This window comes from Pullulanibacillus pueri, from assembly GCF_014639255.1.
Lineage (GTDB): Bacteria > Bacillota > Bacilli > Bacillales > Sporolactobacillaceae > Pullulanibacillus > Pullulanibacillus pueri.
Window position 1 is genome coordinate 1 of sequence record NZ_BMFV01000019.1, and the last position, 56,932, is coordinate 56,932.

Genomic DNA, 56,932 nt, shown 5'->3' on the forward strand with positions numbered 1-56,932 from the left:
CGTCATTTAAAAGATTTCTCTTTTTGCGCTTGGCTTTTGTTCAGTTTTAAAGGAACAATTTTTCTCCGAGTTACTTTAACAGCAACTTTTATATTATATCAAGCTATCAATGTGTTGTCAATAACTTTTTTTAATCCATTCTCGTCTCTTTTCAGAGCGACTAAATCATTATAGCACGATATAAAAATAGAATCAATAGATTTTAAAAAGATTGTCGAAGTCTGGTAATCAGCGACGTTATTAATCATACCACCCCTTTCAATGACCGTCAATTGTTTTCTGTTTCCAATTTATGCTAACTAAGGTTCTCCTTTTCTTTTATAGAAAGAGAGCACAATTTATTGCTTCTTTTAAATTCAATTGACCCTGGCCAAAATAACACTCTTTTCCTTGAACAAAGTAAAAACCCTTTTACTCAATTACTCCCTCTAATTTATTAAATTTCTTTTATGCTTTTTTCTCCACCTGAGCACTTTTAAGGCAATATTATTAATATAGAAGATACACTATATATTGAGGTGAATAAAATGATACGTTTAAGTATACTGGATCAATCTCCTATCCCTAGTGGCAAAACAGCCGTAGAAGCTTTTGCCGATACTACCCGTTTAGCACAAGAGGCAGAGAAAATGGGTTACACTCGTTTTTGGGTATCCGAGCACCACTTTAGCCCGAGTTTAGCTGGGTCAAGTCCTGAGGTATTAATCAGTCATTTAGCTGCTAAGACATCCCATATTCGTGTCGGTTCAGGAGGCGTGATGCTCCCTCATTATAGCCCATACAAAGTTGCTGAAAACTTCCGAGTCCTTGAAGGTTTAAATCCTGACCGAATTGATCTTGGTTTAGGCCGGGCTCCAGGAGGCATGCCCTTAGCGACACGTGCTTTACAAGAAGGTCATTTTTCAAATGGTGATCCATACCCCGGGCAGATTGCTGATCTCATTACTTATCTCTATGACCTTGCAGATCATAATCACAGATTTTCTGGTTTACAAGCGACACCATTAATTGAAACGGTCCCTAAGATGTGGCTTTTAGGATCTAGCGGAGGAAGTGCACGAATTGCAGCCCAACAAGGTACGGGTTATGCCTTTGCACATTTTATCAACGGAAATGGCGGTGAAGATGTCATGCGTTGGTATCACAGTCGTTTTCAACCTTCTATATTAAATGAAACGCCACAATCCATTGTTGCCATTTTTGCTATTTGTGCTGAAACTGAAGAAGCAGCACAAGATTTAGCACGGACTCTAGATATTTCGTTGTTGCAACTTGAAAAAGGTGAATCTTCAAGAAGATATCTTTCTGTGGAAGAGGCGAAGGATTATCCTTTAACAGACTATGATCAATACCGCATTGCGGAAAATCGTAAACGGATGATTGTTGGTACCAAAGATCAATTAAAAAGTAAGATTAACGAAATGAGTGAAACTTATCAAACAGAAGAATTTATGATCGTCACCATCACTCATGATTTTGAAGATAAACTTAAATCTTATCAGTTACTATCTGAAGCCTTTCAATTAGCAAAAGCTTAAATATAGAAAACCACTTTAAATAAGCAGTCCAATTGGTACATAGATATCATCTGCGATACAATAACTCATGAGGTGAGAACTTTGACTAAGAAAGAAATAGAAGATCTTTTAATCGATTTGAAGAGTGATTACGTGCGTGTACAAGGGGATTTAGAAAAGATGGAAGCTACAGTTGGTAACTCTGCATCTGCGGAAAAGGAACTTGTTCGTATTGAGGAAGAAATGAAAAAACTGAGAGCACAATTATCACAAATGTAAAAATCCTGGCTACCCACCCCTGCTTAATCACAGGAGAAAAGATTTTCCTACTTCAGCTTATACTTGCATCATTCAATAATAACAGCCTCCATTTTTGGAGGCTGTTTTAATGCCAATAATATTAAAAAGCAAGACTAAAAGTCCGTAAGAATATGATTTATGACCATAATCACACTAATAATGCATATACCACATCCACTTATAAAAAGTGTCCAAAAGGAATAGATCCGAAAAAAGAACTTCTCCTCTTTTTTCTTAAAGAAACTGAGAATAGTACCGATGAGAGCAAAAATAAAAAAAATAATGAGGTAAATAAGAAGCCAAGTCAAAGGTGCTGTTAAATATTCTCTTGCCCAATGTCTAACTGCCGGAGCAAACATCAAAACAAACAAACCAAGGAGACCAACGATTGAAGCAATCAAACTCCCGATGACAAACACCGTTTTCAAAAGAATCCCTCCGTTTCCCTCAACGGGGTCTCTATAAGTGTTAAATCACTATTTTTATATTCAATGACTTTTTTAGAATTTCACTCACCGAATTAACTAAGCTGATAATAACTATTTTAACTGATTAAAACTTTTATTTGAGCGTCTTTATGTAAAGGGTGCCTTAACATTTGAGGCACCCTCCCTGAAAGCCAGCATTTCCGCTGGCTTTTCTTACAATTGATGCATGTAATAGTAACAAAATCCGCTGAACATGACGAGAAATACAAACACATAAAGGACCATAGCTTTCTTAAAAACATTCATGACACAATACCCTCCTTTAAATGCTTAAGATAGAGAAAGCGAATAAGGAAGAAATAAATAATTTGAATGGCTACAAAGAACAACAATACCCACAACGTGGCTGAGAAAATGGAAACTGCAAACAGACTTTGCAAGGCAACAAAAGCAAAAGCACTATGGATGACCGCGACGAGAATCGGAACAAAAAAGAGTAAGGACAGTTGAATGGTTACGGTTCTATTCAGCTCTTTATTGGTCAATCCGATTTTAGTAATCGCACGATAGTGATGTTGATCTCTTTCTAAATCAGCATACAGTCTAAAATATAAGAAGCTTCCCGCTGCAATAAAGAAGACAGCCCCGATTAAGAGAGCAATAAAAAACATAATGCTATACATTTGTTCCGATAATTTATACTCCTCACCAGCAGAGGTATACTTGTAAGGCAATGACGTTTCAGGGTTTTTCTTAAATTGCGCCCTAATGTTTTTAGAGAGCGCCGCTCCGATCCCATCCGTCGCTTTCCAATCCTTGACCTTGTACCCAACAAAAGTAACAGGTGTGGTGGGATATGGATTATTTTTGTTAACATGCGATTGTAACTGGTTAAAGACAGTTCCCGAGACCACGAGACTACTGGAATCGAAATATTTATACAGCACAAGGTTTGTGACGCCCGCTATTTTTAACGCTTTTCCACTAGGTTCAAGCGTGGTAGATGATATTGGATGTTTTTTCAACTCTTTCGCCCCATCTATTGAGGTAGGAACGACGTACGCCTCATTATCACGTACTTTAAGCGGGCTAAATCCAAGTACTTGGGCAAAACGATTATAATCTTTTACCGATATAAGAGTGACCGGTATCTTTGTTTTTCCACTGTCCTGTACCTTGGTCGTTAAGGACAACTTTTTATATGAGAGATGCTTCGCTTTTAAATCTTGCTCTATGGTTTGTAAATGTTGATGAAATGCTTGATCACCTGGCTCTGAAACATAATTGATGGCGAATGGAAATTCTTTTGCAAATTGTTTATCCATACTCTTCATTGCCGCAAAGGACCCTATTGCACAAAAGGCGACTGTTGAGACAATCGAAACCAGAAAGAACATCCGGGCGTTATCCTTCATTTTATAGGCTAAATCGCTTAAGGTGATCATGTTCGTTGATCGTAAGTAAAAGTTTTGTTTTCTTTTTAAAAGGCGAATCACAAAAATACTCAATTGTGAAAACAGAAAATAGGTGGTGACAATAGTTAAGGGCACAACCATAAGCAAGCGTTGTCCAATATTATTGGTTGTTGTCGTCACTGATAAATAGTAAGCCATAACGAGGGCCACGGCCGTCAAAAGAGACACAATAACTGATGCTTTCGGCTCTTTCCGCGGTTTTGTTGTGCCTTTAAGTAAATCAATCAATTTACTGCTCCGTATAAATAAAGGCGTCATCATTGAAATCACAAGAAATAACACAAAGAAAGCGACCAGCGTTAAAATCAGTGGCTTCCATGAGAGATAGAATGGTAAGTCAACAAAATGCATGATGTGGGCGCCGAGCATGAGAAACACCTTAGCAAATACTATACCAAAACCGATACCGACCACCACCGCCGAAAAGCCGATTAACATATTTTCAAGAAAAACCAAACTGTTTAATTGCCGTCGACTCATCCCATGCATCATTAAGATGCCAAATTCCCGATGACGCGTTTTAAGGAAGGCACTGACTGAATACAAAATGAACAGGAAGGAGAAAACATAAATAATATACTCCGCAACCTTCATCCCTTCCACCGCAATTTGCTTTGTCACACCTTCATTCACTCCAGGATGGAAGATAAATAAGGCATAGACAAAGAACACTAAGACCGAAAAGGCACTACTCAAGAAGTAAGCGGCATATGTTCTCTTATTACGTATGACATTATAGATCGCGAATTGTCGAAAGGTCACCCGATTCCCCTCCCAACAATGAAAGCACATCTAAGATTCTTTGATAATACGTTTTTTGATTATCACCGCGATGGATTTCATTATAAAGTGCCCCATCTTTAATAAAAATCACGCGCTGACAATAACTTGCCGCTTGCGGATCATGGGTCACCATTAATTGTGTTGTCGCAAACTCCTGATTGATGTTACTCAGCGTCTGCATGACATCTTTAGATGCCTTCGAATCTAAATTTCCTGTCGGTTCATCTGCAAGAAGTAGCTTTGGAGAATGAATAATTGCCCGGGCAATGGCCGTCCGTTGGGCTTGCCCTCCTGAGATTTCATAGGTTCTTTTATTTAAAATCGACTCGATTCCTAATTTCTTAGCGACGGTCTTGACCTTTTCTTTCATGATCTTGACACTTACTCTTTCTAAAGTCAGCGGCAAAACAATATTTTCTTCCACAGTCAAGGTTTCTAAGAGATTAAAATCTTGAAACACGAAGCCAAGCTCTCTTCTTCTAAATGTCGCTAAATCATTTTTCTTCAGCTTAAATGGGTTCTTCCCGTCAATCAGAATCTCCCCGGCTGTCGGTCGATCAATCGTTGCAATCATATTAAGAAGTGTTGTTTTTCCACTTCCTGAAGGACCCATAATCCCGATAAATTCTCCTTCACTTACTTCAAAACTTATATTCTCAAGCGCACGGTGGGACACTTTCCCTTCGTACACCTTCGTCAGTTTTTTTACACTGAGCACCTTGAACACTCCCTATCTCTTATGATCGATAGTTTTAGTGTACAGCGAGTGGCATTCTCCAACTATCGGGTTACCTTTCATGAAGCTTACACTTTTGTAAGGTTATCAAATGCATCCTTCATAATAAGCCTTATGGTCGTGCCTTTTCCTACTTCAGAGATGAGCTCTAACTCATGATTAAGACGACGGCAAATTTCCTTAACAAGATATAATCCCATCCCGGTAGAGCCCTGATATTTCCTACCGTTTTCTCCCGTATAAAAGGGTTGAAAGACCCGCCGCCTATCCTCTTTAGGAATACCTATCCCTTGATCTGTTACTTCTAGCGCCACACTCCTACTGTCAATTCGATACCCTTTAATGACTACTTTCTTGTCCTCTCCCCCTGAATATTTCACCGCATTAGTTACCAATTGTCCGATTAAGAACGGTAACCATTTGGCGTCAGAGGCCGCCGTCAAATCCTGGGGAATATCGATCACAGGATAAACATGATGACGAATAAAGAAGCGTTTATTGTCTTGAACAATGTGATGGGCCACGCCATGTAACTGCAGACGTTCTACTCTAAAATCCTGGCGGAAATCTTCTAATCGCGCCACATATAAAGCCGTTTCAAGGCCTTTCGAAAGCCGATCTAATTCAACTTTTATGTCACCGATTCTCGGATCTTCCTCTTCTTGAAGAATGAGTTCAATCACAGAAAGCGGTGTCTTCATCTCATGGATCCATTGATTAACAAAACGATAATAGTCTCGCTGCTGGTTATAAAATTTTTCAATACGCCCTTGATAAAGCTGGTACTGACGCACGAGTAATGCTTTAAAAGCCCTGGTCAGCGAGCTGTTGGTTTCGACATTCATCGTTTCTTCTAGATCAGCTTCCTCTTTTTGCAAATGTTGATAGAAAGAACGATTGTTTAGATAACGTCCTACAAGAAATAAAGCAAGTAAGAATAACCCTAAAAGGATCCCATAGAGAGCAATCCACGGATGCTCATTCCCTTGTAACCAATAAATAAGGAAGAGTAAAAACAGCTGGAGGCTATTAAAGAGGATGAGGGAAAAATGGTCTTTAATATAGAGTCTCATCGTCACCCGCACCTTCCCAATTCGTCGTCATCCGATACCCTGCTCCGCGCACAGTTTCAATCCCATTTTCAATTCCGATGTCTTTTAATCGTTTTCTCACCCGTGTCACGTTTACATTTAAGGTATTTTCGTCGACAAAAGTTTCATCATCCCAGAGTTTTTCTAGAAGGTAGTCCCGTCCAACGACTTTTGGAAAACGCTTCATCAACGCCTCTAAAAGAATGGCCTCTTTCTTCGATAACATCGTCTTATTTTCACCATAACTGACTTCCATTCTCTCTATGTAGAGCTTTAGCCCATGGAGATCTAACACACGTTCATTCGCCGTTTGGGCATAGTCTCCATAAACCCTTCTCAGCTGACTTCTAATTTTGGCTGTGACCACCTCATAATTAAAAGGCTTGGTGATATAATCATCCGCCCCATTTTCTAAGGCCATCACCTGATCCATTTGTTCCGAGCGTGCAGAAAGAAATAAAATGGGACAAAGCGATACTTTCCGAATTTGCCTGCACCAATAATAGCCATCATACTTTGGCAGGTTAACGTCTAACAAAACCAGCCTAGGCTGAGCCTGTTGAAAACTCTCCATCACTCGACTAAAATCCACGACTCTTTTCACACTATACCCATACTTTTCAAGATGCTTTTGCAACAATTCCCCGATTTTATTGTCATCCTCAATAATTAGTACTGTCGTCACCCTTAATTCTCCCATCCTTCGCTTCCTCTTTTAATACGAAAACCGATTGTCTTTTGTTCAGATTACAAAAAGATCGTTTATAATGCAAAAAGCCGGGGGAATCCCCGACTTTTTATGGTGCCCCAACAGTATCTGCATTTGTCGTAAAACTTGTTTCAGGGGCTAATTTTAATATTTTCCTTAGCTGTCCACTCACCTGTTCTAAGTTTGTTCCATCCGGAATATAGTAGGAAAGACCATTCACCATTTCATCTTGTCCTTTTATTTCAATGGTATTCATTGAAGACTTTTTCATCGATGAGTATTGCTTTTCAAGCGCATAAATTTCTTTGGCATTAAGATTTGTCTTTACATGGTCCCCAAGTATATCCGTAATTTGTCCAACTTTGAAGATGGTCCCCGCTGAAATCGCCTGATTCACTGTCGCCTTGAGAAACTGACGTTGCCGCTCATCTCGAGAATAAGAAGCATTCACTGCCCGTTTTCTCATCCGTACAAACGCCAGTGCTTCTTCACCATTAAGGTGAGCCGGTCCCGCTTTAAAAGTAATGTGTTTATTATGATTATATATGTCCTTTTCCCAGAAACCTTCTTTTATATTTATATCCACACCCCCTAGAGCGTCGACAATTTCCCTAAAACCATCAAAATCCACCGCAATAAATTTATCAATGGGAATATCAAGAAGCTTCTCAACGGTTTCAACCTGTAGCTTTTCGGCACCGTAATCGGTGATAGAACCATAAGTATAGGCTGCATTGATTTTATGCATTCCCGTGTATTGACCCGCGTGTTCAATGTTGACCCGGGTATCCCTTGGGACAGTTACGATTGTCATCTTGTGAGACTCCGGATCCATTGTAATGACAATCTGCGTGTCCGCACGTCCGTCCTTGCCTCCAGTTGAATAGTTTTCCACACCCATTAATAGGATAGAGAACGGGTCCTTACCTATCGTTATGGCTTCATCTCTTAAATCGGATTTATTGCCCGTTCTTCCTAAATCCACTTGCGAATCATTTAATGCATCATTCGCTTTGTAAAACACGTAGATCCCATAAGCGACCACGATAAGAAATAGGATGATGAGAATCAAAAGCAGTCTCTTCAACCATTTCCCTTTTTTCTTTTTATGTTTTCTTCTATCAATTCTAGAATCACTCAAAGTAAATGCCCTCGCTTTAATTCATTGTTATAGCTTTTACAACTATATAGACGTTTTTTCTTAAAAAGAGTTTCAATTCGAGGAATAAAATTCACCTAGCTCCTCTTATAAAAGCAATCACCGGACACTATGACATATATCGACATTTATTATTTTAGTTTATAGTAAAACATAAATTTTTATGCTTGCTTCTCCAAGAAACCTTAGGGAAAACACAACCTTTTATTGGCCTAGAGCTTATTCCTGCTTGGGCCATTTTCTCCGTTCAAGTTCAAACCATGTCAATGATATCATCTTAAGGTGGAATAAAGTAGAGGCTGGCACAGAAGTCTTTCACTTAAAGAAAAATCCGAACATTCTTTTTTGAATGAACGGATTTTACTTCATACTTAGCATGAGGCCAATCGCTCCGTCAAAAGACTTCGCTTTCTACGGGCATGGCCTCAGCTCACTTTGGAGTGGGTCTTTTAGGTTACTTCACCAGTCAACTTCGAGTTGATCCGAGAAAGCTTACTTCGAAGCAATACTCGTAGACGCAGGAACAGGGGGGCTTTTAATCATAAATACTTTGGAGGCTGATTGCTGTTCCCGCAGGACAAAGGAAAGCAACGAGGCGAATCATCTTCGCAGAAAAAATCGTCGTCTCACGATTTTTGAGTCTCCGTATTTTGACTACGCTCTCCTTTTCCTACTCAACCTTTGAACTTGCATGGTTCGGTATTTGTCTTCATTATTTTGATTTGTCCTGGCTTCACTGATCCAATATATTTTGGTTGATAAATCGAATAACATCCCCACGACTAATTACTCCCACTACCCGACCTGCTCGGTTAATGACAGGAATTTTTTTATAATGATGGCGTGATAGAATTTTTAAAGCCTTTTCAAAAGGATCATCAGGATATACATAAAAAAGTTTCCGATTCGTCATTATCTTTTCTACCGTTTCATTCATTACTTTCATAATTGATTCTTTTGCCTGCTGTTTCTCTAACAATAAAACCATGGAGTAGAAATCGATGACGGTTTGTTCCTTTGGAGATAAGGCTCGAATGACATCGCCATCGCTGACCATGCCCACAAGATTGTTTTGATCATCGACCACAGGAACGCCACCAATTTTATTTTTAACAAGCTTGCGCAAGAGTTCACGTACTGTTTCATCTTTTTTTACTTGAATAACGTCATATATCATAAAATCTCTAATTTCCACATTGCTCTCCCCTTTCTTACCACTACTCCCTTATATAAATTCTTACTTATATTGTATAGAATGATAAGCAGAAAGTCTAATTCCAATATTCCTTTTAATCATTCTATTCCTATATTGGTTACACATACCCGCCCATGCCCAATAACTACTTTTCTTCACTCTGAATAATGAAGAAAGGCGAAGTCAAATCTATAGACCAATTTACCCCTAAAAAGTTATAGTGGTAATTGAATGTTTTTTGTAGGAAAGGATGGCATACCGTGATAGAAAAAGAACTTGCAAAGTATCCTATTTCAGATAAATTAAAACACCAATTGCTAGGACGTCAGTCAACAAACCACGAAAAATTCAAAGAGAATATTGGCCAGCCAGGCTATACGGCCCCTGACCTTACCCTTGTCAGTGATGCCCTTCTCGCCCTTGCTCTTGGTAAAAATGTCTTATTAAAAGGACCAACAGGGGCTGGAAAAACACGATTAGCTGAACTTTTGTCCTTTTTATTCCATCAACCTATGGCAGCGATCAATTGCTCCGTAGATTTAGACGCTGAGGCCCTACTCGGCTATAAAACGCTGAGTTATACAAAGGAAAACCAACCCGAAATTACTTTTGTCCCCGGCCCAGTAGAAGTTGCGATGCGTCAAGGGCATTTCCTCTATATAGATGAAATTAATATGGCAAAAGCTGAAACCTTACCCATTTTAAATGGCGTATTAGATTATAGAAGACAGGTTTTGAATCCCTTTACAGGAGAGACCGTGCGCGCGGCCCAAGATTTTGGGGTTATTGCTGCTATTAACGAGGGATATATCGGGACAACCCCTTTAAATGAAGCGTTAAAAAACCGTTTTGTCGTCATAGAAGTTCCTTATTTACAAGGGGATGCCCTCCTCCAATTACTCAAGGAACAATCACTCCTTAAAGACGAAACACTGCTTAAACGGTTTGTGACCTTAAGCCGTGACTTACTTTCTAAAGTAAAAGAAGGACAAATTGCCGAAGAAGGGGGCTCCATCCGTTCGTTACTGGATGCCTGTGATCTCGCTTCCGTTATTCCCCCCCTCCGCGCAATCAAACGAGCTATTGTTGATAAATTAGAAGATGAGCGCGAGCAGACTGCGGTTCTCGATATTGCTGAGACATTGTTTTAGTCATCCCAAATCGTCTTCGAAAAGGTGAGAAGCAATGAAATTTTTTAACAACTTGGAACCTAGAACTGACCCCTTTATAAAATTATCCTTGACTGATTTGGCTCAAACACTATCAGAACAGCCAAATTTAGAAGTGGAATACGCCTTTCATTCTGCGTATAAACCGCATTTAAATCGCATCAGTATTGCCCACTATTGGGATCGATTGCTTGATGAACGAAAAAAAGATGGCATGAAAACAGATGTGTACTTACGTGCTTTTGGGCAAATACGATTGACCCACTTTTCCGTCGTTAAGGCCTATCTCATGAGCGTTGACGATAAAAATCATCCCCTCTTTCGTAAACAGCTTTATTTTTTATTAGATGATCTTCGGCTTGAACAACGTGTTAGCAAAGAAAGACCTGGGATGAAACGCGCTTTCAACTCTCGTCGTGATCTTTTACAAAAACGTTATCGTGAACGGCTTCAATACCATCTTTCTCGCCATGAAGCACTGGATGCCCTTTTTTGTGCGATTTATTTACAACTGACAGAAAGGCCTGTTGCTCTTCCAACAGAACTTGCTTATTTAAAACCTCATATTCGGAATCTCGTCGCGCCATTAAAGACTTCGCTCCAATCTGAGGATATCATTGACCTTACAGAGCACTTTTGTCAGCACTTCGATGAGACGCTTGCAGATATGCATACCGCCTATCTGAATACAATCGATTTTGAGCAACACACACAAAAGGAACAGACAATACAAGAAAACCATGATGTCGTGAGCGTAGAATCCAAGGAAGTTGAAGATAAAGAGGATAAGCATACCGAGGAAGAAACGCTACCTTCCTGGCATCAAGAACAAGAACAGAACGGGGATAACTTTCTACACTTTGACCTAGATGAAGGTTCAGCAACAGATCTTCTTGGTGAAGGTGAGCGCGAAGCTGAGTCGGGTGATCAAGCCTTTGCAAGCGTCCAGGGGCAATCTCAACAAACTGAAGGCAACCAATTCGATAAATCCCCTAGCTTAAAAAAGGAAACCACTCATCCTGGTGGTGGAGCTGTTCACAATGGTTATGCCAATGTAAATCAAGCGGTTCAGGAACATATAATCCAAGCGAGAAAAGCAACCTTAGAAGAGCTTCACCGCTACCAGCAGATCAAGAGCGATATTGCGAGCATCCAAAAAGGACTCCAGCGTTCCATTCAAAGAGCGATTGAACAAAAGCAAAACGCACCAAGATCTGATCTCTATTTTGGTCGGATGGGCAAAAAGCTCCTCAGAGTTTTGACGGAAGATAATCCTCGCCTCTTTGTCAAAAAACAAGCTGAAAGTAAAGAACTTGACGTTACATTTTCACTCTTAGTGGACAGTTCAGCCTCAATGTATGACAAAATGGATGAAACCCATGAAGGGCTGGTATTATTTCATGAAGCTCTTAAAAGTCTTAATATCCCCCATGCCGTCACGGGTTTTTGGGAGGATGCCCTAAAAGCGAATCAGAAAGAGCAGCCGAATATTTTTAAAGAGCTTATTCCTTTCGAAAAGTCACTTTTAAATACAGTGGGTGTGAACCTTTTGCAAATAGAGCCTGAAGAAGATAATCGTGACGGTTATGCGATCCGTTTTGCGGCCAAAAAATTACTTCGTCGTCCAGAAAAACGCAAAATTTTACTTGTATTCACCGATGGAGAGCCTTCTGCTTTTCATTATGAAGATAAAGGCATTGTCGATACTCATCAAGCTGTAAATGAAGCACGCAAGCAGGGCTTAGAAGTCATTGGGGTTTTCTTAGGAAGTCAAGAAACAGCTACCCGTGAAAAAGAAACGATGAAAAGTATTTATGGCCGCACGAGCTTAGTCATTCCATCGATTGAAGAAATTCCAGGCGCTATGATTCCTTTATTGAAAAAGCTCTTACTTAATGATTAAAACGGAAAATCGAATTTCGACAAGCAGAAATCAGCAAAAGCGAAAGATTGTCTGATCTTGTATAGAAGAGCCTAATCCTCACGAAAAATACTGATTCTCATGAAACAATTGACGAGAAGAACCGGGTATAAAGACTGGTTCTTCTTGTTTAAAATATTGGATTTACTCCCTCCACACGCCTTTTTATCCTAGAAACACAAACTTTAACACTCTTGCCCTCATAAATTATAATAGCATCTTCTAAAACCTTTATGTTAGGATGTGGAAAATGCAAACACGAAAAAATTCCATGGCTCAAGGCATAGATGTGAGTCATTGGCAAGGAACCATTGATTGGAACAAGGTAAAAAAAGCGGGAAAGAGTTTTGTCTTTATTAAAGCCTCTGAAGGAACAACCTTCAAAGACCCGATGGTAGAAAAGAATTACCAGGGGGCGAGTGAAGCGGGGCTTTCTGTTGGCTTTTATCATTTTGCACGCTTCAAAAATAGCGATGAAGCACAAGCTGAGGCGCAGCATTTCCTTAAAACAATTGAAGGGCTTCATTCCCAGCTACCCTTTGCTCTTGATTTGGAAACAAATGATCACAAGCTTTCAGCTGATGCCTTGTCAAAAGCAGCCATTGCTTTTTTTAAAACAATTAAGCAGCAACACCCCAAACAACCAGTCGTAGTATACACGTACACTCATTTTGCAAAAACACAGCTTGATTCATCATTGGGCGCCTATCCACTATGGATCGCTCACTATGGCGTCAATACACCTGGAGACAATGGCATTTGGGATAAATGGCAGTATTTTCAATACTCTAACAAGGGAAATGTCCCTGGAATAAAGGGTGCAGTAGATCTTAATGTTACGGCTACTTCCCTACCATCTCCTAAACCTGGTCCGAAAAAGAAATACTATACAATTAAAAAAGGAGACACCTTTTGGGCATTAGAAAACCAATTTAATCTTCCACACGGCACCCTGCAAAAACTTAATCCTAATGTTGATCCCAAAAAACTTCAGGTGGGCCAAAAGATCATCATCGGTCCCGTTAATGATACCGGGGGGCAACCAGATAATAATAAAGCCATTGTCCCTTATCCTGGACACCTTATTCAAGTGGGTTCGACAGATCGTGCCAATATCCGCAGAATCCAACGGGCAGTCAAGGTGAAGGTGGATGGCATTTATGGCGAACAAACCAAAGCGGCTGTTATGGCTTATCAGAAAAGACACGGTTTAAAAGCAGACGGTATTGTAGGACCCGAAACTTGGAACACCCTCTTCTAAAACATAAAAAGGGCCAGACATCACTCCATGTCTGACCTTTTTTATTATCAATTGTGCTAAATTAAATAGCGTAAATAAACATAAATCGTTGAAATAATAATGGATAAAATCATTAGTGGAAAAGCGACTTTCATAAAGCCCACAAAAGAAAGATCATGTCCTTCCTTCTCAGCCATTCCAGCCACAATAACATTAGCACTTGCCCCAATAAGGGTTCCGTTACCACCCAAACAAGCTCCTAAAGCTAAGCTCCACCATAATGGATGAAGGTTGTCGATCCCCATCTCCCCCATATCCTGAATCAAAGGAATCATCGTCGCAACAAAAGGAATATTATCGACAAACGCTGAAGCAATGGCACTCATCCATAAAATGAGCAATGAGGTCTTCGTTACATCTCCACCTGTTAAATCGATGGCACCAGATGCAAAAGTCTCAATGACTTTTGTATCCACGAGTGCCCCTACAAGGACAAATAATCCCATAAAGAAGAAAATAGTCGTCCATTCCACATGCTTAAGCGCATCTTCTAAATGCTTGCTCCCTGCTAAAAGTAATAGCAAGAAAGCACCCGCTAAAGCAACGGTAGCCGATTCAATGTGCAAGGATTGGTGCATGAAGAAGCCTATAATTGTGAGCCCCAATATAATTAAACATTTCACTAAAAGCTTGGAATCCTCAATCTGCTTCTTTTCGTCCATGCCCATGATTTTAAGTTTTGCGGCTTCTGTTGTAATTAACTGCTTGCGATAAAAAACCGCAAGAATAATTAAAGTGATAATGCCAATGACAAACGCAATCATCGCGAGCTCGTTAATAAAGTCGATAAAGGAAATATCCTCGACTCGACTTCCAATCATAATATTAGGCGGATCACCAATCATCGTGGCGGTTCCCCCAATATTGGCGAGCATGATCTCTGACATCAAGTAAGGGATAGGTGAGACCCCTAATTGCCGAGTAATACTGAATGTTACAGGAACAATCAAAAGAACCGTTGTGACATTGTCTAGAAATGCGGAACCCACTGCTGTAATCAGGGAAAGAATGATTAATATTTTAAGAGGATCTCCCTTTACTCTTTTTGCCGACCAAATCGCAATATATTTGAACAATCCTGTTTCGGCGGTTATTGAGACGATAATCATCATACCTGTCAAAAGTCCTAAGGTATTCCAGTCAATGTGGTGGATGGCCGATTCCTGGGTCACAAAATGGCAGGCAATCATGACCAATCCTCCAATCATCGCCACAATCGTCCGATGAATCTTCTCCGAAACAATAAACGCATAAGCAATGACAAATAGCCCTAAAGCAATCAATGCTTGATCTGTCATCTCCCCACTCCTTCCAAATTTTCACATAAACCCTTGAATTTCACGCTTCTTTACATTTTCTTACAATTTTATAAAAGACAAAAGGAGCCTGTCAATGACAGGCTCCTCCGGTAAAGAAACGTATTCAAAGTTTTAAGAGGACTAAGATATTAGTCTTCTTTATCATAACATGAAGCGTTCATGGATGCCAAAGTTTTTTGTGAAAACTATGTGTCATTCTCTGTATAAAGCTTCTCCATAATTAAAGCCCTTCATGCTAAGAGCGGCGACTTTCTTTTAAAAAAGTTCAGAGTAGATCAGGTAAAAATTCATGTAAGCTGTAAATCGTTTTACCGTCACGCCCTGTTGTTGTCTCTGCTGTAATAAGTGCGTTTAAAATGGCTTCTTCTGTCGCCTCCACTACTGCTTGAAAAGCTTCTTCAATATCTTGATCAGCCATCATGGCCAAGGTTAGAGGTTTTCCCCGAAAATCATGAGGGATAAGATGTGCTGTTGAAAACCCGATCACAATATCCCCGCTCCCATTCCCCATATAGGAGCCCGTTCGTCCTAAGCCAATACCTGCTCGCTTGATTACTCGCTTTAATTGCCGACAAGATAAAGGAAGATCTGTCGCGACTACCATCATGATGGAGCCCTGATCCTTGTGGTTGCCTAATTCACTCATTCCTTCTTTCTCTGCTATTCGTTGACTAAGACGGTTCCCCACTGGTTTCCCATTGAGAATAAAATCGTTCGTCCTCCCAAAATTCGTCAGTACAAGAACCCCTAAGGTATATGTATGATGAGCAATAGAAAAACACCGAGAAGCTGAGCCAATCCCACCTTTAAGCCCCATGCATACCATTCCTGTTCCTGCCCCAATACTTCCTTGCTCGAATTGCTGGTCTGCTTTATTTAAGGCGGATAAAACATCCTCTTTCTTTACATAACCCGCTCGTATATCATTGAGAAGCATATCATTGCATTCTCCTACGACAGGATTAATGGTTCCCGTTGTGCGTCCGATGTCTGGATTTTCCTTTAACGCCCTATCAATCAGTGCTTCCGAAGCGGTCGGAACGCTTAAAGTATTGGTTAAAACAATCGGTGTCTCAATCGTTCCTAATTCATCAATCTGAATAGTCCCTACGGTCTTACCAAAACCGTTAAAAACATGACTTGCCGCGATCACCTTTTCTTTAAAAATATTACCGGGATGGGGTTTAATCACCGTTACCCCCGTTTGTTTTGGCCCCTTTTTTAAGGTCTGATGCCCGACCATCACCCCAGCAACATCTGTAATGGCATTTTGTTTCCCTATATCCATTGAGCCAATAATAATACCGTAATCTCTAATAAAAGCCTTCTCTTGCAAAAACCATCACCCTTTCATTAAGAAAACGGAGGTTAAACATGTTGAAAAGAGTGTGTTCATTTTCCTTCAAACACAGCTTAACCTATCCATCTGTTTTAAGATTATGATAACTTAAAGGAGTGATCAGGTCATTACAATTAAGAAAGGCAATGAAAATTATCAGGACGGTGGAGCTCCGCTTCAGAACGTTCGCTTTCCTTATGCCCGCAATCAGGGTCCCCGAAGGATGTTCTTTACTTTTTGTTTTTAAAATTTTTTCAACGCTTTCATCCACTGGCTTGCTAGAATTTTATAAATTATATTTTGAAAAAAGACAACCGTAGTAGGCTGCCTTTTTTCTTCATCAACTTCCTTCGCCATGATTTTGGCGGGAATGATTGCGATTTTTTACTTTTTTGGAGCCACTTAAGGGTTTGGGCTGCTGTGTGTTATGCTGACGTTTGCGTTTATCTGCCATGACCAAGCTCCTTTCAATCATCGCACATATTAAGTATGTGGGTTTTAAAGCAATTTTATTTACATCAAGACGAGACGTTTTTTTCCATCGTTATTGTTACGATAACCAGCGATTTTGACGTAAAAGTTGTTCCTTATCAATTTTTCTATCGGTCATTATACTCACACTTACGAAAACAATGAAAGAAAAGACGACAGGTAAAACAACGGGATTCACGCCTAACGGTTCACTTATCCAACCCCATTCCATAAAAGATTGAATAACAACATAAAGAACGACACCGGTAATCATGGAGGCAAGCGCCCCATAGGCATTCCCTTTTCGCCAATAAAGACCGAATAAAATCGGCCAGATAAAAGCTGACTCTAATCCACCAAAGGCAAACAAATTGAGCCAGATCAACAAGTTAGGGGGGTGAATAGCCATAATAAACACTATAACCCCAATGATAGCGGTCACCCAATGACTCCAGCGTCTCACCGTAGGTTGCTGCATATTTGGCTTAATATAATTCAAAATAATATCCTTTATAATTGAGGAACTCACAAGTAATAATAACGCATCCACGGTCGAAATAATAGCGGCCATAGGAGCAGCTAATACAATACCGGCAAGCCATGGAGGAAGTACCTTCATCGCTAATAGAGGCATCACTTCATCCCCAACTTTAACACCTGGAATCACCGCACGTGCAAAGGCTCCAGTGAGATGCATCCCTAGCATGATTACCCCCACCACAATGGTGCCAATAATAATAGCTCTATGCAAAGACTTTGAATTTTTATAGGACATTGCCCTAATCGTAATTTGTGGTAAGCCAATGACTCCAACGCCAACAAGAATCCAAAAAGAAGACACATAAGCTGATGATAATTGATGGTGAGGACCATAAGGTGTAATCAGACCAGGATCTGCTGCCCTCATCTGGTGAATGATATGGGGAATACCACCCCCAGCAATAATCGTCCCGATAAGCAATATCAATGTACCAGCAAACATGATCGTCCCCTGAATCATATCTGTCATCGCCAGGGCACGAAAGCCACCAACAACCACAAAAATCAAGGCTGCAAGTGTAAAAATAAATAAAGCGCTTATGTATGGAAGCCCTGTAATTGATTGGATTAAGCGACCACCCCCAACCCACTGGGCAGCCATAGAAGCAAAAAGAAAAATAACAATACTCACGGCCGCAAAAATAGCCACCCACTTGTTATGATAGCGGGTTTTCAAAAAATCGATCATAGTTACAGCCTTCATTTTCCGGGCAACAATGGCAAATTTCTTTCCTAATACCATTAAAGTAAAATACCCGGTGACCACTTGAATGGATGCTAAGAGTACCCACCCTAAGCCCACGTTATAGGCCGTCCCGGGTCCACTCAAAAAACTACTCGCACTTCCATAAGTGGCCACCATCGACATCGCTAAAATAAAGCCACCTAACTGCCGACTCCCCAGAAAATACTCCTGTAAAAAATCCGCGGGTTTTTTCGTAAACTTACTCATATAAAGGCCGACCAATAAAATAATGATAAGAAAGAGAAATAAAGTGACAACGACCCAGGTATTCATGATAGATCATCACGCTCCTCTTCCCCATCATCTAAAGGAAAGTCCTTAAACGTAAATTTGACACAAACGATCACGAGTAGGGTCACGACAATAAAGCCAACGACACAGCTGTAAAAAAACCATGCAGGGAGACCAAAAATATAATGATATTCCGAGATGGGTTTAGACCCTAATCCATAGGCAAAACTATACCACCAAATAAAATTAAAAAGAGCTAACCCTACACCTATCCAAGCCTCACGATGCGCAATTCGAAAGCGAGGATCTCGGATTTTATTCTGGTGATACATGGTTACACCCCCTTACTAAAGAATAGCCATATTATATCATGTTCATGAAAAGGCGTTAAAATTCTTAGCTTAAGTAAACAAAACAACATCGATGGAACTAAAAGGGGGTGACTTTAAAAGAGTAGTTCTTTAGGCATCTATTCTTCTCCCTTATTTCCCATTTTTTAAAAGTCACCCTTACTGCTTTGTCATGATTATTCTTTTTTATAAACTTCCATACGATGCATCCAGGAAGAGACGCCTAACTTGTCCTTTTAAGTTCCCTTGTCATCTTTTATAAAAATGGTTTTTATCGTTTCTATAGCTCCAATACTGTATAAAGCGTACTCAATCCCTCTTAAGGTAGTGACATAAGTGATATCTAGCCCTTCAAACCACGAGAACACAAGTCCGAGCCCAATTGAAAGGATGGGTAAATAGCGTTTAGGAAGCTTCAATGCCTTTCTTATGGCATATAAGACAAAGGCGAGGGCTACATATACTCCAAAGTGAATGGAAATTAAGTCCCCCATCATTAAAAGCTCCTTTCCTCGAGGGAGCTCCCCTAAGTGTACATACATCAGAGGATGATGCTCCCTTGTCTTATTCTATGCCCGTCCTTTACTCAATGTATAGGTAATGATGATAGATCCTCCTAAATACATATGGATTTCATTGTTTGCCTAATTTTCTTAAAGATAGATATTCGCCAATTTCAATTCTTCGGCTTTTACATAGTATGTAACGTAGTAAAAAACAAAGGAGTGATTCATAATGGCATACGGATCTGGTTGCGGCGGTGGCGGCGGCTACGGTTATGGTAACGGCTTTGCCTTAATCGTAGTATTGTTTATCCTACTCATTATTGTAGGAGCAGCTTACGTCTACTAATATTAAACAAACAGCTTCTCATTAACGAGAAGCTGTTTGAGGTTTGTTAGAATATCATATAAAAATTTTGCCTATTTTTACATATTAAAAAGGACCGCCAAAAGGCATCGGCCAGCCTGGATGTCCTCCTGGGTAACTACCACTCGGGGGCATACCACCTGGATGTCCACCGTGTGGGGGAAAATGATACCCAGGACCAGGTTGTGGGTAATGATACCCTGGGTGCATAGGCATGCCTCCACCAGGATGCCCCCCCCAACCATCATGGAATTGACCCTGTTCAGGATCATGATAGCCGTGTTCCCAGTCTTGATGTCCCCAATCTTGACCATCATGTTCATAGCCTTGATGTCCCCAGCCATACCCATCATGCTCATAGCCTTGGTGCCCATATCCCATAGACCCATCGCCATAGGACGTACCTTGTGTCATTCCTCCATGTTGGGGATCATATCCCCATTGCCCCTGATGTCCGCCATATCCATCATGATAAGTACCAGGCTGCATCCCTGTTCCTTCTGTCATAAAAGGGTAACCCTCTTCTGAAGGGCGTTGTGTCTGATAATTCGGATACATACTTTAATAACCTCCTGCTGTTTGATTGCTCACTGACAGTTTATTCTTTAAATGGAATAGTGGTAGCTTATCCCTTAGAGTCTAGAGCCCAAATTCCTGGCCTCTATGAACCTGAAACAGCAGAAGGAGAAAACGTCAATTAGCTGCCGAACGTAAAAACCTTGGAAAACGAATAATCGCAACAATAAAGCCAAGAACTGCAAATATAAGCAAGACACCTAACGATTTCCAAATATCACCGACATGCGCATGGTGGACAATAATATCTTGAAGCGCTTTTTGAGCCCAAAATTGTGGAAAAAAGTGACCTAATTTCTGAACAAAGTCTGGCATGAGATACGAAGGGACCCAAAGGCCTCCCAGCATTGCTCCAGCAAGGGCGATGACCTGTGTTACAACCATACCGACAGTTTCACCACTGACTAAGAAGGAAAGGGCTAAACCAATCCCTGTACCACAGAGACTAATACAGATGATGATTAGGGCCATCGCAGTAAGATCCCCTAATTTTAAATCATACATCCAATGACCAAAAGCAAAAAGAACAATACATTGCGCAATCACCGTGAGAACAAAAGGAATCCACATCCCGATCAAATAATAATAGGGTTTGATGCTCGTACTTCTAATCCTAGAGATGAGTCCCGATTCTTTCTCCTTGAAAAAGCGACGGACCATCGATATCATAATATAAAAGACAAACATTACTGTCATTCCCGGTACAACTTGTGAAATATAGTCGACATTGTCCGAGGTGGTGTTCACGTCTTTAATCTGGATGGGGGCTTTTAAGGCTTGAGTGGCTTCAGCCTGTGTTTGCCCCATCTTAACCAATGTTTGTTGGAGTTTTTGTTCCCGATATTGATTCGTAATATTATTTAAGACAGATTCTATAGGTGCTACGGATGAGGCCTGGGTAGGATCCTGATAGAGCTTAATCGCGGCCTGCTGACCGGCATTCAAATCCGCTTCAAAATCTTTTGGGACGACAATTAAGGAATCTTGCTGACCTTGTTCAATTTTATGAACCTGTTGCTGCAAATTTGCTTCAGAATCTTTTTCTACCTTCATGCCGGGTAGAGCTGTAATTTGCTTTAGAAAAGCTTTAGATGCAGTGGATTGATCTTGGTCAACCACATGAAAGGTCAACGAAGCGTCATCCGTATTATTGAAAATAGAACCAAACATGACGATAAAGATTAAAGGCATGAGCAATAGAAAAAAGAAATTCGCCTTTTCTTTTACCATAATTTTAAGTTCTTTGATTATAATTGCTTTCACACTTTCCCCTACTTTCATTAGTTATGACATCTCGTTATTCATTAATCTCTTAAGGCTGTTCCTGTAACTCTCAGAAAGACATTCTCTAACGAAGGTCTTACAATTTCCAATTGCTTAACCTCCCAGTGGTTTGCCGCTGCTAGATTTAATAATACTTTCATCGTCTCCGCTACTTTCTCAGTCTCTAATATCCATCCTGAGCCTTCCTTCACGACTTTAATATCTTCAGAGAGTTCAGGGGGTATGTCCATATTAGCCACTTCGAGGTAGATGGCTTTCTTTCCAAATTCCTCAAGCAATGCACCTAGTGGACCTTGAGCTTTTACACTTCCTTCGTCAATAATCGCAATTTCATCACACAAGACCTCTACCTCTTCCATATAGTGGGTAGAGTAAATGATCGTAGTTCCCTGCCTATTAAGATCCCGAATCATATCAAAAATATGGTTTCTTGATTGCGGATCAATACCTACTGTTGGTTCATCGAGGATGAGAAGCTTAGGACGATGAAGCAGAGCTGCACCGATATTAATGCGTCGCTTCATCCCACCAGAAAAGGTCTTAATGGCATCCTTTCCGCGATCGGCCAAGCCTGTTTGAATAAGCACTTCTTCGACTCTTTTCTTAAGGGCGTTGCCTTGCATCCCGTACATCTGCCCAAAGAAGATGAGATTATCATAAGCACTTAATTGTTCATATAAAGTAATCTCTTGGGGAACATAGCCTATATATTTTGAGACTATCGCTTGATCCTTGGAAACATCCTTCCCAAGCAGCTTTGCCGATCCTTTATTTGCTTTAATAACACCCGTAAGAATTTTCATCGTTGTTGATTTCCCAGCACCATTTGGACCGAGCAAGCCATAGGAACTGCCATTTTTAACAGAAAAAGAAACATCCTTTAATGCTTGCACCTTCCCATACATTTTCGTTAAGCGATTGACTTCTAACAGTACCTCTGAATGGTGACTATTTAGTGTATCTCGCTGACTCATTTTCTCAGTAACTTTCATCACTTTCTCCTCCTAAAGGGACAACTTCTTATCTAAGAGATAAGCTGTCACACGTAATATGACATAAGATAAAACCCAGCTTAGAACAATGTAAATCCAAAGTGTGTGTGTATATGGAAAGAAGGATACAGAGCGACCTTCAGACATTTGCATAAAAACATTATTTTGGTTATTACCAACAATAAACCAATAAAGAAAACTTCCTCCCCACATGCAGAGAATCCAGAGAATCGGTGTCATGAAACTTAATAAAGTGTGTTGAGCCACGACAAGAAATTGCCCTGCCGCAAGGAGAAACGGACTGAAAAACAACATAATGATGATCCAATTAAACCCTAAGCGCATGAACTGACTAATTTCCGACCAATGAAAATGATCCTGAAGACACGTGAGATAAGTAGAATAGATCACGGCCAGACACATCAGTCCAATGAAAAAGAGCACGATTTGAATCAGATTTGCGATCAATTTGGCTGATAAAAGGGTCTCACGCCGATAAGGCAATGTTAACCACCAGCCCAAAGTTTCATTGTCCCATTCTCTTTTTACTGCCCCAAATCCCCAGAAAAACACAAAGTAGGGAAACCCAAGCGTGCAAAACCAGCTGTTATTTAAGGAAAAATGTGTTTTCATTGTGACGACGGTCATGACAGCAAAGAACAAAAGTAACATAACAACATAGTAAGTAATCCTTGCCTTACGTCCACGGAAATTCTTTCTTCCCTTTCTCCGATTAGCGCCAGCAAAAAATTCATGTCGAACGAGTTTCCAAAAGACTTGAGAGGTCATTGTCTTTCAAGCCTCCTTTTATAAAACGTTTTAAAAACTTGATGCATAGAGCCATATTGAGCTCTTAACGTCTCTGTTTCGCCTGACCAAATCGCTGTCCCTTTATCCATAAAAATACTGTAATCAAATAATCCTTCAATCTCATGAATCTCATGTGTACTAATTAGGATCGTCTGATTCCTCTCTTGCAGATAGTCTATCAATCCATCAATAATCTGTTCTCGCGAAATAATATCTATCCCTGTAAATGGTTCGTCAAGTATAACTAAAGGCACGTTCCGGGCAATACATAAAATCAGCATTAAGCGTGCTTCCTGCCCTCGTGACATGCCTTGGACTTTCATGTCTCGCCCGATGTCCATATAATCCGCCAGCTTTATCGCTGTCTCCAGTTCGAAATGATCAAGAAAATGCTTCGCCCACTTGAAGGCTTCATCAACAGTATGATTTGGATACCATCGAGCCCGATCAGGTAAGTAAGCAATATCTTTATTAGTCTTCCAGCCTGGTTTTCGATCTAGAATCTTCATCTGCCCTGAATCTGGTTTGACGAGTCCGACTAACGAGCGGAAAAAGGTGGATTTCCCACAACCATTAGGTCCTAAAATGCCTACAATTCCATTTCCAGGTATGCTTAAGCTCAAATGATCCAGAGCCTTTTTTTTGCCATAAGTTTTTGTGACCTCTTTACAGGTAATCACAGCATTCACAACTAACCCTCCTCAATTTCCCAAGTGCTTCTTATCCATATAAGTCTTAATATCACTCCATGAATACCCTAAATTCTCCATTTGCAGAATAAAGGATTCAATATATTTTCCTGCTAATTGATGCCTGAAATGATCCACTTGCTCTTTCGAGGCTGTCACGAAGGTGCCTTGGCCTCTTCGTTTTTCCGTTAAACCATCACGCTCTAATTCTTGATAAGCGCGCATGACAGTATTCGGATTTATTTTCAATGCCTGTGCTAATTCGCGCACGGATGGTATCTTATCTCCCAAATCAATCTCCCCCTTAGCAATCGAGCTTCGAAATTGATCTAATATTTGTTCATATAAGGGTTGGCTGAAATCAATCTGAAAATGAATGCTTCCAACCTGTTGGTTTTCCATGATCTTCCCTCCAACCTGAAACACTCCAATGTATCCCCTGATCTAAGTGTATTATATCACTTAATACACTTGGTGCAATAGGCAAATGTAAAATAAATTGTGCACGGGACCACAACTGCTGAAAACTAAAAGGAAAGTCCAGCATCCACAAAGGAGTTCAGAGTGAACGACAAAAAAGAGTGACCTGATTTAAAAGTCACTCTTGCTTAGATAACATTCTATTTTGTCGCAAACGTATCCTCTATAGGGTAGGGCTCAGCTTGCACTCTTTCATCGATGGCTTTATACACATCAACCAATGATTGAACGATGCCAACATCGTCTTTATAAGAAATATGACTTGGTCTGAAGTGAATCGGTGAATCAATCCCTGCAGCTGCAGCAATTCGGAATAATCCCTTCCTTAGAGAAACAACATAATTCACAACACGCCATTTCTTTTCATCAATAACAAGTGCTCTTTGCAGATGGGGATCGGTGGTTGCTACCCCAGTAGGACAAATATTGGAATGACATTTCAACGCTTGAATACAGCCGACTGTAATCATAAAACCACGTGCAATATTAATAAGATCTGCTCCCATGGCCAGCGCAATGGCGATGCGATCAGGCGTTATCATTTTACCGGAGGCAATAATCCTCACTCGATCCCTTACCCCAAAGCGACGTAAGGTCGCATCTAAAATAGGAAGCGCCGAACGGATCGGTAAGCCGACACTATCAATGAGTTCTTGATAGGAGGCACCTGTCCCGCCTTCGCCACCATCTACCGTAATAAAATCAGGTGCCTTACCTGAAGCTTTCATTGCAGCGGCCAAGTCAAAGATGGCATTATTGCTGCCAACCACTAACTTGCAGCCGACAGGCTTTCCTGTGTGTTGCCTAATTTTTTCAATCCAATCGAGCATCGATTGAGGATCACTAAATTCATTAAAACGATTCGGACTGTCGACTGATTTCCAAGGCTCCACTTTACGGATTTCTGCAATTTCTGGAGTCACCTTCTCACCATCAACATGACCACCACGAGCCTTGGCTCCTTGAGCAAGTTTCAGTTCAAAGGCCTTAATTTGTGGGATTTCACTTTTTCTCTTAAGCTCATCCCAATCAAACTGACCCTCCTTGTCACGAACACCAAAGAGTCCTGGTCCAATCTGCATGATAATATCGACACCACCCTTTAAGTGGTAAGACGATAGTCCTCCCTCACCCGTATTCATCCAAGTGCCTTTAGCCATACCCAATCCTTCCGAAAGAGCGGTAATTGCATTCTTACCTAAGGCACCATAACTCATTGCAGACATCCCAATCAGCCCCTTTACTGTGAAGGGGTATCTACAGGTTTCTTTGCCGATCGTGACGACATCCTCATCTTCCAATAAATAAGCAAGGGATTCATCCTCAACGAACGTCTCTCTTCTATTGCCAAAAAGAGAATCCTTTTCTAATACATATTTTTTGGATTTGACCTTTATTTCCCGATCAATTTTCATTTCGTGCATTTGTTTTGGGAAGAGATGATTACGCACATAATACCCTTCTTCTTCAAAATCTCTTTTTGAACCAAAGCCCAAGACATCCCTTTTATACTTTGCTGTTTTTACCACATGCTCATAATCATCACGGCTAAAAGGTCTTCCTTCTTTATCACTATTGAACCAATACTGGCGCATCTCCGGACCAATGGCTTCAAGAAAATAACGCACCTTTCCGAGAACCGGATAATTACGTAAAATGGGATGCCTCTTCTGTGTTCGGTCATGTATAAATAAGATCAAAAGAATGATGATCACAGCTATAATCACCGCTATCATGAAGAGAAATCCGATAACTGTAAAAATATGTGCTAATGGCAATGCATAGCCTCCTTTACTCAAATATTGCCTTATATTCCTTCTATTTTTGCCAAAAATCATGCTATTTATTAGAAAACTTGGCTTGTCGCCAAGCCCTAATGGCGAAAGCCTAAGTTGCACTTATAAGGTCTTCCACTCAATTAAAAATTCTGACGTTATAAGATAGAAAAAACGAACGAAAAAAAGGATCTCTGCCTTTATTCGTTCGCCTCTCAATTTAGGGTCCTTATTTACTTTGGCTTACTTTTTTTATCCTTCCGATTGTTAACGTTTTCTGCCTTTTCAAGTGTAAATTTAATCGTTCCGACTGTCCCTACACCGTATAAAGCGTATTTTATTCCCACTAACAAAACATGAGGTGAAAATTCACCTGATTGAAACCATGCGTAAGCAATGCCCAAAACTATAGCTACTAGAGGAATGTAGCGATTCTTAATATGTGTAGCTTCATGGATCGCATAGAGTACAAAGCCTAAGGCCACATAGGCACCAAAATTCATAGATAACAGTTGATCCATTCGACACTCTCCTCCCACCCTAAAATCCGTATAACAGACCCTATTATTTATGTATGGAGTTTCTTATAAAAAGATGTCGGCGCTTGTCCCTTTCAAGAAGATTTATCCTATTCCGCAGAAGGCTCCCACTTCTTGGCTTAAGAAAGGCGCTTTGGTTACCGTTTTTCTTAAAAATCTGGAATACGGGCTTCACAACGTCCTAATGACCAAAATTTTATCTTTCTTAAAATGTAAAAAAAGTTGCTACCCCTGCTGGCGATAGCAACTTAAAAATTTAAAAGTACATATAGATTAAGAAAAGCGCCGAAAGGATAAAGCGATAAATGGCAAAGGGAACTAATTTCACTCTTTGTAAAAGCTTTAAGAAAAACACAATCGCAATCAGCGCTACTATGAAGGCTGTAAGAAAACCAGTGACAAATAGCGGGATATCACTTGTGCTGAGCGTATCAAGACTCTTTAATAGATCCAGTCCAGATGCTCCAATCATCATGGGCACTGCTAGAATAAAAGAAAATTCCGCTGAGGCTTTATATCCTGCTCCTATAATTAATCCTCCTGATATCGTTGACCCTGATCTCGAAAACCCTGGCCATAGTGACAAACATTGAAAAAGACCGATTTGAAAAGCCTGAATATAATTGATGCGGTCCAACGAATCCCTGTGTGCTTGTTGGTTTTGCCCTTTCTTGTTAGCATAGATCAATAAAATCCCACCCGCAACCAGCCCAACCAGTACTGTTGCTGGAGAAAATAATTTATCCTTAATAAAATCATGGAACAGTAGACCTAAGATCACAGCGGGTATTCCAGCAATAATAATATGTAAAAGGTTCAAGGGATGTTTTTCTCCCTCTATTTTATAGAGACCAAATAAGCTTAAAAAGCGTTTAAAATATAGAACGACAACGGCAAGGATAGAACCTAGTTGGATTATAATCTCAAATGTCTTAGCTTTTTCTCCTGTAAAACCAATAATATCTCCAACAAGGATTAAATGCCCTGTAGAAGAAACTGGAGCAAATTCCGTTAGCCCCTCTACTATACCTTCAATCACCGCTTTCAACATCTCCATAACCACTAACTCCTCTTCAATAAACTGCTTAAAAAGACACAATTTCCCATTCGAGTGTTGTCTTCTCTTTATAGCCAGTCTTTTTCCCTTTCAAGAAAAGGTTAGCTTTACTGAAATCAAGACGACCTATTTCCTTTATAATCATAAAGAACAATAACACTCTATCGTTATTGTTCTTTATGGTTATTGAACAAAGAGCAACTCTCACCTTCACATTGACCTACGGGGACAATCTTTCTTTTTTCAGAAATATATCGGTATACGCGCTCCCCTAAACCTAGTTTGATAGATAGAAAGATAAAAGGTACACTTATACGAAATAAAGGAATACGATGAGCTACTTGGTATAGAGTATAGATCCCTGAGTAGGATTTTATGCTATTCGGATCGATGGCATAAATCTTCTTTTCAACATCCTTATCCCATAAATCAAACTGATCCATGATCTGATCCTCTCGAAACGAAATAAATTGAATCACTTGGTGAGTATCATGCTTTTGGATTGTCTTCATCGCTCGCCTACAGAGCGGACACCAACTATCATAAAAGACAAGAAGTGGTAGCGTCCTCATCGCTAATCCCCCTTCTTTTTTCTCTTTAAACTACAAGGGTAACCACTTGAGAACGTCCTGAATTTTTTCATCCCAATATCCCCATTCATGTTCTCCAGGACCAAAATCAGTAGTAAGCTCAAACCCCGTTTGTTTACAAGCCTCTGTAAAGAGAAGATTATCTTTATAGAGATGATCTTCTGTACCACAACATTGATAAAGTTTAGGTTTTTGAACCGTGTCTTTATCCTTAGTCTTCAAAAGGGACAAGAGATCACTTGTTGTTCCTTCTAACTCTTGATCACCAAAGATGTTTTGAAAAGTCTGCGCAAAGAGACTCTCAGGTTCCTTTCGATTTCGCTTTTGATGAGCAACAATATCAGTAACTCCTGATAAACTCGCGGCTGCTGCAAACCGTTCGGGATAATTCAAGGCCCATTTTAATGCACCATAACCACCCATGGATAGTCCCGCTACAAAGTTATCTTCTCGAGCTTCTGATAGCGGAAATAAGGAACGTGCCAAATGCGGCAGCTCTTCAGTTAGAAAGGTCCAATAGTTGTGACCGTGCTTCATATCTGAATAGAAACTATGATCGACCTGGGGCATCACCACTGCTAATCCGAGCGGTGCAACATATCTTTCAATAGAAGTGCGTCTTGTCCAAATCGTATGATCATCACTAAACCCATGGAGTAAATAGAGGGTCGGATGTTTATCTGCTACAATATGGTTATCCATACCAATTTGTGAATGCGTTTGTTGTGGAAGGATAACCGTCATAGACGTGCTTAAATTCAAGACTTCAGAATAAAAATCGCACTTGATTAATGCCATATTCAACGCCTCTTTTCTATTTGAATTCCCTTTAACTCTATCATACCTTAGAGGCTATAAAACAAGTAGTCCTTTTTACAATAATTTTAAACTTTTTATCAATAACTCAAAAAAACTGAGTTTACAGCGAGTCTATATCCATGAAGACCTGTTTTTCTACCGATCTCTTTATTGCTTCGATGGCCAAGACTTCCTTATTCTTTAAAAAGGATTAATTTCTAGAGCTAAGGCAATAATGCCAGCCACAATGGCTACTCCTGCAACATTCATGAGTACATCCGATTTTGTAAAATAATGCTGAGTTTTTTGTTGGTGTTCCATACAATCACCTCATCTTAAAGTTTCTTTACTAAAGCTTTTCCACATTTCTTGAATATCAAACCTCGCACTCATCCTTTCATTACTTCCATGTATATTAGAATTCATACTCATTAGAACTCCTATCCTCATTATTTTGAAAAGAAATCAAAGAGAACTAAAGCCCAAATATCTTTTTTTATCAGAGTGCCCAAACAAAAATGGGGTATAGCACATATGCTGTACTACAACCTACTAAGGAGGGGTTATTTATGACAACTACAGCTGGAAATTACGGCGGTGGTTTCTCCTTGATTGTTGTTTTGTTCATTTTATTGATCATTATCGGCACCGCCTATGTTTACTAATCGTTCCTTAAACGTCAAAGACATCGTTTTTTGCCTAAATGAAGATTTATAGGGATAAGCGCCTATAACAAATTAACTGTTAAAACGTACACTAAACTATAAGCGATTAAGGAGGGATTTTGATGGCTTATACAGCTGGGGGTTACGGTGCAGGCTTTGCTTTGATCGTGGTCTTGTTCATCTTGTTAATCATCGTTGGTGCCGCATACGTCTATTAAGGCATGAGGTAATTTCAATATAAAAATGTCTATAACGTTATCAATGGATTATAGCAAAGGAGGAATTTGGTTTATGTCCTATGCAGCTGGTGGAGGTTACGGTGCAGGCTTTGCCTTAATTGTGGTGTTGTTTATCCTGCTCATTATCGTAGGGGCTGCCTACGTCTACTAATATAGAGGATTTTATGTATTAAAAAGAGCAGAACCATTCTCATTCATGAGAGGTTCTGCTTTTTCTCTTTCTATCAAAGACATCTTAAAATATTTGGTCAGAAATGATTTCCACTCTCGAGTCATTCCATCTCCTGAAATTAATAAAAGAATCTTTTTAAACAGTTCCAAAGCGGTGATCTTTTTCGTGGTTGTTGTCTTGTTTCTCCTACTAAATCTAAGACACCATTGCCTTGAGCATTCCTTGACAACCCCAAATCCGTCGTATGCTTAATAAGCTCGGCATACAATTTTCGCTCAGACTTATCTTGGAGATTATGGCGTAAGAGTGCGGCTGCCCCTGAAACATGAGGTGTGGCCATAGATGTCCCTGACATTTGCGCATATCTTCCGCCAGGATAACAAGAAATAATATTCACACCTGGTGCAACCAAATCAATTTCACTATTTGTATTTGAAAAATCCGCGATATTCCTTTGAAAATCGACGGCCCCTACTTCTACTACCTCAGGATAGGCGCCGGGATAAGATTGTTCGTCAGTATTGGGATTGCCATCTCCACTATTCCCTGCTGCGCAAACAACAAGAATATTATTTTGTACTGCTCTTTGAATCAAGCGATGCTCTTGGGGATCAGCCGGTCCGCCTAATGACATCGAAATAATATTGACTTTCTCACCTTGGGGACCCGTCCAATTGATCGCATACCTTAAAGCGGCATTAATCCAGGACTCTTCTCCACTTCCTTGTGCATCCAATGCTTTCAATGCTAAGACTTTTGCTTTTGGCGCAACTCCAGCCACCCCTTGCCCATTTGCTGCGGCTAGAATCGTTCCACTAACATGAGTGCCATGCCCATTGTCATCATCAAAATCTCCGGTACCTGTAAAATCCCTTCCCCCAATAATTTGTGTTTTTAAATCAGGATGATCTTTATCAATACCTGTATCGATAACGGCAATAACTGCCCCTTGGCCTTGTTGCGTTTGATCCCAAACTTCAGGAGCATGGATCATTGTTATACCTTCGGGAATATAATCTTGAGCTTCACTTTTTTCCATTACCTTTACTACAGTATGTGGAATAAGTTGTTTCAATTAAATTTCCCCTCTCACAAAGTCATTCTTTCAGATGTTACATAATCAGCATATGAAAGGACTCCTTTGTAAGCTTGGACTACCGTTTAGGGAGAGGGAAAGTTGTGTGAATACATAGGAAAAACTGGGGAGAAAAGATGCCAAGGCAGCCTTCTTTTTGAAAAGCATAGGAAGTTTGCTGCATTTATAAAACAGAAAAAATGCGGAGGAACTTGGTTGACAGTTCTCCACACTAAGCAAAAATCATATGAATGTTAAGAATATTAAGGTCACACTTCTCCACAGATTAATTATAATGCCCCTTATTGAACTGGGCGTTTAATTGCCCTCGAATCATGTTTTGTTTGATCTTATCTCCAGATGTTTTTTCTTTCCGTTTATTAATCTCTTTCCTAATCTCTGATGTTTGAATGCCATCTTCCATTTTATTGGCTATATCCATCAGACTTTCAACATCAGAGAAAGAATATTTCCGATTTCCTTTATTTGTTCTTTTAGGAAAGATGAGTTTTCGCTCCTCATAATAACGGATTTGCCGCTCAGATAAACCAGTAAGTTCACATACCGTTCCTATGGGCATAACCTTTTTATGAAGATATGAATCGTCTTGAGAGGTCACCCGCTCTCCCCCTTTAACCTCATGATAAATTTTCCTTTCGGAGTTTTATCTCCTTGATCATAGAGGCTTACTTTTTTTGGTCCCCTTTAATATACACTAAACCTCATGATTCATGTTGTCCTTTGTTAACTTTTCTTACATTCAAAAATAACCTCTAAAATTTCATTGTAAGTGTACCTGACAATTTTATAGATTGCATACTCACGAGCCACTAAAATAGAGGTAATAAAAAGAGACAGAAGTGATGGAAACACGAGTCCTGAGAGGGGGGATTTTTTTGAAACAGGATAAAGCCTTAATCCTCGCTGAGAAGATTATCCAATTGGATATGCTAAGAGATGAACTTTTCGAAGAATTAGTCACATTGAGTGGGAATCGTGCCTCCGAAATTTTACGGGTGGCTCAGAATGCTTGAAAGGCTGACCTAAAGTGTTCCCATTTTAAGAAAAGGAGGTAAGATTCATGTCAAGATATCTCCGAGAAGTGGTTGAGAAGAGGAAGCAACACTATATTAAACTTCTAATGGATTCTGGCGTTTTTAACATAAAAGATCAATCGCTGCATCACTATACTTTGACCCAACTTGAAAAAGAGTACGAAAGAATTAGTGACATGAAGAAAGTCCCTGATTGATAAACAATGGCCCACAATACCGATGAGGAGCATGAGATAGCCCCATTATTCAACAAGCTGATGTTTTCTTTTTATAAAAAACCAGGGCCATTTGACTTTGCCCTGGTTTCTTTGTATCTCTTTGCTTGTAGATGCTAAACACACAATAGAACGGCGTGTCTATTGTTGAAATCTACGAAAACAAACTTATTGACTATTTTCCTGTTTTTCTTCATGGGGTCCCTTTTTAAATCCGTGATGATGGTGGTGAGGATAAAATTTAAATCCTTCCTTTTCCATCCGCTTAGCATGTTCCTCAAGGTGGGATAGGATTTTTTCTCCCTTTTCTTTAGGAATCAAGCCGTATTCAACATATTTTTTAATCAATGCCTGCTTTTTCTCCAAGATTTCTTTCTGTAATTTCGTTAATTCCTTTTTCTGAGTTTCTGTTAACTTAGCGGGTGCCATTTTATTTGGGGAATTAGATTCTTCAGCATGTGCAGTCAGCCCCACACTGGATAATACCAAAGCTAATGCAAAAAGCACGCTCATGATTTTTTTCATCTTAATCACTCTCCTTTATTCTTTATGATTTGATGAATTTACCATTTTATGCACCTTTTTTTATTCAATGTGCTTACTGAATCACTCGCCCAAATTATGATTCTTAAAAGCTGCTGCCCACACCAATCACTATTAGAGCCATACACTATACTGACAACGGAAAAGGAGGGTGAAATTTATGGCATATGCAGCTGGTGGCTACGGCGGTGGCTTCGCCTTGATTGTTGTCCTCTTTATTTTGTTAATTATTGTAGGCACATCTTACGTTTGGTAATCACAAACACTCTACAGTAAAAGAACACTCCAGAATAGGCGCCTCTAAGGTGCCTATTTTTTGTAAAAGCTCAGGTTCGCATCGCTTGTCACTTTTGAATAGATTCCGACGTAACTACAAGAAGATTAATGACGGTTAACAGTGGGAATTTCCGCTCCAAGTCGCTCGCTTTCCACATGCCCACACATGCCCACAGGACTAAGGAAAGCGACTAAGAGATTAGTCCTCGCAGAAAAACCGTGTTCTTACGATTTTTTGATGTAGGTAGAATCGGTGTTCGACGCACCATCGGGGTCCCCAAAAAGTGCTTTTTACTTTTTGGGGTGGTAATCGGGGTCCCCGAAAAGTGTTCTTTACTTTTTGGGGTATAATAAGGTATGAGCTGCCAAAGCCGATCGAATTGACGTCGCAATTTCCTTCTACTTATAAAATACCAATCCCTTATTGCACAAAAAAATAAGCCCGAAGGCTTATCATAAGGGGGTCATATAATTGTTTAATACACTAATACTTTAACACAGAAACATTAAAAAGTGATTAAAATTCATAAAATTTATTAAAAAATTTATATTTAATTTTTTCGACACTTTTATTGGACAACGCTTTAAAACATTCGACACTCTCTACACTCTGAGACATCCTTATTATTGTTTGGTATCCAGCGGTTTTAATTTCGCCTCTATTTCTTGTCTGCGTTCTTCAAGAAAAGGGGGTAAAGCGAGTCCCTCTCCAAGATGCTCTAAAGACTCATCCGTAGCAAATCCCGGACCATCAGTTGCCAGTTCAAATAAAATGCCATTCGGTTCTCTGAAATATAACGAATGAAAATAAAAACGGTCAACATATCCAGAATTCACCATTCTTTGTCCTTTAATTTTGGCAATCCATGCTCTCAACTCTTCGTCATTATCCACACGAAAAGCAACATGGTGAACCCCTCCCCGACCGAGACTCTCTTTAGGCAAATCGGTTCGCGTTTCCACGTGAACTTCAGCCCCAGTTCCCCCACGGCCTGTTTCATAAACAACGATATCTTGTTGACCTTCAATTGAGGAGGCATATTGGCCGATTTTTCTAAACCCCATGACATGGACTAAAAGCGTCTCTGTCGGTTCTAGATATGGAACAGTTAATTTTACAGGCCCGAGTCCAATAATCCCATACTCATTCGGTACAGGACTTTTCTCCCATGGTGTTCCACCAGAGACACCGCCCTCATTATGTTCATCGGAAACTAATACTAATCTTTGTCCCTCTGGATCTTTGAATTTCAATACCTTGCGATGAAATACTTCCGATATGTCCATGTGAGCCACATTCATAGATTTAAAACGATCTTTCCAATACTCTAAAGCCGTATCATTGGGAACGCGTAAGGATATTTCTGAAATGCTATTATTCCCGTTATGATTAGGAGCAGCCATCGGAATTTCAAAAAAGGTAAACTCAGTTCCAGGGTTACCTTCCACATCTCCATAGAAAAGATGATACACGGAGACATCATCTTGATTGACTGTTTTCTTAATCAATCGCATACCCAATATTTTTGTATAAAAATCAAAGTTCTTTGCTGCGTTTGCAGTCATAGCCGATACGTGATGGATCCCTTTCAATTCCATAATCAATTCTCCTTTTTAACTCTATATCGCGTTATTTATACTTAAGAGCTACAGACAAAATATATTGATATAAAATATCTTGAATTAAAGATAATTGATTAAAAAGTTTTTGTCAACACTCATTGCCTTTTAAATAGTCCTTATGGCGTTAATTCATCTGATAATTAGGGACGCCTTCACACATCAGTTGTCTTGCAACCTTTATGGTCAAAACCAAAGTTACCCTTTTAGAGTCATCCGCAAAGGGATACTTGCTGACATAAAAAAATACCCTCTCGAGGGCCTGAGAGGGGCTAAGGTCATCTTAAGTTAGACTCGCTAATTCAAGAGTATTAATAAGTTGATTCAACCGACTGAGTTCATAACCATCAAGTGAAAGAAACTGTATGCCATACCCAATCATTGACTCACTTGAATGTGCTTCTTTACGAACGATTACACCTTTTATCTTATAATATTCCTCATTGTATTCGAAACTCAGTTCCACAGTCACTTTATTTTGAACAGGGAGATCCAACATTAAGGTCACCTTTGACCCACCAAGACTAATATCTTCTACATATCCTTGAATAGCTTTATTGACTAACGAATTAAGCTTTTTCGTTCCAAAGTCTAAAAACCTTAAAGTACATTCTTGATTATAAAATTTTTCACGTCGAAATTTCCTTTTATTCATAGGATACTCTTGAAGTCCTAAACTCTTTTCATATGTTTGTTTTAATTTCGCAATGGGTTGAGGCATCCCTAGTCCAAAGCCTTGGCCATATGTAATTCCTAAAGATTTGACATAAGCAATTTCCGCATCCATTTCCAGTCCTTCAATAATCAAGTCACAATGATTTTCCGCACAAAATTTTTGAATGAGTTTCACTAATCTTTGTTTTTTCTTAGAAGCTAGCAAATCATGAGCAAAATAACGATCCAGTTTAATATAATGTGGCTCTAACTCAATAATCCGCATCATATCATGATGGCCTTTACCAAAATCATCGATCGCAATAGTGACACCGACATTTTTCAACTTCTTGATCACACCAATAAGTTGAGTATAGTTAGTGATCACTTCACTTTCAATAATTTCCATAACTAAATGCTGCCTCAGCTCCACATGCTCATTCATAATATCCTTTACAAAGGAAAGAAATTTTGGATTTAAGAGTGTTGATGGAAAAACATTGATAAAGAGTTTCACTTCCTTTGGTGTCAGACCAGCCTCGTGATAAGTTTTAATCCCTTTATAAATGGACCGGGTATCTAATTCAAAAAGCTGCTTCTTTTTTTGTGCTAACTCAAAGATAGGCTCTGGGTTTGAAAACTCGTCTGCCCTCAGTAACACTTCATAGCCTTTAATAGAACCGTCAACCAAATTATAAATAGGCTGGAAATAATGATAGAACCTCTCTTCCTTTAGAAAGGTTTTTAACGAAAACAAACCAATCACTCCTTTAAAATAATTTTCAATAAAAAATGACCATCCCGAAAAAAGCAGAGATGATCATGGAATATACCCCTTCTTTCGGTAACCCGGCTACCTTAGAGTACAATCCTCCTTAGGCCCGTGGCTTTGCGTCCTTGTCTTTCAACAAGTATGCCATTATCGAAAAGCAAATGAATTGTCTCGTCCATATTACAACTAAATTCGACAAAAGTCTACATTTCCCAATTCATTACGTTTGGACAATAGATAATTTTCTTTATCCTCCATTCAATGGGTACTTCCACTTGTGTCCGATAACATGAAGGATCTTTCCTCCCTTCAAACTGTTTTTTACGCCAATATGTATGAAATTATTTTTTTTATTCCATACTATGTAAAAAAACGGAGGTTTTGGTTATGCAACATATTACTCTATTACTTGTTAAATTTATCACGTGCCTCATTGCTTTTGCACTTGGACTCGATTTATTTTTTGCCGCAACATTTACAGATATTTTAACGTTTAGTTTGCTTGTAACAGTCATTTCATATATTGTTGGAGACAGAATTGTACTGCCTCGTTTCGGCAACACGACAGCGACTATTATCGACTTTCTGATAACCTATGTCAGCGTGTGGGTTTTTGGTAACATTCTTTTAAATAGTTACTTACAAATCGCATGGGGAAGCATCATTTCAGCTGTTGTCATCACTATTGCTGAAGTCTTTGTCCATCGCTATATTCTTAAACATAACGCTATTGAAGAGGGGCCACAGGCAAGACAGTCCCATTATAAACAGCACGTTGACTATGGAACTGAGTTTGCTGAGGAGTCAGATTTCAAAGATAAGAAATAAGCCTCTACCAAAAACTTTGCCAAGAAAACCAAACATAAAAAGCTCCAAAGTGAGAAGTGAGCCGAGCCCCGTGGAAAGCGAAGTGTTTTGACAGGAGCAATGCGCCTCATGCTAAGAATAAAGAAAAATCCGTCCATTCACTGAATGTTCGGATTTTTCTATGAGTGAAATATTTTTTCCCAGTCTCCATTTTTCATCTTAAAAACATGCTTTTACTTCGTCTACTTTTGAATAAATTCTTTCCTCTTTAAGTAGTTAATAAACCAAAATTTTCCTAATAAAATCAAAAATAGTATGGGGTAAATGGGCACAGAGTAGATTAGTTTCCAGCCATTGTAATAAAATAATTCCGATCGAACAGCTAACCATTCATAAAAAATAGAAAAACAAGACCACCCAATAACATACAGTACCTGCACGATTCTACTTTTCTTAAATGGAAAATAATTGAGATATAAAATATCAATTAACGGATATATCCCGAGAATAACTATAAAATCCTCATAATCCGCTTTGTAGATACGAAAATAACCGTAAAGGTGGTATTTAAATTCTAATAAATAGTCCACAACAAAATCCAACACAATGGCAAAAATCGACGATGTGTACATTTCAAGTTTTGAAAGATGCTTCTTTGAAAAGATCACGAGAAGCAAAAATATAAGAAAAGAGCTAACAGCAAGTAGCATATAAACTCAATCACCCGTTTACTCTAGTTAAGTTCTAACATAGTCTTATCTATAAGCATGCCACTAAATAAATGGAATTATTCACATCTCTTGACTACGTCTTTAAATCGATTGTCACCCCTTATTCCTTATCGCATACCTTAGGGAATAGGAGGAATGCCTATGCATTTGTTCAGTGCCATCTTTATCGGAGTTGTCGCTAATATCGATAACTTAATTATTGGTTGCTCCTACGGTATGAAAAAAACGAAAATCCCCTGGTTGTCCAATATCATTATAGCAGCTATTTCAATGTTATTTTCACTAATCTCACTGTTTGCTGGTCATTGGATCTCGACCTATATTCAACCTCATATTACGAATACTATCGGTGGTCTCTTATTACTTATCATCGGTGCCTTAACAGTATGGTCCTCATTTTATGAACGCTCCAAAAAGTCAAACCAAACTCAGTCTCCCTTTCTAAAAGTGATTTACGAACCCAAGGATGCCGATCTTGACCAGAATCATTCTATAAGTATGAAAGAATCCTTGTTATTAGGCACTGCTCTGGCGATAAATAGCATTAGCACGAGCTTCAGTGTCGGATTGACGAGCGCTTCAATTGTCAGTTTTGTAGCATCCATTGGTCTATTTTCCGTCCTCTTTATTTCAATAGGGGGAGTCATGGGCAAAAGCATTCAAAAGCGTATCAAAAACATGGAGCTCTATGCCCCTATTCTTTCAGGCGTCCTTTTGATCCTCATTGGGTTATACGAAATCATTTACTAGACCTAGTCGCGTCCTATTTATTTGGAAAACCCTATAGTATACCAAGGGGCTTCTCCCCTTTATATCTTTACACCAAGGTCGCACGTCACAACCACAGCAAAACATAAAGGACATTTTAGGGGACCTTGATCATATCGAATAAAGAAAAAAAGAGCATCACAAAGGTGCTCTTTAAAATCAATTATATAATTTTGGACACATGATGAAGACTCTTATCAGCTGAGCCATTTTCTAAAGTGATATCGGCACCTAGCTTTGCAAAGAGTGATGTTACATTTTCGTATCCTCGCAAAATATGATCAATATCGGTAATGATCGTCGTTCCTTCAGCCATCAATCCTGCGAGGATAAGGCTTGATCCAGCTCTCACATCTAAAGCTTCAACTCTTGCGCCCTTTAGTTTTTGATTTCCAGGAATGAAAACACTCGCTTTGCGTTTTTCAATCACAGCCCCGAGCTTACTCAACTGATGGATGTGACGGAAACGATTCGGAAAAATAGGGTCAGTCACAATACTTTTTCCAGATGCTTTAAGCATTAACGATGTTAAGGGTTGTTGTAAATCCGTTGCAAATAGTGGATACATCCCCGTCTTTACTCTCGTTGCCTTTAAATTGTGATCGCCATAGGCAGTAATACTATTATTTCCAACTTCGAAAGTCATTCCCATTTCCGTAAGTTTTTCTAATAGAGATGTCAGGTGCTCTGGAATGACATCTCTGACCGTCACCTGGCCACCCGTAACACCTGCTGCAATCAAAAAAGTGCCTGCAATAAGGCGATCAGGGATCGTTTGATAGTCACACCCCTTTAATGTGTTCACACCGTGGATGATAATTTTACTCGTCCCGGCTCCGCGAATGTTCGCCCCCATCTTGTTAAGAAGATTGGCCACATCCACAACTTCAGGATCTCTTGCTGCATTGGTTAGCGTGGTTTTTCCCTCGGCAAAAACACTGGCTAACATAACATTAATCGTAGCTCCAGAGGTTATCACATCAAAATAAATATCCGCACCCTTTAAACGTTCAGCTTCTACAGTGTAATAATCTTTATAATAATTAAAGGTGGCTCCGAGAGCTGTTAACCCTTTCTCATGTTGATCGATGGGACGAGAACCAAAATCATCTCCCCCAGGGTAACCTATTTTCACTTTTTTATATTTACTGATCAACGCTCCAATAAAGTAATAGGACGCCCTAAATTTCGAAGTGAGTGCCGTGTTTAACTCCGCATGCTTTATATTCTTCGCATTAAAAATTAATTGATGATCAGTTTCATGAACATCGACGCCAATATCAGCAACAATCTCACATAACACTTTCACATCAAGAATTTGCGGGATATTTTCTATTTTAACGTCCTCATCCGTCATGAGTGCAGCAGCCAACAGACCTAAGACAGCATTTTTAGAGCCAGGAACGGCCAAACTCCCCTGTAATGGGTCTGACTTTTTAACAACAATATATTTTTCTTTCATAGCGGTCTCCTCTTAATGGTTCCATGTTCTAAGGATAGTCATTATCACTCTAGTCATATTATTGATTCATTTAGCCATCGGGAGCATTCCGTCCATTTGAAATGCATACACCAAGAGGGCCAATTAAGTAGGAATAGACATCACAACACTTTTATGTCATTTGCCTATAATTTTTTTATATTTAATGAGATTTTAACACATGTTTATTCTAAATGAGGTTACTTTATTTTGAGAAATTGTTACGAAAGAAGTACTCCTGTCTTCTTTATGTAATGTTTTTAATGGATGTTATTGTTTTTTAGGTTTTTAAAAGGTATAATTAGCCATTTCGTTCCTCTATAACCGATACAAAACGGAAGAAGGTTATAAAAATTAACCTCTATTTAGTTATTTGCAAAGATAACAGAGCACTCACCAAGCTTCTTTTGTCCCCAGAGCAACGCGAAATGATCTTTGTCCATAATCGGTCCCACTCCAGCAGGGGTTCCCGTATAAATAATATCTCCCTTACCTAATCCAAAGTGTTGGCCCGCGAAGTCAACAATGGTTTGTAAATCAAAGATCATCTCTTGAATATTCCCCTTTTGTACGTATTCACCGTTTTTTAAAAGTGAGAAATCAACCTGCTTGCACGCTTCGATGCCTGGAAACTCAATAAACGGACTGATCACTGCTGAATTTTTAAATCCTTTAGCCAACAGCCATGGCTGCCCCTTCTTTTTTAATTCTGACTGAATATCTCGAAGCGTAAAATCAATCCCTAATGCCATTTGATCCACAAGCTCATCCACACTCATCCCTTTTTCGTACGGTTGTCGAATATGAACAACCCATTCTGCTTCATAATGGATGGCACCTTGATCATTAGGCAAACGTATCTCTTGACCTTGTGTCTCAACTAATGCATGGGTTGGCTTAGAAAATAAAAAGGGAGAGGTCGGAACCTCGTTCTTTAATTCCTTTGCGTGTTGAGCATAATTTCTACCGACACAATATATATTACGAATTTCATTCATTTTAGAACATTCCTTTCTTCACGCTTTTCATAAATGCTGCCCTATATATATAAAATTTGATATAATAAGAAATATAAACGATACACGAACGGGACTTAAATATCCTTCTCATCTTTTAAACTCATCATGTCCAATTATCTATTACACCTCTGAGGAGAAAAAGAATGGCTAAAAAAATGTGGATCAAACCCTATCAATTGACTTTATTGATCTTTCTCTTTACATGTGTCGCTCATCCATACCATGTGATAAGCTCACATCCTAATGGCGCCAATGAGTACAGCCCACTTCATGACTCCTCTAGTATTTTAGCGATCCATAACGATGAGCCTCAGCCGCTACCGGTCATTCCTTTCATCGTTATTTCAGTTGTTCCCTATTATTTATTCGTTAAGCGTCATCAACGATTGTCGCTCTTTCAGTTTTTTTACTTTCATTTATTACTTTTAAAACGGATGCTTCTTCCGATTAAATATCAGGCGGTCTTTTTAGACGAACAGCCTCTTATCCTATAACAAACAATGAGTCAATAGGAGGCTAAAAACAGTGGCAGATCAAGAATCGAGAAAAAAACACAAGCCTGACATTCATACGGTTGTAAAAAGAGAACTTAGATTTTCTTTACTTTTCACAGTGATGGTTACACTCATCATGTTACTTTTACGCTTTTTTGTCTTTAAACCTTAAGATGAATAGAGGGTAGCTTCAGGAGCTACCCTCTATTTTCTAATATATCAATAGGCAGGTGGTAAACATTTTATGTAAGCAAAGACTATTTGTTGTTATTTTCCAGCCTTCCCCATTATGTTAGTCTCTTCCTGAGAAACAAAATGGTGAGCTGTCTCCTTATCGTTTTCCTCTGATAATAGCCCCTTGGTTCCCGCTTTAAACTCTCTCAATGCGCTCCCAAAAGCTCGACCCAATTCCGGTAACTTTTTGGGCCCAAACAAAAATAAAGCAACAATAACGATGAGCAGAATATGACTCGGAGCAAATAGATCACCCAATACCTACATCTCCTTATGTTCGATTTCTCTCATTATACACCAAAAAGGATATAAAAACAGTACTTATTAAGCGGTTTCTGAAAGTATAAATTCTTTACGTTTACAGTGTTTCTTGTTCTAACAAAATAGAGTACAACCTATACATATTATTAGGTGATTTTTTAATCCTACACTTATTCAAATTTTTACTTTCTCCAGTTGAAAGAGAGACCAAAGGAGACGAATACAGATGAGAAATACTAAACAAATTTTACAAGTCGCCGCTACTTACATTGGGACGGTTGTTGGAGCTGGATTTGCAACAGGTAAAGAAATTGTTGAATTTTTTATCTCATCTGGGATTTTGGGACTGCTTGGGATTCTTTTAACCGGAATCTGCTTTATTTGGATTGGAACAAAAATAATGACGCTCGCACATAGGGCAAGATTCCGTTCCTATGAACAATTCAATCACTATTTATTTGGACAGAGGGTCGGTTCCCTGGTTAACCTCTTATTCCTTATTATATTATTTGGAAGTACCTCAGTGATGATCTCTGGCACGGGGTCCTTATTTTATGAACAGATGGGCATCCCTGCGATATGGGGGACTCTCCTCATTGTCGGTTTATGTTTTTTCGTCATGTTAAAAGGGCTAAAAGGGATTCTTACAGTGAATTCTTTGGTTGTTCCTATTATGATTCTCTTTACACTACTCATGGCCTTCTTCACTTTAAGTCATGGGGCTATCCTCAACAGGGTCCAACCATCGGGACTTTTAGTTCACTCAAGCTGGTTAATGAACGCTTTTATTTATATCTCCTATAACCTGACAATGTCGGAAGTGATTTTGGTGCCGTTGGGCGGAGAAATGGAAAATGAAAAGATTGTCAAGTGGGGAGGCTTTTGGGGAGGGCTTGGATTAACCGTTATCTTACTGGCCTCATTTTTAGTTCTTTACGCGCTTCCAAACGTTCAGCAATATAATATCCCTATGGCTGAGTCAGTAAGATCCCTCGGTGTCTTTATTCATTTTCTCTACGTTTTCGTCGTATTTGGAGAGATTTTCTCAACAGTGATTGGCAATGTTTTCGGTCTGAGTCGCCAAATCCATGACCGGCTGCATTTTCCTGAATATCTATGTGTACTCATGATTTTGTTTGTGTGTATTCTTATAAGTCAAATTGACTTTGGTATCCTTTTGCCACTATTCTATAGATTCTTTGGCGGGATCAGCCTCTTCATATTTATTTTTATCGTCTTTTATCCTTTGTCCCGTCTTAATATTAAAAAATAGCAATCTCTTAACAGATGAGATTGCGATACCCGCCTTTAGGCGGGCCTATACATACATCGAGTAAAAGTTAAACTGTTTTGTTTAACCCATTTTTGATGTTCCCGCTTCCTCTTGCCCGATTCTGACTCGATTCCTTTTTATCGAGATAACAATGGCAATGACCCATACAATAACAAAGCCAAGATAAAGAGCAGTGGTTACTCCTGAAGATACCCCAACCGCTTGCAATATCGTCCGCCCGTTAACAAAAATAATGGCACCACCCACAATAATCCCTAGAAGGTAAGGGGGAAGTATTTTAATAAACCAAGCGGCAATAGGAGCGGCAATTAAACCACTAATCGCAAAGACCGCAACATAGCCCCAATTAATATCCTCTATTCCTAGAGAGATGAGGAACCCCAACGTTCCTGCTACAGCAACTACAAATTCACTGGTGTCCACTGAACCAATGACTTTTCTCGCTGGAATTCCTTTTTGTGAGAGGAGAACAGGCGTCGAGATGGGGCCCCATCCTCCGCCACCAACCGCATCAAAGAACCCTGCGACTAACCCTAAGGGCATCAGTTGTTTATTGGAAAATATTCTTGACCCTTCCTTTGGATTAAAATTAAAGAAGAATCGGATGACGATATATATCCCCAAAATCAGTAAAAAACCAGAAATATAAGGAGCAATCCGGTCCCCAGGTAAATGGCTTAAGAAGCAAGCACCCACAAAAGCTCCAATGGCTCCCGGAAGCATCATCCGATAGACAATCCGTTTATTAACATTTCCAAGCCGTATATGTGATACTCCGGAGGCAGCGGTTGTTGCAATTTCAGCTAAATGGATAGACGCTGAAGCAATTGCGGGAGCCACCCCAAAAGCTAATAACAAGGTTGATGAGGTTAAACCATAAGCCATCCCCAGTGATCCATCGATAAATTGGGCAAAAAAACCTACAATCGCAAAGATCAACAATCTTCTCATGATAAACTCCCTTTGTCTTTTTATTTGGTGTTTCAGTCATATTGGGTTACAGTACTTTTTTTGGCACTCTCTTTGTGACTATGGGTCCATTGAATAGATCCCATTCCTCCATGCGGATGTGAAGCGTTCAATAGATGATCGTATTCTTTCTCTAATTGTGATAAAGATAATTCAAATAGGTGCTTATGCTGGACCTTATAAACGTCAAAGGTGATCAGTTTATTGATTAATTCTTCTCTTCTTTTTTCAACGGCTTCCCGAAGTAAATGACTCACAATACATACGCCTCCTCAAAAATAATAATTACCCACTTACATAGATAGGAAGTGGGCTGACGAATGTAACGACACCTCCTCTTATCTTCCAAGTCTTTGACTTGCTGGATTTGGCACCGTTTGGTCACGCCAAGGTTGCCGAGGATTCATAGGGCCAGTCCCTCCGCCTCTCTACATAAGAAGATAGATCCGATTGACAATTTTGTATTCAATATAATTTTTATTCATATTAAACTCATTATTCACATCTGTCAACTTGGTTTTATGAAAAAGTTAAAGCAGATCCATCAAAATCCGTCCTCACTATACAATGATAAACATCCAGATTTTTGCGATAAATACTTTTTTAAGAAATTCAACAGATGTCCAAGCCATTTTGAAGTGCCCTCATAATATGTATTATCAGAGAAAAAGGTGGTGTTATGATGAGCTATAGTTCTGGTGGTAATTACGGTTCTAGCTTTGCTTTAATCGTTGTCCTGTTTATCTTGTTAATCATTGTAGGTACCGCCTACGTTTGGTAAAAGAATCACTGCAACCCATTCTCAAAGCGCCTGAATTTCAGGCGCTTATTTTTATAATCTACATACATATACTAAGCGTCTCCTTTAGATCATGAACCCTTGGCTTGACTCATTCATATACTATCCCAAAAAATGGAGTTGTTTTTATGGCTAAATGGATAGATGTATCCACTTCACAGCATCAGCTCAAACTATTCGACGGCAACAAACTTTTAAAAACGTATCCTATTGCTGTTGGAAAAATGTTATCACCGACACCTTCAGGGACCTACACCATTATTAATAAACAGAATCACCCTGGGGGTGCCTACGGAGCTTTTTGGATGGGCCTGTCCAAACCCCATTACGGTATTCATGGAACAAATAACCCCGCTTCTATTGGAAAGGACGTCTCACATGGCTGCATTAGAATGTACAATCAGGATGTTCTTGAACTCTCCGCCAGAGTTCCCGTAGGTAGTCGCGTGAGTATTCATAAATGAGGAGGATAACAGTTTCCACATTATATAAAAAAGAGCACCTCGAGAACAAACGACTAGCATTTTTTTCAAAAGCAGCATTCAACGTGGTTCCTCGGAATGCACGCGAGAAACCACGTTGCTAGATGTTATACATATCTGAGTTCAAGTCGGGGGCATTAAAGCTTTATATATTTTTTATAACCCTTTATTTCACTCCCTTAATTCCTCCTTATACATAACCCATTTAATACCATTTCCAAAGAGTAGTCACTGCGGATATTACGCACATACTTTTGAGATATTAATATGTAGGCCAATTTCTTGTACAAGGTATGTGCTGTATATTGAAATATTTTAAATTCTATATAAGGAGTCATAGTTTTCACATGGCAATCGCATGTGCTTGTCTCCTTTGATACAACTCTTCCTCTTCTCATTAATACACGTTACGGTCAGCAATATGTTTTATTACGAAACACGCCATAAAAATTTCAAACATAACAAAAAGAGGCCGTCATAACAAGTGGGTGTAGCCAAGGGGAACTTTATACGATGTTAAGGAGTTGACCTTTAAAATGAGATTTAATAAGAAAAAAATTAACGTTGTAGATATCCAACAAACAAAGAAAAGTGTATTCGCAACGGGTGTAGGCAACGCCATGGAATGGTTTGACTTTGGCCTATATTCTTATTTAGCCGTTATTATTAGTCAAAACTTTTTTAGTGCTGTTGACAATGATGAGCTAAAATTAATGTTCACATTTGCAACCTTTGCTATTGCCTTTTTAATGCGGCCAATTGGTGGGATTATATTTGGTAAGATCGGTGATAAGCTAGGAAGAAAAATCGTTTTAACCATCACGATTATTTTAATGGCCTTTTCAACATTACTTATAGGCTTATTACCTACATATAATCAAATTGGGATTTGGGCACCTATACTCCTATTAGTCGCTAGAATTGTTCAAGGGTTTTCAACCGGTGGAGAATATGCAGGCGCAATGGTTTACATTGCAGAATCTTCTCCAGACAATAAACGTAATTTGCTCGGAAGTGGATTAGAAATAGGGACGCTTGTCGGTTATATCATAGCGTCATTACTCGCTAGCCTCCTCTTTATTGTATTATCTGATCAGCAGATGACCTCATGGGGGTGGCGAATACCTTTTCTACTCGGATTACCTTTGGGGCTTATTGGATTTTACTTAAGAAGGAATTTAGAGGAGACACCGATATTTGAAAATGAGCTTTCGGAAGAGGACGAACAAGAAGAAGGCTTCCTTTCCATATTAAAACACCATAAAAGGGATGTTTTTGTTTGTTTTGTAGCCGTTGCCTTCTTTAATATTACAAACTACATGTTATTATCCTACATGCCCTCTTATTTAGATGAGATCATTGGATTATCGAGTACCGTCGGCACCGTACTCATTACAATTATAATGATTATTATGGTACCACTCGCTCTCATGTTTGGAAAGCTGAGTGATATTATTGGAAACAAGACGATTTTCTTAATAGGTTTAGGAGGATTAACGCTCTTATCCGCCGTTGCCTTTTATTTAATAAACTTGAATGGTTTAATTTTCGTGTCTTTAGGCATTCTCATTTTAGGTGTGATGCTGTCAACTTATGAAGGAACAATGCCTGGAACGTTACCCACAATGTTCTTTACAGATATTCGTTATAGAACATTAGCTGTCACCTTTAATGTCTCGGTTTCGATCTTTGGTGGGACGACCCCATTAGTTTCAACCTGGTTAGTTCACCAAACCAATAATAACTTAGCCCCTGGGTTCTATTTAACCCTCGTGAGTATCATCGGGTTTTTAGTCATTTTTTTCTTATTCAATAGCACTTCAGGAAAATCCTTAAAAGGCTCGCACCCAACCGTTGCAACGAAAACGGAGTATAAAGAAGCCATTGAAAATCCAGAAGATTCCCTGTGGTGGCAAAGCGAACAAGAACAAAAGGAATAAAATATATCCAATGAAAAAGCACCTATATTTATCCCCGAATGCAGTCCTTGACCATTCGGGTTTTTTAACGCCTTGCACCTTTTTAATGCAATAACGATAACATTCAACATATTTAAATAAACTGCGTCTGCTTATGACCATTAAAAATAAGGGACATCATTCCTACTCCTACATACTATGTTTGATCCCTTTCTTTACAAGATACCAGTTAGCAGGGTAGCTCGTACAAAAACCGAACATCATAGCCACTTGCATCATAAACCAAAACGTCGCATCGTTCACGCGAGGAACATCGGTAAACAACACATAGTGTACAATAGCCATCCATCCAAACATCCCTATCTCAAAAGCGATAAGCGACAAAGTATCTGCCTTAATGGCATTCACTAAATCCTTTCCAGGGCGCGTGTGCGTTTTAAAGCCCATTCCATAATATTGAAAGGCAATGCCAAAGAGATAAGCTAACACAAATTCTACGGCATAATCTGTGAATAGGTCACTTTCAGCAATCGTTATGCCTAAGAAAAATACAACGGGTGCCCCGATGAGATCCCCGAGTGAACATCCACTACTACAATGTGTTGTTGAGATAAATACCCCCTGCCAGAAAGGCCTTTCACTATGGGGGTGATGATAATGGTGATCCATAGCGTGATGATCGTGGGTGTCCGTATGTTTCGAACCCTGGTGCATCTCCATTGGTGTGCCCATTTTCCTATGCTCTCTATCCTCATTTTCCATGTCCATCTGTTTTTTTACCCTCCCTAACTTGTAGTAGGCCCATAGTCCGAAAATAGGGAAATATAACACTGTTAACGGCCAAACAATGTTCATAATTGGCATCATTTTTTGCGGATGCCTTATAACATCAAGGGTAATGATGAATCCTTGTAAAAGCCCTATGATGATTGCTATCCATGAAACAAGTGTTAACCACGGCATTGTTCAAAACCTCCTCAAATAGGAGGATACCCTTATGGGGTATGATTAAAACGTAAGGATAGAAAGCATGTCTCCATAGATGGACCTTTTTCCTCCTTCAATAAATGCTAAAAGACATCGTCTGCAATCTAATGAAGTGGAGGTCAAAAACTGTCTTTTCTGATACAATCAGAGCTTTATACTCAAATTAGAAAAAAGCCCCACTCAATTTGAGTGGGACGGAGTAAGCTTAAACAACATCATATCCTTGATCTTCAATTGCTTCTTTCATTTGTTCTACAGTCACTTTCTCTTTATCAAAGCTGACATCTACTTTACCCGTTTCAAGATGAACAGCCACGTCGTTAACCCCAACCTCATTCAGAGCCTTTGTTACAGCTTGAACGCAGTGTCCGCAAGTCATGCCTTGAACGTCTAGAGTCACATTTTCCATGTTGAATGTCCCCTTTTTGATTAGAGTTTAATTATATTTTTACCCGTTTTAATCTTAATGCGTTTGTGACGACTGAAACTGAACTGAAAGCCATTGCTGCCCCAGCCACCCATGGGGCGAGAAGCCCAATAGCCGCGATCGGTACACCAATGGAATTATAGAATAGTGCCCAAAATAAATTTTGACGAATATTCTTCATCGTTGCTCGGCTAAGCGCAATAGCCTTTGGAATGTGGGCCAAATTTCCACCAACTAATGTGATGTCCGCCGCTTCAATTGCGACGTCAGTACCGGTCCCGATCGCCATACCAATATCTGCTGCTGCTAAGGCAGGCGCATCATTGATACCATCCCCAACCATAGCTACTTTTTTCCCTTGTTTTTGCAGCTCACGGACTTTCTCAGCTTTATGTTCAGGAAGAACCTCAGCAAACACCTGCTCAATCCCTGCTTGCTGAGCAATAGCCATGGCGGTTCGCTTATTGTCCCCAGTGATCATGTAGACCTCTAAGCCTAATGATTTGAGTTCTTGAATAGCAGAGACTGATGATGCTTTGAGCGTATCAGCAACCGCAATGACGCCTTGGAGTGCTCCATCAGCCGCAATGAACATCGCTGTTTTGCCGTCAGACTCTAGGGTAGCCATTTCAGTTTCATGTTCTTCATAAAGAATATCATGATCTTTCATGAATTTTCTCGTTCCGATAAGTACGGTCTTTCCATCAATAACCGTTTGAATACCATGACCAGGTATCGCTTCAAAATTCGTTGCCGACAACGCCTTAATACTATGATCATAACCGTACGCCACAATGGCTTGAGCGAGAGGATGCTCAGAGGCTTTTTCAGCAGCTACAACCATCGATAAGAGTTGCGCTTTGTCACCATTAAACACAATGAAATCAGTCACTTCAGGCTTCCCTTTTGTCACCGTCCCTGTTTTATCAAGGAGAATCGCATCGAGCTTATGCGTCGTCTCTAAATACTCACCTCCCTTAAAGAGTAAACCCTTCTCAGCCCCTTTCCCCGTACCGACCATAATTGAAGTGGGAGTGGCCAATCCTAATGCACACGGACAGGCAATAACTAAAACGGCAATAGCGGGTCTGAGCGCTCCTGGTACATTGCCAGGGTCAATGAAAGCCACCCAAATTATGAAGGTTAAAACAGCGATACCGACAACAATCGGAACGAAAATTCCCGAGATCACATCAGCTAATCGTTGAATAGGTGCCTTTGAACCTTGAGCCTCTTTTACAATCCTTACAATCCCGGCTAAGGCCGTATCTTTTCCGACTTTTTCAGCTTTCATCTTTAATGTGCCATTCTTATTGAGTGTTGACCCTATCACATGATCGTCTATCGATTTTTCCACTGGTAGAGATTCCCCGGTGATCATGGCTTCATCAACGGAAGATTTACCGTCAATCACAATACCATCTACGGGTATTTTTTCACCCGGCTTGACAACTAAAAGATCGTTCACTTGTACCTGATCAATAGGAATGCTTTCTTCCTTACCGTCACGAACAATAGTGGCTTCTTTCGCCTGTAAATCCAGCAAACTTTTGATGGCCGCTGTGGTACGCCCTTTTGACCTCGCTTCAAATAACTTCCCCAGCAAAATCAGCGTAATCAAAACTGCACTTGTTTCAAAATACAAATCGGCGTGATATGAAGGTTCAATGATCGAACGGATGACACCATAGATACTGTATAAATAAGCCGCTGATGTCCCCAAGACAACGAGAACATCCATGTTGGCACTTTTATTTTGTAAGGCCCGGAAAGCCCCGTAATAAAAAGGCCCACCGATATAAAACTGGATAATACCCGCTAAAATAAGCTGTGTCCAAGGATGACTTAAGAACATCGGCATCGGTAAGCCGGTAAATTCAGCGATCATCATATAAACAAAAGGCAAGGTAAGCAGCGCGGAAATGACAAATTTAATCAGCTTGCTCCGATATTCCTTTTCCTTGTAATCCACAGGATCTTCAGTATCAGTTTTTGGGATCGCCTCATACCCCAATTTTTTGACTCTTGCCACCATATCATCAAGAGTGATAGCACCGGTTTGATACAATACGGTCGCTGACTCCGTGGTCAAATTAACCGTCGCTTGATCAATCCCCTCCATTTTAGTGAGAACCTTTTCTATTCTGTTCGCGCAGGCGGCACACGTCATTCCCCTGATATCGAAATCCACCTTCTCTTCTCGGACCCCATAGCCTAGTTTTTCAATTTGACCAACAATATCGCGAGTTTGCGTGGTATCAGAATTTATTTTAACTTTGGCATTCTCTAACGCGAGATTCACATTTGCTTCAACGCCCTCCATTTTATTGAGGACCTTTTCTATTCGATTTGCGCAAGCAGCACACGTCATCCCTGTGATATCAAGGGATAATTCTTTGGTGCTAGACATCTCTATTTCACCCCTCTAATTATTTAGAGATTTGCTGTATGACCCGCATGAGTTCTTCAATGTACTCATCACCATCGCCATTTTTAATCGCATGGCTGACACACATTTTAGTATGTCTTTCCATCAATCCTAATCCCACTTTCTTCAAAGCGGCTTGGACTGCGGACAATTGAACTAAAATGTCCAGGCAATAGCGATCATCTTCAACCATCTTTTGCAAGCCTCTTATTTGCCCCTCAACTCGTTTTAAGCGATTAATCATGGCTTGTTTTTCTTTTTCAGATCTAGGCAGTAACGGATGTTTCTCAGGTTGCATGCTCTTTTCCTTTTCCATATGCTCACCTCTTTTATAAAAATAGTATACCCCTGTATGGTATTTTATCAAAACAATATGCCTCTGATTTCTAAAAATTTTTGTACGAGTGAAGTACTGACGTCAACCCATTCCATAATGGGGTGTCGGTTTTTCCGTGGACTGAGCCTTTTAAGAAAACAAAAAAAACGATACCTTTTATAAATATCGTCATTTTACTTGCAATATATAATGTTACCTGTTTTTCCGTTGATCACTGGAACTCAAATGTTTTCAGAGTATCATCAGTTATTCTCATATGTCCTAGGTTGGAAAATGACACGATCTTATTTTCTGTATTTAGCCTCCCAAGCGATCATCCCCCCTACCAGATTCTGTACCTTATATCCTTTTTCGATAAGCAGTTGACACGCTTTGGTACTGCGTCCACCAGAACGACAAACAATAATGTGTTCCGCATGTTTATCGGTTTCATCCAATGCGATAAAGTTTTGCCCCAGAAATCATGCCTTGTGTGACCTCCTCGCGAACATAAGTAATATAATAATAGACTATCTTCAAATTTTAAATAAAAAAATGAGGATAGTCTATTTTAATTTTATATTTATCATTTATAATCGGACAATGCCTTATACTTTTCTTCCAATACAAATGAAATCATGGACATTGTTTTTTGTCTTGTAACCACTTTATGGGATCGTTTTATTAGTTCTGTTTTCTTCGACATTCGTTTCGACTTCAAAAAACTAAAAATACCGAGTAATGCTATTACGAAGCCAAACATTGTTTTAATAAATTCCCTGTCATCAGGACTAAATAGACCAGATTCTTGACTGCCATAATTCATAAAAACAATAATAAATCCACCAAATATACTCAATGGAATCAATAGTAATTTTAACATTTGCATGGGAGTTTTCAAAGATGCACCACCGTTAAATATGTAATATAGTTGGTTAAGTGTATGAATATCTAGTTCCTTTAAATAATTAATGAGATTTTTTTCTTCTCCTATTTCTTTTAATTCTACATCTTCAACAATCGCTGAAATATCTTTAACCATTATAATCTCCTTTATTTTTGGTTTTTTTCATTATAACAATTAGAGATACGGACAAAAACAAAAATATACTATTTATACAATTACTATGCAATAAATTACCACATGAATTTTCGTTTTTTTCTAATACCTTTGTGATCGTACAAATAGCTTTTTTAGTATTCAAGAGGTATGTAATGATAGTTCAAGTTATTTCTTTGCAAAAAAGAGCGTACGTGTTTGGCTTATCGGACAAGACACACTCATGCAACCATTCTACTAGCAAATGGCGTCCATCCCAAAATAGTATCTGAACGTATGGAGCATTCAACATTAGATACTTATTTACACGTTATAGCTGGAATACAAATGGAAGTTGCAAAATGTTTGCAAATGAGCGCTAGACAATAAAACGTGGTTCCTCGGACTGCTCGCGAGAAACCACGTTGTTAATAGGTTTATGTATGGTGACCCGTGTAGGGCTCGAACCTACGACCTCCACCCTGTCAAGGTGGCGCTCTCCCAGCTGAGCTAACGGATCGTCTTTTTTTTGAAGGACAAATATTAATATACATGATAACGGCCACTTCGTCAATAGAAAAATTAAAAGTTATTTTTTCATATTAAAAGACGAGAGGGAGGCTCCCTACTCGTTAAAAGTTATAGGATAGAATCCTTATTTTTATCCTTTAGAATGGAATCCACTTCGCATTGTGCCTCTTCTTCTTCGTCTCTGATGCGGTGAGCCAGTCGGCTTGAGGCATTTGCCGCAATACTCGCGACAAGATCATCTAAAAAGGTATGGACACCCTCTTCACCTTTTGTGTCGAGCTTTTTAATAATCCCAGTCTTTGCTTTATCTAAATGACCATAGGTGGTCACCGCAATGCTCCCATAACCAAAGACGGCACCGATAGCGATCGTTTCATCAACGCCAAACAACCCTTCATCTTGAGCGACGATCGACTGTAAGGGTTCAGAAAGCAAGCCCTTTTCTGCTAATTTATCAAGCTCAACGCCTACTAAAATGGCATGTTGCATTTCTCGTTTTTCTAAAACGGCTTCGACACTTTCTAAACATTTTTCTAGCTGCAAATACGGTTGATAGGGAGATTGCATTTCATAAACGATTTCGGCAATGTCCTCTAATTCGACTCCCCGTTCCTTTAACAGATGTCTTGCAGCTTTATAGACCTCACGGCTGTGTACTCGCTGATTCATTTTCGGCTCCTCCTTCTTAAATTACATTATATGTTCTGTTATGAAATGAGGTACATTTCTATTATACGAAGGCGCTTCTAAGTTCAGAAGTAAAATGGACAAACAGTTATCAACAACATCTACTTAAATGAAAGCAAAACAATGCTAGAAACCGCATAAATAGTCTTTTTGGCCTAAACTTTCAATGCTTAAATTTTACAGTATTTATGGTACAATGAAGGCGAATCCCTTAGAAATGGAGGAGCACCATGCCTGCACAACGTACGGTCGAGGATTTTATCCTAACAAGCCGTTTTTTAAAGACAGAGGTTAAGTCTATCATTTATTTACCGCCTAATTATTCACCTTTATATACCTATCCACTTGTGATTGCTCAGGATGGTCGCGATTATTTTAACCTCGGAAGAATTGCTGGGCTTACTGACAGTTTAATTGAGAAAAAAGCCATTGTCAGCCCTGTGATCTGCGCGATTCCTTATGCTGATGTCAAGCAACGTTGGCATCGTTATCATCCTGATGGTGATCAACATGAGGCTTTTATCAAATACCTCGTTTTTGAACTCCTGCCCCAATTGAAGGCAAAGTATGCGCTGGATGATTTAGCAAGTTCCCGTACTTTACTTGGAGATTCACTTGGAGGAACGGTCTCGTTTATTACGGCTCTTCGTTTCCCACATACATTTGGTCAAGTCATTATGCAGTCTCCTTATGTCAATGATAAAATGCTTCACCAAGTCGCGACTTATCCAGAGGCTGAAAAACTTGCCATTTATCACACGATTGGACTTAAGGAAGATGAGGTCAAGACCACTTGGGGGGATCTTGCGGACTTTTTGACACCTAATCGTGCCCTTCACGATGCGCTAAAACAACAGGGACTCGCTTCCTATGAATATAAAGAACTTGAAGGTAATCATACTTGGAAAACGTGGCAAGCAGATCTTGGCAACGCATTGATGGCGATGTTAGCAAGGGAAGAAGCGTAACCAAATTTAAATGGAGATTTTCTTTTAAATCCGTTAACATATCCAAATAACCTATTAACTGCTATAATATTCTTATAATTAGTGGAGGAGGAAAGGCAAATGAAGTATGGAATTGCACTATTTCCATCCAAACAATTACAAGATAAACTGAATTCCTATCGCAAGCGTTATGATCCTCATTACGGTTATATTCCACCACATATTACCGTTAAAGAAGCCTTCGATATCGAAAAAGAGCAATTAGATACAACGATCAATATGCTTGAGGACATTGCCAGCTCAGTTCAACCCATTCACATTGAAGTGGAAAAGGTCAGCTCCTTTCATCCCGTGAACAATGTGATTTATTTAAAGGTAAAAGAAGAGCCTAACCTCTTAGAACTTCATACTAAATTACACGGCGAGGATTTTGCGAGCAAGCATCATTATAAGTTTGTCCCCCATATTACAATTGCTCAAGGGCTTTCAGATATCGAGCACTCGGATATCTTAGCTCAACTTAAAATGATTGAACTCCACCATGAAGAAACGATCGATCAATTTCAACTTCTAGAACAGCTTGATAATAAGACTTGGAGAGTCTATAAATCCTTTCAACTTGGAAAAGGGAGAGCCTAATGTAATGGATATTATCATCGTAGAAAATGAACAACAGTACCAAGACGCCCTTACTGTTCGAAAAACAGTCTTTGTAGAGGAACAACAGGTCCCTATGGAACTTGAAGTCGATGAACATGAAAAAAGTGCCGTCCACTTTGTCATTTATCATGAGAAGCACCCCGTTGGCGCCGGACGTATCCGTATTAAAGGTCAAACAGCAAAAGTAGAAAGAATCTGTGTTCTAAAAGAAGCTCGCGGCCAAAACATTGGTTTAGCCCTCATGCAAAGGATTGAACACGTGGCTTTAGAAAAAGGACTGAAAACATTAGTCCTGCATGCTCAAACCCATGCTCAAGGGTTTTATGAAAAACTTGGCTATAAGGTTACTTCAGATCTTTTTTATGATGCCAACATTCCGCATGTTGAGATGACAAAAGCAATCCAAACAACTTCAGTAGTAAAATAATTTTTGGCTGCCTCGAGCTTATTCGGCGGCCTTTTTATTTAGTGTAACCGTACACCCTTTAAGGGAAGATATTGATATTGGATTCGTGCGTCTTTGCCAGTAGACGCATATTTTTATTTTTCCCCTCCTCCCTTTTCTTTTTATTAGTCCATCCACTTTTTTGTGAGCACGCCCCTTATTACGCGCGCGTTTTAGACGTAACAGCTCTCTTTGTTAGTCTCCTCCCTCCTTCTTTTTGGGGCACCCTACCTCTCTTTTCCAACCAAATGCTTTTCTTTTGCATCCTCCTCACCAACTTGTCCTCATTTTGGACGTATTCTTTTTGATTCTCTATGCATAAACCGCTCTTTATAATGTAAAACTTATTGAAGGGAGGTCTATCTATGCATACATATCTTGAAACCACCATTGAGTTACTTATTGGCTTTTTTGCGTTGCTTATTTTAACGAAAATAATTGGGCGTTCTTCCATTGCTGAAGCGACACCGTTTGATTTTGTTTCGACGTTGGTCCTAGGGGAATTTGTCGGAAATGCGCTTTTCTCTGATGATGTTGATCCTTGGAAAATGCTGTATAGTATCTTTTTTTGGGGAATTTTAATTCTAGTGATTGATTTCATTACATTAAAAATCAACAAATCACGTGGAATATTTGAAAGCGAGCCTTCCATAGTTATTAATAATGGTATTATTGATCGGGCAA

66 protein-coding genes, 1 tRNA gene, 1 pseudogene and 2 riboswitches (1 of these 70 cut by a window edge) are annotated in these 56,932 nt (G+C 39.5%); of the genes and pseudogenes, 25 read left to right on the top strand and 43 right to left on the bottom strand.

Features of this window, described 5'->3' with window-relative positions; genetic code table 11:
- Window positions 1-527 precede the first annotated feature (527 nt).
- Both IEV91_RS12410 and IEV91_RS12415 read left to right on the top strand, forming a co-directional pair.
- On the top strand, window positions 528-1,538 hold the full coding sequence (locus tag IEV91_RS12410; protein ID WP_188497732.1) for an LLM class flavin-dependent oxidoreductase: 1,011 nt from the start codon (window positions 528-530) through the stop codon (window positions 1,536-1,538).
- An 81-nt stretch (window positions 1,539-1,619) separates the two neighbouring features.
- The gene (locus tag IEV91_RS12415; protein ID WP_188497733.1) at window positions 1,620-1,796 is read left to right on the top strand and encodes an SE1832 family protein; all 177 of its coding nucleotides are present in this window, start codon (window positions 1,620-1,622) and stop codon (window positions 1,794-1,796) included.
- 134 nt (window positions 1,797-1,930) lie between these two features.
- Here IEV91_RS12415 and IEV91_RS12420 read toward each other — a convergent pair whose 3' ends face one another.
- The 7 genes from IEV91_RS12420 to IEV91_RS12450 form a co-directional block, all read right to left on the bottom strand.
- A complete protein-coding gene (locus IEV91_RS12420) occupies window positions 1,931-2,245 on the bottom strand; it encodes a hypothetical protein (protein WP_188497734.1) in 315 nt (104 codons plus the stop codon).
- A gap of 302 nt (window positions 2,246-2,547) precedes the next feature.
- Complete coding sequence (locus IEV91_RS12425; protein WP_188497735.1) at window positions 2,548-4,482, bottom strand: FtsX-like permease family protein; 1,935 nt, start codon at window positions 4,480-4,482, stop codon at window positions 2,548-2,550.
- Window positions 4,454-5,221 carry an ABC transporter ATP-binding protein gene (locus tag IEV91_RS12430; RefSeq protein ID WP_308420037.1) on the bottom strand — a complete coding sequence of 256 codons (768 nt, stop codon included), beginning with the start codon at window positions 5,219-5,221 and terminating at the stop codon, window positions 4,454-4,456. The genes IEV91_RS12425 and IEV91_RS12430 overlap by 29 nt, the downstream gene beginning before the upstream one ends.
- Before the next feature lie 86 nt (window positions 5,222-5,307).
- Complete coding sequence (locus IEV91_RS12435) at window positions 5,308-6,312, bottom strand: sensor histidine kinase (protein ID WP_188497737.1); 1,005 nt, start codon at window positions 6,310-6,312, stop codon at window positions 5,308-5,310.
- Complete coding sequence (locus IEV91_RS12440) at window positions 6,296-7,015, bottom strand: response regulator transcription factor (RefSeq protein WP_188497738.1); 720 nt, start codon at window positions 7,013-7,015, stop codon at window positions 6,296-6,298. The genes IEV91_RS12435 and IEV91_RS12440 overlap by 17 nt, the downstream gene beginning before the upstream one ends.
- Window positions 7,016-7,127: 112 nt before the next feature.
- Entirely contained in the window at window positions 7,128-8,180 is a 1,053-nt protein-coding gene (locus IEV91_RS12445) for an LCP family protein (protein ID WP_188497739.1), read from the bottom strand.
- 751 nt (window positions 8,181-8,931) lie between these two features.
- Window positions 8,932-9,393 (bottom strand): CBS domain-containing protein, encoded by a 462-nt coding sequence (locus IEV91_RS12450; RefSeq protein ID WP_188497740.1) that lies wholly within the window; start codon window positions 9,391-9,393, stop codon window positions 8,932-8,934.
- Window positions 9,394-9,656: 263 nt separating this feature from the next.
- Between IEV91_RS12450 and IEV91_RS12455 the strand changes: the two genes are divergently transcribed.
- The 3 genes from IEV91_RS12455 to IEV91_RS12465 all read left to right on the top strand — a co-directional run bounded on the left by IEV91_RS12455 (window position 9,657) and on the right by IEV91_RS12465 (window position 13,744).
- Window positions 9,657-10,544, top strand: a complete 888-nt coding sequence (locus IEV91_RS12455; protein ID WP_188497813.1) for an ATP-binding protein — start codon at window positions 9,657-9,659, stop codon at window positions 10,542-10,544.
- A 34-nt stretch (window positions 10,545-10,578) separates the two neighbouring features.
- Window positions 10,579-12,465 (top strand): vWA domain-containing protein, encoded by a 1,887-nt coding sequence (locus IEV91_RS12460; RefSeq protein ID WP_188497741.1) that lies wholly within the window; start codon window positions 10,579-10,581, stop codon window positions 12,463-12,465.
- A gap of 268 nt (window positions 12,466-12,733) precedes the next feature.
- Window positions 12,734-13,744 carry a GH25 family lysozyme gene (locus tag IEV91_RS12465; RefSeq protein WP_188497742.1) on the top strand — a complete coding sequence of 337 codons (1,011 nt, stop codon included), beginning with the start codon at window positions 12,734-12,736 and terminating at the stop codon, window positions 13,742-13,744.
- 56 nt (window positions 13,745-13,800) lie between these two features.
- Here the strand turns inward: IEV91_RS12465 and IEV91_RS12470 are convergent, their stop codons facing one another.
- The 6 genes from IEV91_RS12470 to IEV91_RS12495 form a co-directional block, all read right to left on the bottom strand.
- The gene (locus IEV91_RS12470; RefSeq protein ID WP_188497743.1) at window positions 13,801-15,081 is read right to left on the bottom strand and encodes an ArsB/NhaD family transporter; all 1,281 of its coding nucleotides are present in this window, start codon (window positions 15,079-15,081) and stop codon (window positions 13,801-13,803) included.
- Window positions 15,082-15,367: 286 nt separating this feature from the next.
- Window positions 15,368-16,438, bottom strand: coding sequence for a DmpA family aminopeptidase (locus tag IEV91_RS12475; protein WP_229745581.1), 1,071 nt, complete (start codon window positions 16,436-16,438; stop codon window positions 15,368-15,370).
- A gap of 343 nt (window positions 16,439-16,781) precedes the next feature.
- Window positions 16,782-16,895: a small acid-soluble spore protein P gene (locus IEV91_RS12480; protein WP_308420038.1), complete on the bottom strand. Its 114-nt coding sequence runs from the start codon at window positions 16,893-16,895 to the stop codon at window positions 16,782-16,784.
- A gap of 96 nt (window positions 16,896-16,991) precedes the next feature.
- Window positions 16,992-18,470, bottom strand: coding sequence for a sodium/pantothenate symporter (gene panF / locus IEV91_RS12485; RefSeq protein ID WP_188497745.1), 1,479 nt, complete (start codon window positions 18,468-18,470; stop codon window positions 16,992-16,994).
- Window positions 18,467-18,760 carry a YhdT family protein gene (locus IEV91_RS12490; protein WP_188497746.1) on the bottom strand — a complete coding sequence of 98 codons (294 nt, stop codon included), beginning with the start codon at window positions 18,758-18,760 and terminating at the stop codon, window positions 18,467-18,469. The genes panF and IEV91_RS12490 overlap by 4 nt, the downstream gene beginning before the upstream one ends.
- A 254-nt stretch (window positions 18,761-19,014) precedes the next feature.
- Window positions 19,015-19,272 carry a hypothetical protein gene (locus IEV91_RS12495; protein WP_188497747.1) on the bottom strand — a complete coding sequence of 86 codons (258 nt, stop codon included), beginning with the start codon at window positions 19,270-19,272 and terminating at the stop codon, window positions 19,015-19,017.
- Window positions 19,273-19,513: 241 nt separating this feature from the next.
- On the opposite strand from IEV91_RS12495, the gene IEV91_RS12500 reads away from it, so the two are divergent.
- Window positions 19,514-19,630 (top strand): YjcZ family sporulation protein, encoded by a 117-nt coding sequence (locus IEV91_RS12500; protein WP_188497748.1) that lies wholly within the window; start codon window positions 19,514-19,516, stop codon window positions 19,628-19,630.
- Window positions 19,631-19,714: 84 nt separating this feature from the next.
- Here the strand turns inward: IEV91_RS12500 and IEV91_RS12505 are convergent, their stop codons facing one another.
- From IEV91_RS12505 to IEV91_RS12555, 11 genes are all read right to left on the bottom strand, one after another.
- Window positions 19,715-20,206 carry a chromosomal replication initiator protein DnaA gene (locus tag IEV91_RS12505; RefSeq protein ID WP_188497749.1) on the bottom strand — a complete coding sequence of 164 codons (492 nt, stop codon included), beginning with the start codon at window positions 20,204-20,206 and terminating at the stop codon, window positions 19,715-19,717.
- 135 nt (window positions 20,207-20,341) lie between these two features.
- Window positions 20,342-21,487, bottom strand: coding sequence for an ABC transporter permease (locus IEV91_RS12510; protein WP_188497750.1), 1,146 nt, complete (start codon window positions 21,485-21,487; stop codon window positions 20,342-20,344).
- Between the two features lie 41 nt (window positions 21,488-21,528).
- The gene (locus IEV91_RS12515; protein WP_373284440.1) at window positions 21,529-22,500 is read right to left on the bottom strand and encodes an ABC transporter ATP-binding protein; all 972 of its coding nucleotides are present in this window, start codon (window positions 22,498-22,500) and stop codon (window positions 21,529-21,531) included.
- A 12-nt stretch (window positions 22,501-22,512) separates the two neighbouring features.
- Complete coding sequence (locus tag IEV91_RS12520) at window positions 22,513-23,289, bottom strand: hypothetical protein (RefSeq protein WP_188497751.1); 777 nt, start codon at window positions 23,287-23,289, stop codon at window positions 22,513-22,515.
- On the bottom strand, window positions 23,286-23,999 hold the full coding sequence (locus tag IEV91_RS12525) for an ABC transporter ATP-binding protein (protein ID WP_188497752.1): 714 nt from the start codon (window positions 23,997-23,999) through the stop codon (window positions 23,286-23,288). The genes IEV91_RS12520 and IEV91_RS12525 overlap by 4 nt, the downstream gene beginning before the upstream one ends.
- A gap of 12 nt (window positions 24,000-24,011) precedes the next feature.
- Entirely contained in the window at window positions 24,012-24,401 is a 390-nt protein-coding gene (locus tag IEV91_RS12530; RefSeq protein WP_188497753.1) for a GntR family transcriptional regulator, read from the bottom strand.
- 218 nt (window positions 24,402-24,619) lie between these two features.
- Complete coding sequence (locus tag IEV91_RS12535) at window positions 24,620-26,257, bottom strand: FMN-binding glutamate synthase family protein (RefSeq protein WP_188497754.1); 1,638 nt, start codon at window positions 26,255-26,257, stop codon at window positions 24,620-24,622.
- Window positions 26,258-26,487: 230 nt separating this feature from the next.
- Complete coding sequence (locus tag IEV91_RS12540; protein WP_188497755.1) at window positions 26,488-26,775, bottom strand: phage holin family protein; 288 nt, start codon at window positions 26,773-26,775, stop codon at window positions 26,488-26,490.
- A 274-nt stretch (window positions 26,776-27,049) separates the two neighbouring features.
- Window positions 27,050-27,850 carry an undecaprenyl-diphosphate phosphatase gene (gene bacA, locus IEV91_RS12545; protein ID WP_188497756.1) on the bottom strand — a complete coding sequence of 267 codons (801 nt, stop codon included), beginning with the start codon at window positions 27,848-27,850 and terminating at the stop codon, window positions 27,050-27,052.
- 167 nt (window positions 27,851-28,017) lie between these two features.
- Complete coding sequence (locus tag IEV91_RS12550; RefSeq protein ID WP_188497757.1) at window positions 28,018-28,422, bottom strand: thiol-disulfide oxidoreductase DCC family protein; 405 nt, start codon at window positions 28,420-28,422, stop codon at window positions 28,018-28,020.
- Between the two features lie 30 nt (window positions 28,423-28,452).
- Window positions 28,453-29,238, bottom strand: coding sequence for an alpha/beta hydrolase (locus tag IEV91_RS12555; RefSeq protein ID WP_188497758.1), 786 nt, complete (start codon window positions 29,236-29,238; stop codon window positions 28,453-28,455).
- A 569-nt stretch (window positions 29,239-29,807) separates the two neighbouring features.
- Between IEV91_RS12555 and IEV91_RS12560 the strand changes: the two genes are divergently transcribed.
- From IEV91_RS12560 to IEV91_RS12570, 3 genes are all read left to right on the top strand, one after another.
- Window positions 29,808-29,903 carry a YjcZ family sporulation protein gene (locus IEV91_RS12560; protein ID WP_188497759.1) on the top strand — a complete coding sequence of 32 codons (96 nt, stop codon included), beginning with the start codon at window positions 29,808-29,810 and terminating at the stop codon, window positions 29,901-29,903.
- Between the two features lie 122 nt (window positions 29,904-30,025).
- The gene (locus IEV91_RS12565; protein ID WP_188497760.1) at window positions 30,026-30,121 is read left to right on the top strand and encodes a YjcZ family sporulation protein; all 96 of its coding nucleotides are present in this window, start codon (window positions 30,026-30,028) and stop codon (window positions 30,119-30,121) included.
- Window positions 30,122-30,194: 73 nt separating this feature from the next.
- Window positions 30,195-30,293, top strand: a complete 99-nt coding sequence (locus IEV91_RS12570; RefSeq protein ID WP_188497761.1) for a YjcZ family sporulation protein — start codon at window positions 30,195-30,197, stop codon at window positions 30,291-30,293.
- Between the two features lie 139 nt (window positions 30,294-30,432).
- On the opposite strand, the gene IEV91_RS12575 is transcribed toward IEV91_RS12570, so the two are convergent.
- Entirely contained in the window at window positions 30,433-31,353 is a 921-nt protein-coding gene (locus tag IEV91_RS12575) for a S8 family peptidase (RefSeq protein ID WP_188497816.1), read from the bottom strand.
- Between the two features lie 322 nt (window positions 31,354-31,675).
- Window positions 31,676-32,008 (bottom strand): MerR family transcriptional regulator, encoded by a 333-nt coding sequence (locus IEV91_RS12580; RefSeq protein ID WP_188497762.1) that lies wholly within the window; start codon window positions 32,006-32,008, stop codon window positions 31,676-31,678.
- Between the two features lie 277 nt (window positions 32,009-32,285).
- On the opposite strand from IEV91_RS12580, the gene ykzB reads away from it, so the two are divergent.
- Entirely contained in the window at window positions 32,286-32,423 is a 138-nt protein-coding gene (gene ykzB / locus IEV91_RS12585) for a protein YkzB (protein WP_188497822.1), read from the top strand.
- Window positions 32,424-32,470: 47 nt separating this feature from the next.
- Window positions 32,471-32,641: a Fur-regulated basic protein FbpA gene (locus IEV91_RS12590; RefSeq protein WP_188497763.1), complete on the top strand. Its 171-nt coding sequence runs from the start codon at window positions 32,471-32,473 to the stop codon at window positions 32,639-32,641.
- Between the two features lie 186 nt (window positions 32,642-32,827).
- Here IEV91_RS12590 and IEV91_RS12595 read toward each other — a convergent pair whose 3' ends face one another.
- Window positions 32,828-33,184 carry a DUF2680 domain-containing protein gene (locus IEV91_RS12595; protein WP_229745582.1) on the bottom strand — a complete coding sequence of 119 codons (357 nt, stop codon included), beginning with the start codon at window positions 33,182-33,184 and terminating at the stop codon, window positions 32,828-32,830.
- A 178-nt stretch (window positions 33,185-33,362) separates the two neighbouring features.
- On the opposite strand from IEV91_RS12595, the gene IEV91_RS12600 reads away from it, so the two are divergent.
- Window positions 33,363-33,458, top strand: coding sequence for a YjcZ family sporulation protein (locus IEV91_RS12600; protein WP_188497764.1), 96 nt, complete (start codon window positions 33,363-33,365; stop codon window positions 33,456-33,458).
- Window positions 33,459-34,102: 644 nt separating this feature from the next.
- Here the strand turns inward: IEV91_RS12600 and IEV91_RS12605 are convergent.
- Window positions 34,103-35,077: a ring-cleaving dioxygenase gene (locus tag IEV91_RS12605; protein WP_188497765.1), complete on the bottom strand. Its 975-nt coding sequence runs from the start codon at window positions 35,075-35,077 to the stop codon at window positions 34,103-34,105.
- A 304-nt stretch (window positions 35,078-35,381) separates the two neighbouring features.
- Complete coding sequence (locus IEV91_RS12610) at window positions 35,382-36,509, bottom strand: EAL domain-containing protein (RefSeq protein WP_188497766.1); 1,128 nt, start codon at window positions 36,507-36,509, stop codon at window positions 35,382-35,384.
- A gap of 83 nt (window positions 36,510-36,592) precedes the next feature.
- Window positions 36,593-36,680, bottom strand: a riboswitch (cyclic di-GMP riboswitch).
- A 231-nt stretch (window positions 36,681-36,911) separates the two neighbouring features.
- Between IEV91_RS12610 and IEV91_RS12615 the strand changes: the two genes are divergently transcribed.
- Window positions 36,912-37,352 (top strand): YndM family protein, encoded by a 441-nt coding sequence (locus tag IEV91_RS12615; RefSeq protein WP_188497767.1) that lies wholly within the window; start codon window positions 36,912-36,914, stop codon window positions 37,350-37,352.
- A 221-nt stretch (window positions 37,353-37,573) separates the two neighbouring features.
- Here the strand turns inward: IEV91_RS12615 and IEV91_RS12620 are convergent, their stop codons facing one another.
- Window positions 37,574-38,041 carry a CBO0543 family protein gene (locus IEV91_RS12620; protein WP_188497768.1) on the bottom strand — a complete coding sequence of 156 codons (468 nt, stop codon included), beginning with the start codon at window positions 38,039-38,041 and terminating at the stop codon, window positions 37,574-37,576.
- 162 nt (window positions 38,042-38,203) lie between these two features.
- On the opposite strand from IEV91_RS12620, the gene IEV91_RS12625 reads away from it, so the two are divergent.
- Window positions 38,204-38,812 (top strand): manganese efflux pump MntP, encoded by a 609-nt coding sequence (locus tag IEV91_RS12625; protein ID WP_188497769.1) that lies wholly within the window; start codon window positions 38,204-38,206, stop codon window positions 38,810-38,812.
- Window positions 38,813-38,993: 181 nt separating this feature from the next.
- Here IEV91_RS12625 and murA read toward each other — a convergent pair whose 3' ends face one another.
- Window positions 38,994-40,292, bottom strand: coding sequence for a UDP-N-acetylglucosamine 1-carboxyvinyltransferase (gene murA, locus IEV91_RS12630; RefSeq protein ID WP_188497770.1), 1,299 nt, complete (start codon window positions 40,290-40,292; stop codon window positions 38,994-38,996).
- Window positions 40,293-40,675: 383 nt separating this feature from the next.
- On the bottom strand, window positions 40,676-41,308 hold the full coding sequence (locus IEV91_RS12635; protein ID WP_188497771.1) for a fumarylacetoacetate hydrolase family protein: 633 nt from the start codon (window positions 41,306-41,308) through the stop codon (window positions 40,676-40,678).
- 164 nt (window positions 41,309-41,472) lie between these two features.
- On the opposite strand from IEV91_RS12635, the gene IEV91_RS12640 reads away from it, so the two are divergent.
- Window positions 41,473-41,823 (top strand): hypothetical protein, encoded by a 351-nt coding sequence (locus IEV91_RS12640; RefSeq protein WP_188497772.1) that lies wholly within the window; start codon window positions 41,473-41,475, stop codon window positions 41,821-41,823.
- A gap of 31 nt (window positions 41,824-41,854) precedes the next feature.
- Complete coding sequence (locus tag IEV91_RS12645) at window positions 41,855-41,995, top strand: hypothetical protein (protein WP_188497773.1); 141 nt, start codon at window positions 41,855-41,857, stop codon at window positions 41,993-41,995.
- Window positions 41,996-42,090: 95 nt separating this feature from the next.
- On the opposite strand, the gene IEV91_RS12650 is transcribed toward IEV91_RS12645, so the two are convergent.
- The gene (locus IEV91_RS12650; RefSeq protein WP_188497774.1) at window positions 42,091-42,315 is read right to left on the bottom strand and encodes a twin-arginine translocase TatA/TatE family subunit; all 225 of its coding nucleotides are present in this window, start codon (window positions 42,313-42,315) and stop codon (window positions 42,091-42,093) included.
- 229 nt (window positions 42,316-42,544) lie between these two features.
- Here IEV91_RS12650 and IEV91_RS12655 point away from each other — a divergent pair, with 229 nt between their 5' ends.
- The gene (locus IEV91_RS12655) at window positions 42,545-43,591 is read left to right on the top strand and encodes a YkvI family membrane protein (protein ID WP_188497775.1); all 1,047 of its coding nucleotides are present in this window, start codon (window positions 42,545-42,547) and stop codon (window positions 43,589-43,591) included.
- Between the two features lie 81 nt (window positions 43,592-43,672).
- On the opposite strand, the gene IEV91_RS12660 is transcribed toward IEV91_RS12655, so the two are convergent.
- Window positions 43,673-44,563, bottom strand: a complete 891-nt coding sequence (locus tag IEV91_RS12660; RefSeq protein WP_188497776.1) for a sulfite exporter TauE/SafE family protein — start codon at window positions 44,561-44,563, stop codon at window positions 43,673-43,675.
- A 32-nt stretch (window positions 44,564-44,595) separates the two neighbouring features.
- Complete coding sequence (locus IEV91_RS12665) at window positions 44,596-44,838, bottom strand: Fur-regulated basic protein FbpA (RefSeq protein WP_188497777.1); 243 nt, start codon at window positions 44,836-44,838, stop codon at window positions 44,596-44,598.
- Between the two features lie 78 nt (window positions 44,839-44,916).
- Window positions 44,917-45,020, bottom strand: a riboswitch (SAM riboswitch).
- Window positions 45,021-45,260: 240 nt separating this feature from the next.
- On the opposite strand from IEV91_RS12665, the gene IEV91_RS12670 reads away from it, so the two are divergent.
- The 3 genes from IEV91_RS12670 (at window position 45,261) to IEV91_RS12680 (ending at window position 47,802) form a co-directional block, all read left to right on the top strand.
- On the top strand, window positions 45,261-45,362 hold the full coding sequence (locus IEV91_RS12670) for a YjcZ family sporulation protein (protein ID WP_188497778.1): 102 nt from the start codon (window positions 45,261-45,263) through the stop codon (window positions 45,360-45,362).
- A 146-nt stretch (window positions 45,363-45,508) separates the two neighbouring features.
- Window positions 45,509-45,844 carry a L,D-transpeptidase gene (locus tag IEV91_RS12675; RefSeq protein WP_188497779.1) on the top strand — a complete coding sequence of 112 codons (336 nt, stop codon included), beginning with the start codon at window positions 45,509-45,511 and terminating at the stop codon, window positions 45,842-45,844.
- 554 nt (window positions 45,845-46,398) lie between these two features.
- On the top strand, window positions 46,399-47,802 hold the full coding sequence (locus IEV91_RS12680) for an MFS transporter (protein ID WP_188497780.1): 1,404 nt from the start codon (window positions 46,399-46,401) through the stop codon (window positions 47,800-47,802).
- Between the two features lie 168 nt (window positions 47,803-47,970).
- Here the strand turns inward: IEV91_RS12680 and IEV91_RS12685 are convergent, their stop codons facing one another.
- The 6 genes from IEV91_RS12685 to IEV91_RS12710 form a co-directional block, all read right to left on the bottom strand.
- Complete coding sequence (locus tag IEV91_RS12685) at window positions 47,971-48,744, bottom strand: DUF4396 domain-containing protein (protein ID WP_188497781.1); 774 nt, start codon at window positions 48,742-48,744, stop codon at window positions 47,971-47,973.
- Between the two features lie 229 nt (window positions 48,745-48,973).
- On the bottom strand, window positions 48,974-49,177 hold the full coding sequence (copZ, locus tag IEV91_RS12690) for a copper chaperone CopZ (RefSeq protein ID WP_188497782.1): 204 nt from the start codon (window positions 49,175-49,177) through the stop codon (window positions 48,974-48,976).
- Window positions 49,178-49,208: 31 nt separating this feature from the next.
- On the bottom strand, window positions 49,209-51,605 hold the full coding sequence (locus tag IEV91_RS12695) for a heavy metal translocating P-type ATPase (RefSeq protein WP_188497783.1): 2,397 nt from the start codon (window positions 51,603-51,605) through the stop codon (window positions 49,209-49,211).
- 19 nt (window positions 51,606-51,624) lie between these two features.
- Window positions 51,625-51,939, bottom strand: coding sequence for a metal-sensing transcriptional repressor (locus IEV91_RS12700; protein WP_188497784.1), 315 nt, complete (start codon window positions 51,937-51,939; stop codon window positions 51,625-51,627).
- A 305-nt stretch (window positions 51,940-52,244) separates the two neighbouring features.
- Window positions 52,245-52,397, bottom strand: coding sequence for a rhodanese-like domain-containing protein (locus tag IEV91_RS12705; protein WP_229745583.1), 153 nt, complete (start codon window positions 52,395-52,397; stop codon window positions 52,245-52,247).
- Between the two features lie 128 nt (window positions 52,398-52,525).
- Complete coding sequence (locus tag IEV91_RS12710; RefSeq protein WP_188497785.1) at window positions 52,526-52,981, bottom strand: hypothetical protein; 456 nt, start codon at window positions 52,979-52,981, stop codon at window positions 52,526-52,528.
- Window positions 52,982-53,212: 231 nt separating this feature from the next.
- On the opposite strand from IEV91_RS12710, the pseudogene IEV91_RS21735 reads away from it, so the two are divergent.
- A pseudogene (locus IEV91_RS21735) lies at window positions 53,213-53,368 on the top strand (site-specific integrase); the annotation flags it as partial.
- 54 nt (window positions 53,369-53,422) lie between these two features.
- On the opposite strand, the gene IEV91_RS12715 reads toward IEV91_RS21735, so the two are convergent.
- Window positions 53,423-53,498, bottom strand: a tRNA-Val gene (locus IEV91_RS12715).
- Window positions 53,499-53,617: 119 nt separating this feature from the next.
- Window positions 53,618-54,178, bottom strand: a complete 561-nt coding sequence (locus tag IEV91_RS12720; protein ID WP_188497786.1) for a phosphatidylglycerophosphatase A family protein — start codon at window positions 54,176-54,178, stop codon at window positions 53,618-53,620.
- Window positions 54,179-54,426: 248 nt separating this feature from the next.
- Between IEV91_RS12720 and IEV91_RS12725 the strand changes: the two genes are divergently transcribed.
- The 4 genes from IEV91_RS12725 to IEV91_RS12740 form a co-directional block, all read left to right on the top strand.
- Window positions 54,427-55,164: an alpha/beta hydrolase gene (locus IEV91_RS12725; RefSeq protein ID WP_188497787.1), complete on the top strand. Its 738-nt coding sequence runs from the start codon at window positions 54,427-54,429 to the stop codon at window positions 55,162-55,164.
- A 99-nt stretch (window positions 55,165-55,263) separates the two neighbouring features.
- Complete coding sequence (locus tag IEV91_RS12730; protein WP_188497788.1) at window positions 55,264-55,782, top strand: 2'-5' RNA ligase family protein; 519 nt, start codon at window positions 55,264-55,266, stop codon at window positions 55,780-55,782.
- A gap of 4 nt (window positions 55,783-55,786) precedes the next feature.
- Window positions 55,787-56,230 carry a GNAT family N-acetyltransferase gene (locus IEV91_RS12735; RefSeq protein WP_188497789.1) on the top strand — a complete coding sequence of 148 codons (444 nt, stop codon included), beginning with the start codon at window positions 55,787-55,789 and terminating at the stop codon, window positions 56,228-56,230.
- Between the two features lie 383 nt (window positions 56,231-56,613).
- A protein-coding gene (locus IEV91_RS12740) for a DUF421 domain-containing protein (protein WP_188497790.1) crosses the window boundary here: on the top strand, window positions 56,614-56,932 show its beginning. The gene runs 377 nt beyond the window's last position; the window shows 319 of its 696 coding nt (coding positions 1-319); its start codon is at window positions 56,614-56,616; the stop codon falls past the right edge of the window.

Excerpts from the sequence above, each read along its gene's own strand:
- IEV91_RS12680 (WP_188497780.1), top strand. The coding sequence starts at position 46,399 with ATGAGATTTAATAAGAAAAAAATTAACGTTGTAGATATCCAACAAACA.
- IEV91_RS12655 (WP_188497775.1), top strand. The coding sequence starts at position 42,545 with ATGAGAAATACTAAACAAATTTTACAAGTCGCCGCTACTTACATTGGG.
- IEV91_RS12410 (WP_188497732.1), top strand. The coding sequence starts at position 528 with ATGATACGTTTAAGTATACTGGATCAATCTCCTATCCCTAGTGGCAAA.
- IEV91_RS12500 (WP_188497748.1), top strand. The coding sequence starts at position 19,514 with ATGGCATACGGATCTGGTTGCGGCGGTGGCGGCGGCTACGGTTATGGT.
- IEV91_RS12625 (WP_188497769.1), top strand. The coding sequence starts at position 38,204 with ATGCATTTGTTCAGTGCCATCTTTATCGGAGTTGTCGCTAATATCGAT.
- IEV91_RS12670 (WP_188497778.1), top strand. The coding sequence starts at position 45,261 with ATGATGAGCTATAGTTCTGGTGGTAATTACGGTTCTAGCTTTGCTTTA.
- IEV91_RS12550 (WP_188497757.1), bottom strand. The coding sequence starts at position 28,422 with ATGAGGACGCTACCACTTCTTGTCTTTTATGATAGTTGGTGTCCGCTC.
- IEV91_RS12640 (WP_188497772.1), top strand. The coding sequence starts at position 41,473 with ATGGCTAAAAAAATGTGGATCAAACCCTATCAATTGACTTTATTGATC.
- IEV91_RS12575 (WP_188497816.1), bottom strand. The coding sequence starts at position 31,353 with ATGGAAAAAAGTGAAGCTCAAGATTATATTCCCGAAGGTATAACAATG.
- IEV91_RS12590 (WP_188497763.1), top strand. The coding sequence starts at position 32,471 with ATGTCAAGATATCTCCGAGAAGTGGTTGAGAAGAGGAAGCAACACTAT.
- IEV91_RS12695 (WP_188497783.1), bottom strand. The coding sequence starts at position 51,605 with ATGTCTAGCACCAAAGAATTATCCCTTGATATCACAGGGATGACGTGT.
- IEV91_RS12520 (WP_188497751.1), bottom strand. The coding sequence starts at position 23,289 with ATGACCTCTCAAGTCTTTTGGAAACTCGTTCGACATGAATTTTTTGCT.
- IEV91_RS12635 (WP_188497771.1), bottom strand. The coding sequence starts at position 41,308 with ATGAATGAAATTCGTAATATATATTGTGTCGGTAGAAATTATGCTCAA.
- IEV91_RS12565 (WP_188497760.1), top strand. The coding sequence starts at position 30,026 with ATGGCTTATACAGCTGGGGGTTACGGTGCAGGCTTTGCTTTGATCGTG.
- IEV91_RS12660 (WP_188497776.1), bottom strand. The coding sequence starts at position 44,563 with ATGAGAAGATTGTTGATCTTTGCGATTGTAGGTTTTTTTGCCCAATTT.
- IEV91_RS12675 (WP_188497779.1), top strand. The coding sequence starts at position 45,509 with ATGGCTAAATGGATAGATGTATCCACTTCACAGCATCAGCTCAAACTA.
- IEV91_RS12685 (WP_188497781.1), bottom strand. The coding sequence starts at position 48,744 with ATGCCGTGGTTAACACTTGTTTCATGGATAGCAATCATCATAGGGCTT.
- IEV91_RS12570 (WP_188497761.1), top strand. The coding sequence starts at position 30,195 with ATGTCCTATGCAGCTGGTGGAGGTTACGGTGCAGGCTTTGCCTTAATT.
- IEV91_RS12435 (WP_188497737.1), bottom strand. The coding sequence starts at position 6,312 with ATGAGACTCTATATTAAAGACCATTTTTCCCTCATCCTCTTTAATAGC.
- IEV91_RS12700 (WP_188497784.1), bottom strand. The coding sequence starts at position 51,939 with ATGGAAAAGGAAAAGAGCATGCAACCTGAGAAACATCCGTTACTGCCT.
- IEV91_RS12600 (WP_188497764.1), top strand. The coding sequence starts at position 33,363 with ATGGCATATGCAGCTGGTGGCTACGGCGGTGGCTTCGCCTTGATTGTT.
- IEV91_RS12530 (WP_188497753.1), bottom strand. The coding sequence starts at position 24,401 with ATGGAAAACCAACAGGTTGGAAGCATTCATTTTCAGATTGATTTCAGC.
- IEV91_RS12710 (WP_188497785.1), bottom strand. The coding sequence starts at position 52,981 with ATGGTTAAAGATATTTCAGCGATTGTTGAAGATGTAGAATTAAAAGAA.
- IEV91_RS12730 (WP_188497788.1), top strand. The coding sequence starts at position 55,264 with ATGAAGTATGGAATTGCACTATTTCCATCCAAACAATTACAAGATAAA.
- IEV91_RS12490 (WP_188497746.1), bottom strand. The coding sequence starts at position 18,760 with ATGTATCACCAGAATAAAATCCGAGATCCTCGCTTTCGAATTGCGCAT.
- copZ (WP_188497782.1), bottom strand. The coding sequence starts at position 49,177 with ATGGAAAATGTGACTCTAGACGTTCAAGGCATGACTTGCGGACACTGC.
- IEV91_RS12505 (WP_188497749.1), bottom strand. The coding sequence starts at position 20,206 with ATGTATCCGAATTATCAGACACAACGCCCTTCAGAAGAGGGTTACCCT.
- IEV91_RS12560 (WP_188497759.1), top strand. The coding sequence starts at position 29,808 with ATGACAACTACAGCTGGAAATTACGGCGGTGGTTTCTCCTTGATTGTT.
- IEV91_RS12605 (WP_188497765.1), bottom strand. The coding sequence starts at position 35,077 with ATGGAATTGAAAGGGATCCATCACGTATCGGCTATGACTGCAAACGCA.
- bacA (WP_188497756.1), bottom strand. The coding sequence starts at position 27,850 with ATGGAGATGTTGAAAGCGGTGATTGAAGGTATAGTAGAGGGGCTAACG.
- IEV91_RS12460 (WP_188497741.1), top strand. The coding sequence starts at position 10,579 with ATGAAATTTTTTAACAACTTGGAACCTAGAACTGACCCCTTTATAAAA.
- IEV91_RS12470 (WP_188497743.1), bottom strand. The coding sequence starts at position 15,081 with ATGACAGATCAAGCATTGATTGCTTTAGGGCTATTTGTCATTGCTTAT.
- IEV91_RS12720 (WP_188497786.1), bottom strand. The coding sequence starts at position 54,178 with ATGAATCAGCGAGTACACAGCCGTGAGGTCTATAAAGCTGCAAGACAT.
- IEV91_RS12465 (WP_188497742.1), top strand. The coding sequence starts at position 12,734 with ATGCAAACACGAAAAAATTCCATGGCTCAAGGCATAGATGTGAGTCAT.
- IEV91_RS12495 (WP_188497747.1), bottom strand. The coding sequence starts at position 19,272 with ATGGGGGACTTAATTTCCATTCACTTTGGAGTATATGTAGCCCTCGCC.
- IEV91_RS12480 (WP_308420038.1), bottom strand. The coding sequence starts at position 16,895 with ATGGCAGATAAACGCAAACGTCAGCATAACACACAGCAGCCCAAACCC.
- IEV91_RS12735 (WP_188497789.1), top strand. The coding sequence starts at position 55,787 with ATGGATATTATCATCGTAGAAAATGAACAACAGTACCAAGACGCCCTT.
- IEV91_RS12620 (WP_188497768.1), bottom strand. The coding sequence starts at position 38,041 with ATGCTACTTGCTGTTAGCTCTTTTCTTATATTTTTGCTTCTCGTGATC.
- IEV91_RS12595 (WP_229745582.1), bottom strand. The coding sequence starts at position 33,184 with ATGAAAAAAATCATGAGCGTGCTTTTTGCATTAGCTTTGGTATTATCC.
- IEV91_RS12725 (WP_188497787.1), top strand. The coding sequence starts at position 54,427 with ATGCCTGCACAACGTACGGTCGAGGATTTTATCCTAACAAGCCGTTTT.
- IEV91_RS12555 (WP_188497758.1), bottom strand. The coding sequence starts at position 29,238 with ATGGCATTAATCAAGTGCGATTTTTATTCTGAAGTCTTGAATTTAAGC.
- IEV91_RS12540 (WP_188497755.1), bottom strand. The coding sequence starts at position 26,775 with ATGGATCAACTGTTATCTATGAATTTTGGTGCCTATGTGGCCTTAGGC.
- IEV91_RS12615 (WP_188497767.1), top strand. The coding sequence starts at position 36,912 with ATGCAACATATTACTCTATTACTTGTTAAATTTATCACGTGCCTCATT.
- murA (WP_188497770.1), bottom strand. The coding sequence starts at position 40,292 with ATGAAAGAAAAATATATTGTTGTTAAAAAGTCAGACCCATTACAGGGG.
- panF (WP_188497745.1), bottom strand. The coding sequence starts at position 18,470 with ATGAATACCTGGGTCGTTGTCACTTTATTTCTCTTTCTTATCATTATT.
- IEV91_RS12515 (WP_373284440.1), bottom strand. The coding sequence starts at position 22,500 with ATGAAAGTTACTGAGAAAATGAGTCAGCGAGATACACTAAATAGTCAC.